This window comes from Amycolatopsis saalfeldensis (assembly GCF_900110575.1).
Taxonomy (GTDB): Bacteria; Actinomycetota; Actinomycetes; order Mycobacteriales; family Pseudonocardiaceae; genus Amycolatopsis; species Amycolatopsis saalfeldensis.
In genome coordinates, this window is sequence record NZ_FOEF01000035.1 from 1 (window position 1) to 55,922 (window position 55,922).

A 55,922-nucleotide genomic window follows, 5' to 3' on the forward strand; every position below is an offset into this window, starting at 1 on the left:
CGGCCCTGTGGTTGGCGCCCGTCCCGCGGTCGGCCCTGCGGTTGGCGCCCGTCCCGCGGTTGGCCCTCGTCCCGTGGCCGGCCCTGCGGCTGGCGCCCGTCCCGCGGTCGGCCCTGCGGTCGGCTCGGTGACTGCTCCGGCCGCCACGCCGGTTGCCCACTCGGCCGTCCGCGTGACGGTCGGTTCGGGGGCCCTTCCGGCGGTTCGTCCGGACACCACCACTCCGACTGCTTGATCGACCGCTCACCCCGGACCTGGCTGCTTGCCGGCCGGACCTGCCCGGCCAAGCGGACTGCCGAAGCCCCTGGTGGTCACCGATATCCCGCCGCCCGGCCGAATCCTCGTTCGGCCGGGCTGGCCGTCGCCGACGTCGGTTTCGTCAGGAAACGGCGAGGGTGATCTTGCCGCCCGGGTGCCCGTCCTGGCTTTCGCGCAGGGCCTCGGCCGCGTCGGCCAGCGGGTAGCTCTTCCCGTGGGCGATCCGGAGCCCGCGCTGGACGTGCTCCAGGATCGTGTTGAGCACCTCTGCGCTCTGTCCGTCCTCGCCACCGGCGGAGAACGTCAGACCGAGCTGGAACGCCGCCGGGTCAGCGATGGTCACCACTCGCTCCTTCGAGCCGAGCAGTTCGACGGAGTCCGGCAGCACACCGTGACCGGAAGCGTCGAAGACGGCGTCGACGGGCCGGTCCGTCGCCTGGCGGACGCGTTCGGGCCAGCCGTCGCCGTACAGGATCGGGATCGCGCCGAGCGCCTTGACGTCGTCGAGGCTGCGCTGGCCCGCGGTGCCGAGCACGGTCGCGCCGAGGGCGACGGCGGCCTGCGTCGCGACCCGGCCGACGGCGCCGCTCGCGCCGTGGATCAAGAGCACCTCGCCGGACTTGACGCCGAGCAGGCCGAGCACGCGCAGCGCGGTTTCGCCTGCCACCGGCAACGCGACGGCGTCCGCCCAGGAGAGGCTCGACGGCTTGCGCGTGACCGCCTTGGTCAGCGCGTACTCGGCGTACGCGCCAGTGGCCGACCAGCCGAAGACCTCGTCCCCGACGGTGAAGGCCGCGCCGTCACCGACCGCGTCGACGACCCCGGCCACCTCCAGGCCCGGGATCTGCTCGCCGTCCGGCTTCTTGTCCTCGCTCATGCCGCCGCTGAGGATCTTCCAGTCGATGGGGTTCACGCCGGCCGCGCGGACGGCGACGCGGACCTGGCCGGGGCCGGGTTCGGGCGCCGGTACCTCGCTCAGCCGCAGGACTTCCGGCCCGCCGTACTCGGCGAAGGTGATGGCTCGCATGGGGGTTCACACTCTCCTTCGATTCAGGACGCCCCGGTCGAACGTCCTGCCTAGAGCCAACTGTTCCCGGTCGCCGGCCGAACCGCTCGGACGAGCAGCGTTCACTAGCCGGACGAGTAGCCGGGCCCACCTCGCGCGCCCTTACTGTGGACGTATGGACGAATCCTGGTCTGATCCGGCTCACCTGCTCGACGTGGTCACGCGCATCATCTCGGCGCCCCGGCCCGAGCTGCTGCCCCGGTTCTCGCGTGAGCTCGCGGCCGTGCTGCCGCACCGTGCGGCGGCCATGCAGACCGGCGACTGCACGCGCAGCCCGTTCAAGGTCACCGGCGACACGACCGTGACGGATGCCGTGACCAGCGCCGAGCTGGAGCACCTCGCGGACGTGGGCGTCGTCGGCGAGGCGGTGGTCGTCGAGGGTGTGCTGGCGGGCATCGAGAGGACGCTCGTCCTGCTGACCTCGCGGCCGGTCGTCGGCAACGGGGCGATGCTCGTCGTGGTGCCCGACGGTGACGTCCCGTCAGCGCGTGACCTCGGCCTCGCCGCCCGCCTGTGGCACCTGTCCTGCACAGACGCCGGCCAACGGGCCGTGGACCCGGGCCCCGACGTACTCGCCACCAACCTCGCCGCGGCGTCTGCCCGCGCCCAGACCGTGACGGACCTCGGCCAAACACAAGCGACGACGCTCGTCGCCCTGCTTTCGGTGCTCCGCTCGGCCCGGCTCGGGGACGCCGCCGCCCGCCAGACGGCGACGGACCTGGCCGCCCGTGCCCTCGTTGACCTCCGCGCGGTGACGGAACGTGACGAAGTGCTGTCGGCGGAGTCCGCTCGCGCCGCGTTCAAGGTGCTCTCGGAGCAGCTGGCGCCCATCGTCGGCCACGCCGATGTCGCGGTGGACCTGGTGGACCCGATCGAGGACCGCCGGCTGCCGCAGGACATCGCGCACACCGCCCGCACGGTGACGCGTGGCCTGGTCATCGCCGCACTGGACCGTCCCGGCACGACCCGCGCCCGCGCCTCCTGGCGGTTCGACGGTCCCGTCCTCCGCATCACCGTCCGCGACGACGCCCCGGATGTCCCCGACGTCGTCGTCGCCCCGGGCCTCACCGAGCGCATCACCCCACTCGGCGGCCATTGGGAGGTGGACACCGTCCCCGGCTGGGGGACGACGATCACCGCCGCCCTCCCGCTGACCACCGCCCTCCCGCTGACCACCGCCGAACCGCCCGAGCTGCGTCCGCTGGACCGGCTGAACGCGCGTGAGCTGGAGGTGCTCGCGGGCATCTCGGAGGGCCTGCGCAACCGCCAGATCGCCGACCGGCTGCAGCTGAGCGAGCACACGGTGAAGTTCCACGTGCGCAACCTGCTGGAAAAACTGGAGGTCACCTCCCGCGGCCAGGCCGCCGCCCTAGCTCACGAGCTGCGCCTGGAGCCGGTCGCGGTGCACCGCACGGCGTGATACCCGCTGCCGATCGCTACCGCGTGTTGCCCCGGCGACCTGTTTCCCAACTCGCGCCAGGTTTCTGCACGCTCGCTTCGCGCTTGAGCCTGGCAGACGATCGCGTTCCCGTGCGCTGCTCGACTGCCGGTCAATAGCGGCTTCTCGCTGCGCCCTACCACACCGGACGCCGCCTGCGTTACCAGCTCGGAGACCGCTCCTACTCGCTGCGCCGCGAACCCCCGTTCTCTCTCAGGGCACGAAACCCGCTGTCCCCTCCAGCTCTCCCGCACCCGCTGCGTCACACCGCCCAGCCCTTCCGCGCCCCCGTCCACCCAACGCCGACGGCGCAGACCATGCCGGGCGGTCGCTACCCAGCCCACCGCCGCCAAATTCCACGATGCAGTGCTTGCCCCACACCACAACCCGGATCACCTCAGCCCGATAGCCGATCCGGCGTATTGACCTTCACCACGCTGGAGGTTGCACGCTGGCGATCATGACCCAGACGACCACCGCCCCGCCTCGAAGAAGCGTCCTGTGGAGCCGCGAACATCGGCTCACCACGATCGGCCTGCTCTTGGTGGTCACGCTGGTCGCGTTCGAGAACATGGGTGTCGCCACCGCGATGCCCACACTTGTCGCGGATCTGCACGGTCTCGCGCTCTACTCGTGGCCGTTCACCACGTTCCTGATCGCCAGCGTGGTGGCGACCGTGCTGTCCGGCCGCATGGGCGACCGCCGCGGCCCCGCTCCCGCCCTGATCGCCGGGCCGGTGCTTTTCGCCGCCGGCTTGCTCGTCGCCGGCACGGCCGACGGGATGCCGATGCTGCTGGCCGGTCGCGCACTGCAGGGCCTCGGCTCCGGGTTCCTGCTGGTCGCGGTTTCGCTGCTGATAGCCGCGACGTTCACCGACCGTGAACGCCCGGTCATCTACGCCGCCAACGCCGCAGCCTGGGTCCTGCCCGCCGTGGTCGGCCCGTCCGTCGCGGGCCTGATCACCGTCAGCATCGGCTGGCGGTGGGTGTTCCTCGGCCTGATCCCGCTGGTCGCGGTCGGGGCGGCCCTGCTCGTCGTCGTGGCCCGCAGCCTGCCCGCGCACGTGCCGACGGCCACAGCCCGACGTGCAGGCGTGATCCCCGCCGTGGTCGCCGCGCTGGGCGTCGCCGCACTGAGCTGGGCCGCCCAACATCCGTCACCAGTCGCCATCGCGTACGGCGCCGCGGGCCTCGTCGCCTTGGCAGCCGCTTTGAGAAAGCTCCTCCCCTCCGGCACGCTGACCGCTCGCCCGGGCCTGCCGACCGTGATCGCCTCCCGGGCCCTGCTTTCCGGCGCCTACGCAGGAATGGAGGCCTACCTGCCCCTCACCATGAGCGCCGTCCACGGCTACGGCCCCGCGATGGCCGGCCTGCCCCTGACAATCACCGCTTTGGGCTGGTCGGCGGGCTCCGCACTGCAAGGCCGATTCCTCGACTGGTCCCGCGAAGCATCCCTGCGCACCGGTTTCGTCTTGGTCGCCGTGAGCCTGGCCGGCTTCGTTCTGGTGTCGCAGCCCTGGTTCCCGGCTTGGTGCGCGTTCGTGATCTGCGCGGTCGGCGGGGCGGGCATGGGCATCGCGATGCCGGCCATCTCCGTCCTGCTGCTCAGGTATTCGCCCGAGGGCGAGCGCGGCTTCAACACCTCGGCCATGCAGCTCGCGGACTGGGTCGGTTCGGCCCTCCTGATCGGCCTCGGCGGCGTGCTCCTCGCCGTGGTCGCGTCGGCCGTCCACCCCTCAGCGGCGATGGCGATCCTCGGCGCCGCTCTCGTCCTGCTCACCGCGCTGGGAGTTCGCCTGACCAGCCGCTGGCCGCGGAAGGTGTGACAGGCCACTTCGGCGACCAGGGTGGGCTTCGTCACCGGCTGGAGCGGACTACCCTAAAGGAGCGATGACCTATCTCGACCATGCGGCGACCACCCCGATGTTGCCCGAAGCCGTGGCGGCGATGACCGAGGCATTGTCCACCGTGGGCAATGCCTCCGCGTTGCATTCCTCGGGACGGCGAGCGCGCCGCGTGGTCGAAGAGTCCCGTGAAGTGATAGCCGCCGCGCTCGGCGCCCGTCCCTCCGAGGTGATCTTCACCGGCGGCGGCACGGAGAGTGACAACCTGGCGGTCAAGGGAATCTTCTGGGCTCGCCAGAACGAGCAGCCCGAGCGTCGCCGCATCCTGTGCGGTGCCGTAGAGCACCACGCTGTCCTGGACACCGTCGAGTGGCTCGAGGCCGAGTGCGGCGCTGAGATCACCTGGCTTGAGGTCGACGCACAGGGCCGGGTCTCGCCGGACACCCTCCGCGCCGCCATCGGCTCGGCGCCCGGGACAGTCGCCCTTGCGACGGTGATGTGGGCCAACAACGAAGTCGGCACCATCAACCCCATCGCTGAGCTGGCTGGCGTATGCGCTGAGTTCGGCATCCCACTGCACACCGACGCAGTCCAGGCGGTCGGCGCAGTCCCCGTCGACTTCGCAGAGAGCGGTGTGGCCGCGCTGACCCTCACCGGCCACAAGCTCGGCGGCCCGTACGGCGTCGGCGCGCTCCTTCTCGGCCGCGACACCACGTGTGTGCCGGTACTCCACGGAGGTGGCCAGGAGCGGAGCGTTCGCTCGGGCACGCTCGACGTTCCGGCGATCGTCAGCTTCGCCGTGGCAGTCCGAGCAAGCGTCGAAGCGCGCGAGGAGTACGCGGCGCGTGTCGAGAAGCTTCGCGACGAGCTGATCGCCGCCGTCCTCCGTGAGGTGCCGGACGCCATCCTCAACGGCGGGTCCGGCGATCGGTTGCCCGGACACGCCCACTTCACCTTCCCCGGTTCCGCCGGCGACAGCCTCCTGATGTTGCTGGATGCCAAGGGAATCGAATGTTCCACCGGCTCCGCGTGCACCGCCGGCGTCGCGCAGCCCAGCCACGTGCTGCTCGCCATGGGTGCCGACGCGGCCGCCGCGCGGGGATCCCTCCGATTTTCACTTGGCCACACGTCGACACTGGATGATGTGACGGCACTTGCGCGCGAGATCGGCGGAGTCGTCGCGCGGGCCCGGCAAGCGGGACTCGCCGGCATGCGTAAGCAGACCCAGAAGCAAGAGGTGTAAGTAATGCGGGTATTGGCCGCGATGAGCGGAGGAGTGGATTCGGCTGTCGCAGCCGCACGTGCGGTCGACGCCGGCCACGACGTCGTTGGCGTGCACCTGGCTCTGTCTGCCAAACCTGGCACGCTGCGGACCGGTTCACGCGGGTGCTGCACCATCGAGGATTCGCATGATGCCCGTCGCGCTGCCGACATCATGGGCATTCCCTTCTACATCTGGGACTTCGCGGAGCGCTTCACCGAGGAGGTCGTCGAGACCTTCGTTGGCGAGTACGCCGCCGGCCGAACCCCGAACCCGTGCGTCACTTGCAATGAAAAGATCAAGTTCGAGGCGCTGCTGGAGAAGGCGATGGCGCTCGGCTTCGATGCCGTGGCAACCGGACACTATGCCCGCCTTGCCGTAGTGGACGGTGAACCGATGCTTCGGCGCAGCGTGGACGAGGGCAAGGACCAGTCGTACGTGCTGGCCTCGCTGACCCCGGAGCAACTCAGCCACGCCATGTTCCCCCTGGGTGATTCGTGGAAGTCCGAGGTGCGAGCGGAGGCTGAGCGACGCGGGCTTTCCGTGGCGAACAAGCCGGACAGTCACGACATCTGTTTCATTCCTGACGGCGACACGCAGAAGTTCCTCGAGAACAGGCTGGGGCAGCGGCCTGGTGAACTGGTTGACGCTGAGACCGGTGCCGTTCTGGGACAGCACACGGGCGTGCACGGCTTCACGGTCGGCCAGCGTAAAGGGCTCGGGATCGAAGCTCCGGCGTCGGATGGGCGTCCGCGATATGTCCTTTCGCTCGAGCCGGTTTCGGGCACGGTGAAGGTCGGCTCGTCCGCTGGGCTCGGTATCGACGCGATTGAAGCCGACCGCGCGATCTGGCCCAGTGGACAGGCACTCGACGGCCCCACCGAGTGCGTCGTCCAGGTGCGAGCGCACGGAGGCATTGCCGAGGCGGTCGCGGAGGCTGACGGCGAGCGGGTCAGCATCCAGCTGCGCGAACCGTTGCGCGGCGTCGCCCCGGGGCAGGTTGTCGTTCTCTACCGGCCCGACAACGAGTCTGGCGACCTCGTGCTGGGCAGCGCGAAGATTTCCAGCACGCGCTGATTGACCAGTCCAGCTGTCAAGCGCCCAGCCTCGTCTCACCGAGCTGTTCGGAGCTGGGACGCGGCTCGTGCAGTGGTGACGGAAGGCTTTCGGCTGTCAGCCCGGTTGGGGTAGCGACCATGAGCGTTCCATTGGCGCGCACCTTGTACTCCCAATCGACGCGGTCCTTGAGACGCCGGTGCCGAGGGCAGTAGCTCAACGTGCTGTCGGCGTCGGACCCAGGCTTGGCCGATTCGGTCGCGGTGTTTTCGGTCGCGCATCCGTGCACCGGTCGTGGACAGCCGGGGTGACGGCACTCGCGGTCTCGGATCCGTGCGAACTCGCCGACGTCGACGCTCGGCCGGTAGCGGAACTTGCCGACCTCGATGACCTGTCCGTTCAGCGGGTCGGTGATGAGCCGTCGCAACGTGGTGTCCGGCCCGGTCGCTATGTTGCGGGCGATCTCGCCCGGGACGTGCCCGTGGCCCGCCAGCTCGGCAGGACTGTCGTTCAGGCCGAGGTAGGTTTGCAGATCGACGTAGAGATAGACCTCCGTCCGTTCGCTGGCGCCGCCCTTGCCGGTGAGCAACAAGTCGAGTGCAACATCCGTACGGAGCTGGTCGAGGGTGCGGTTCTCGCTGCCGGTCCGGAGCGAGCGAGCGATTTTGTCGATACGCAGGTAGGCGGCATTGGCCTTCTCAGCTGGTGCGTTGTCGACGGACAGGTGCGCGACGCCATCATCCTGTTGGTGCAGTGTGACTCTGCGTTCGCCCCGCTTCCTCGATGCTCGGTTCGCCGCGCCTTCCGGATCGGCCTTCATGGCGGCGTAAGCGGTGGCCTTGCGAATCTGAGTGGGGTTCCTGCCCGAGAGTCTCCCCTCGAGCACGATGTCGACGAGCCGTGCGTTGTGGTCCGACAGCCACATCGTGCCATCGGTGACCTTCATGGCACGGTAGAGATCCAGGGATCCGTTGTCCATCAACCGAAACGTCCGTGGGAGACGGCTGGTCAATGCTTCCGCCGCGGAGATCATCGCGCCGGCCCGGTTGTCGGTGATGCTCAAGGCCAGCGCTGTTTCGGAGGCGAGTTCGCGTCGATCCGCTCTTTGTCTTCGCAGGCCGGCCAGGCAATGGAGCTGTAGTGCCTGCAGTCGCGCTATTTCCGAGCTCGCGCTTCGTGTGACCTGCATGAGCTGTTCCGGGTGTAGCTGCTCGAACATGTCGAGGTTCGTCTGCATCGCGCGTAACAGGAAGGCCAGGTCGGTTGTCTCGACGGTCTTTTCGGTGCCGGTGTTCGGCAGTTCTGGATGGTTCATGTCGGCGACCATACGCACGATTCGGCGCGTTGGCACGAAAAGAATGGTGCGAAAGGTCCCCTCGCGACATTCCCTTGTTGTCTCCCCGCGGTTCTGGCACGGTGGATTCGAAGAGTGAAGCTACTGTCCTAAGTAGATTGAAAGGGGGGCTGGAGGTTCAGCTTGAAACCGGTGTGGCTCGCAACGAAGCCGAGGCGTTCGTAGAACTTGTGCGCTCCGGTGCGCGACGTGTCCGACGTGAGCTGGACGAGCGCGCAGCCACGGCGTTGTGCCTCGTCGATGGCCCATCGCATCAGGTCACCGCCGAGGCCGGCGCTTCGATGATCGCGGCGGACGCGTACGGCTTCGATCTGGCCGCGCAGCGCGCCACTTCGGGCGAGTCCAGGGATGATCGTCAGCTGCAGAGTCGCCACTGGTTCGCCGTCCGAGACTGCGACAACCAGGAACTGGTTGGGATCCGCGTCGATGGCCCGGAAAGCCCGTAAGTACGGATCCAGGTCGTCAATCGAATCCCTGGTGGCGCCAAGCTGGTCGTCGACGAGCATCCGGACGATTGCCTCGATGTCGCCGCGCCGGGCTTTCCTGATTTCGATGTCGGACATGGAGTTCAGTATTCCAGCGATCGGGTGAACGGTCGGCAGGTGACGCCGAAACCGGTGCGTGCGGCAGCCCGCCAGGCTGGAGCCCCGACGTGCCTGGTCGATCGTCCAGATGAACAGGGTGGTGGTGACTGCGTGGCGAATCGCGCGCATTCGTTCGAAGGCGACCGTGCTCCGCGCCTTGCCTGGCCAGGACGGAAATGCTCGGCCAGTCGGTGTGGAGCGCCGCGGCGTTGCCTCGTTCGTCACTCAATGGCGATTGCGTTCATGACGGGCGCAGAAGGATTCGGTCGGGATCTGCGAGGTCATGTGGTCTTGTAGTGGCGAACCCCGTCGACCTGCTGGGCGACGAGCTTGTTCTGCGCGACGAGGAGGTCGAGGTGAGCGCCGGTCTCCAGGACTGCCAGCATCTGGTTGAAGGCATCCATTTCGGACAGTTTCCGGCCTCGCCGCGTCCAGCCCAGCCGGTTCGCGGTGTCGTACGCCGTGGTGGCTCCGGCTTCCACCTGGGCGGCCATCGTCTCGAGACGTTTCCGGTGGTGCTCGAGAAGTTCGTCGATCCGGGTGTGCACACTGTCGGCGACGGGGCCGTGGGCGGGCAACATGCGTCGGTCCGGGAGTGCGCGGACTAGTTTCAGCGAGTCGAGGTAGTCACTCAACGGCGACTCGGCCGGCACGGGCTGGAAGCCGATCGACGGGGTGATGTGGGGGAGCACGTGGTCGCCGGAGAAGAGCAAGCCGGCGGCGCCGTCGACGAAGACCACATGGCCGCTGGTGTGACCAGGGGTGTGGACCACGTCCAGCTCACGGTTCGGCAGCACGGTGCGACGGCCAGGCGCGAGCCACTCGTCGGGGTCCTCCCACAGATGGGCCTCGGTGTGGCGCGGCGAGTCGCCGAACAATTGCCCGAGAGCGGTCACGACGGCGTCGGCTCCGCTGTGGCGAAGCAGCTCGATCTGGGCCTGCATCGGGAACTGATCCGGGCTGGCCGAAGCCTTCAGAGACGGTTCCTCCAGCTGGCCCAAGGAGATCTTGTTGCCGAACTCTCGCCGGAGGACCACTGCCTGCGTGTAGTGGTCGCGGTGGACGTGGGTGATCAGGAATTCGCGCACGTCGCCGAGTTCGGCGCCGATGCCCTTGAGCGCGTCGGTGAGCAGTTCGCGGGCTTCGGGCAGGGCCCAGCCGGAATCGATGAGGACGAGGTTCGTGCCGTCGGTGACAGCGTAGACGTTGACCGCGCGGAGGGCGTCGTTCGGCAACGGCAGCGGGATGCGGTAGACGCCGGGGGCCACCTCGTAGACGCCGGGCTCTGCCCAGTTTCGGCTGCTGTCTTCGGGCAACGGCTCCACGGCGACCTCCGTCCGGACGGGACACCACCGTCCCGGCCTTTTCCTCACATTGGGCCGTTATCGTCCCGGTGTCCACCTGGGCGGGATGAGAGACCGGTCACTCGATCAGGCCATGGCCCGGACGAGCGCGGTGTCGATGGTGAGGGTGGTCGCGATCACCATGCTGGCCAGCGGTTCCGGCAGCTGGCGCGGGATTTCGACGATGTAGGCGTGCGAGGGAAGGCTGTTGGCCGGCTCGGGAGGTGGTTGCCGGACGCGGGCGACCTCGGCGTTCGCCTGGTTCTTGATCGCGATGTCACCGGTGCGCCAGTCCGCGGCGATGACCGTGCCGATGGTGCTGCCGCCGACTACGAACGTGAAGCGGGAATTCCCGGCGGCGGGCTCGCGGAGGATCTCGCCGATCGGTGTCTCATCGGCGCGGGTCACCAGGAAGCGGGGGCGCGGGTCCTTCGCCGGCCTCGCCACTTTCAGGACAGTGCTGTGGTTGGCGTCGCGGACCTCGAACTTGCGAGTGACGTACTGGTCGTACTTCGGCAGCCAGCGCACAGCCTTACGCAGGAAGCCCGGGCTGACGTCGGCGACGCCACCGACGCGGGCGCCGTTCTGGTCGAAGACGCCGTACTCCTCGGCCGTCTCGAAGATCTCGGGCCGGCGGCTGACCACCAGCACCGGCTCGGTGAAGAGGGTGCCGCCGTAGGAACGGCCGGGCGAGCGTCGTTCGGGGATCCGTGTCTCGTCGTCCCACCGATGGGGTTGATCGGGATTCACCTCGTCGGGGTACCTGCCCGGCGGTGGCGGCGCGGAACTCGTCATGACAGTCCAGGGTATCGCTGTCCCCGCGAAATCGGTGCTGGCAAAGGGATATGCGGCGAATGTCCGGCTCCGGCCCGCGCTCCCGAGCGGCCCGGTGGGGCCAGCCACAGCCGGCTCGGCGAGAATCGCCGTCGTGACTGAACGAGCTTGGCCTGCGGGCGCCGCCACCGCGATCGGCTCGATGCCCGGGACTGATCCGGTCGAAGCGGCCGCGGTCGTGTTCGGCGAGCTGCCCGATTTCCCGCACGTGCCCGAGCTTCCGGCGCGCGGGGTGGGCGCGGACATCCTCGGCCGCACCGCCGCCCTGCTCGTCGACCTCGCCGTCGAGGTGGTGCCCAGTGGCTATCGCGTCGCCGCGCGTCCTGGGCACGAGCACCGACGCGGGCGCGACCTGCTGCAGTGGGACCTCGACGCGATCCAGGAAGCCAAGGAGAAGGCCGGCATCACGCCGCCGGTGATCAAGACGCAGATCGCCGGTCCGTGGAGCCTCGGGGCCGGCATCGAACTGCCCCGCGGGCACCGCGTCCTCACCGACCGCGGAGCGCTGCGGGACTTCACGTCGTCGCTGCTAGATGGTCTGGCCCAGCATGTCCGCGAGCTGACGGCGCGGACCGGGGCTCCCGTCGTCGTGCAACTCGACGAGCCGTCGTTGCCCGCCGTGCTCGCCGGCGGCTTGTCGACACCGTCGGGCTACGGCAACGTCCCGGCCGTGCCCGAGCCGGAGGTGCGGGATCTGCTGTCGACGGTGATCGACGGCATCCACCGCGTCACCGACCAGCCCGTCATCGTGCACTGCTGCGCACCCAGGCCGCCGCTCTCCCTGTTCCGAGCGGCCGGCGCGGGGGCCATCGCATTCGACTTCTCGCTGCTCAGCGGGTCTTCGGCCGCCTTCTTGGATGAGATCGGCGAGGCGTGGGACAGCGGTACCGCGCTGTTCCTCGGCCTCGTGCCGGCGACGGACCCCAGTGCCCCTCTGGCCTTGCGCGACGTCGCCGCGCCGGTGTTCAAGCTTGTCGACCGCCTTGGCTTCAACCGAGACATCCTGGCTGAGCGCGCCGTCCCGACGCCCGCGTGCGGGATGGCCGGCGCGACGCCGGACTGGATGCGCACGGCGCTCGCCCTGGTCCGCGACGTCGGTAACGCGTTCTTGGAGCCGCCCGAGACCTGGTGAGCGTCAGCCGGGAGTGATCACGCAGGAGTCGAAGCGCGCGCTGAAGCCCGGCCCCTGCGGCGACGCCGCCATCACGCCGGCGAACACGGGCGCGTTCGGCGGAAAGTACGCCAGCCGGGCCATTCGCGTCGCCGAGGCGCCATCGAGGCCGTACTTCACGGTCATCGTGTCACCGGTCCGCTCGACGGCGATTGTCACCGATGCGGGTGACGTCGGCAGTGAGACGACCGACCAATCCGACACCTCCCGCGTCACCACGACGCTCAGGAGCTGCTCGCCGTCGACGTACTCGATGCCCGTCTTGAGCCACGTCGCCTCGTCGATGCGCAGCAGCAGGCCCGCCTGGTCGTAGAGGTGGGTGTACTCGCCGGAGAACGTCGCCGTGGCCGTGAAGTCGCCGGAAACCGTGCGGCCGAGCGCGTGGCCCGTGTCGCGGACGAAGCCGTAGTGAGTGGTGCGCCAGAAGTCCGTATCCGGCGCCGTGCGGACGACCAGGCCGTCGGAAGCGGCGTAGTCCGCGGGCGGGTTCAGCCATTGCCAGCCGGTGGTGCCGAATGCGTCCATGGCGCCGAGTCTGCCAACCCGCAGACGACAGACACGCCGAACTTGTAGCGTGTCGGGGACCGACTGAAACGGGGATTTGCCGATCATGCGCCTGTTCCGCCGCCGTCACAGCAGCGGCTCCGACCTGCCCGACCCGCGCACGCCGTGGCCCGACCGGCCCGTGCCCGCCGACGCCGAAGCCGCGGCGGTGAAGTTCTGGCAGGCTTGGTTCGAGATGCTCCCGCTGCTCAGCGCGGCGTTGGGCGATCGTGAACCGCAGCGCTTCGAGCACGACCTGTGCGTCCTGGTCGAGGCGCTCCACCCGCGATTGCACTTCGCGCTGGAGCGTGGCCGCCGTGCGATCTACGCGCTCGTCATCAGCGGCCAGGAGGACCCGGAGCTACGCCCGTACACCGACGCGTGGAAGGCCGCCGCCCCGCCGGACGACGCCATCTGGGAGTACCACGATTCCGTCCCGCCGGTGCCGGACCCGAGCGAGGTGACGGTGAACCTCGGCGAGCACCGGATCAGCCTGGCCGACGTGCGCGTGGTGGCGCAGGTGGACGCCGAGGTCGTCGATGTCGCCGTCTACCACCCGCTGCTGGCCGAGCTGGACGAGGCGGGCCGCACCACGATGACCTTCCTCCCGCTCGATGCCACGCTGGGTGAGCGGCTGGCCGCCGAACGCCTCCGCCGCGTCGAGACCGCGTCGGCCGAGCCCGAGGGCGCGATCAGCCTCTTGGAGCTGCGCGAGCTGGTCTACGCCCTGGACGAGCGACCGGGCGAAAGTGTCGGTGCCTCCGACTAGGGTTACCACCCGTGAGCAGCGACCTTCCCCAAAACCAGCTGGCCGCCCCCGCCGAGGCGGCCGAGGACGTCACCGACGTCCCCGCCGACGTGCGTGAGCGCCACGCCGCCCTCGCCGAGGAGATCCGCGGGCACCAGTTCCAGTACTACGTGCGGGACGCGCCGCTGATCTCCGACGGCCAGTTCGACGCGCTCCTGGGCGAGCTGCAGGGCATCGAGGACGAGCACCCGGCGCTGGTCACGCCGGATTCGCCGACGCAGAACGTCGGCGGCACGTTCTCCACCGAGTTCACCGCGCACGATCACCTCGAGCGCATGCTGAGCCTGGACAACGTCTTCGACACCGACGAGTTCCTCGCCTGGGTCGAGCGCGTGGAGAAGGAGATCGGCGCCACCGAGTACCTGGCGGAGCTGAAGATCGACGGCCTGGCGATCAACCTGCTGTACGAAAACGGCAAGCTCACCCGCGGTCTCACCCGCGGCGACGGCCGTACGGGCGAGGACGTCACGCTGAACATCCGCACCCTCGAGCAGGTCCCGGACACGCTGGCCGGCTCCGATGAGTTCCCGGTCCCGGCGTTGGTCGAGGTGCGCGGAGAGGTCTACTTCCGCGTCGAGGATTTCCTGGAGCTCAACGCCAAGATGGTCGAGGCGGGCAAGCCGCCGTACGCGAACCCGCGCAACACGGCCGCGGGCTCGTTGCGGCAAAAGGATCCCAAGGTCACGAGGTCCCGACGGCTGCGGTTGATCTGCCACGGCCTCGGCAAGCGCGAGGGCTTCGAGCCGGTCACGCAATCGCATGCGTACGACGCGCTGGCGGCGTGGGGGCTGCCGGTTTCGCCGCACACACGCGTGCTGCACACGGCCAAGGAGCTCACCGACCACATCGCGTACTGGGGCGAACACCGGCACGACGCGGAGCACGAGATCGACGGCGTGGTGATCAAGGTCGACCAGGTCTCGTTGCAGCGCCGGCTGGGCACCACGTCGCGCGCGCCGCGGTGGGCGATCGCGTACAAGTACCCGCCGGAAGAGGCCATCACCACGCTGCTGGACATCCAGGTGGGCGTCGGCCGCACCGGGCGCGTGACGCCGTTCGCCGTCACGGAGCCGGTGAAGGTCGCGGGCTCCACGGTCGCCCGGGCCACGCTGCACAACCAGGAGGAAGTCAAGCGCAAGGGCGTCCTCATCGGCGACCGCATCGTGATCCGCAAGGCGGGCGACGTGATTCCCGAGGTGCTCGGCCCGGTCGTCGACGCGCGCACGGGCGACGAACGCGAGTTCGTCATGCCCACGGACTGCCCGGAATGCGGCACCGAGCTGGCGTACCAGAAGGAGGGTGACAAGGACATCCGCTGCCCGAACACCCGTTTCTGCCCCGCGCAGCTGAGGGAACGGCTGTTCCACCTGGCCGGACGCGGGGCGTTCGACATCGAGGTGCTCGGCTACGAGGCGGCCGTCGCGCTGTTGGACGCGCGCGTGGTCGCCGACGAGGGCGACGTCTTCGACCTGAGCGAGGAATCACTCGCAGAGGTGGAGCTGTTCCGCACCAAGGCGGGTGAGCTGTCGGCGAACGCGCACAAGCTGCTGTCGAATCTCGACGCGGCGAAGGACCGTCCGCTGTGGAAAGTGATCGTCGCGCTGTCGATTCGCCACGTCGGGCCGACGGCGGCGCAGGCGCTGGCGCGCGAGTTCGGCTCGATCCAGCGCGTCGAGGACGCGTCGGAGGAGGAGCTCGCGGACGTCGACGGCGTCGGCCCGACCATCGCCCACGCCGTGCAGGAGTGGTTCGAGGTGGGCTGGCACCGGGAGATCGTCGAGAAATGGCGAAACGCCGGCGTGCGGATGGAGGAGGCGCGAGACGACTCGATCCCGCGCCACCTCGAAGGGCTCTCCATCGTGGTGACCGGCTCGCTCGACGGGTTCTCCCGCGACGAGGCCAAGGAGGCCATCATGGCCCGCGGCGGCAAGGCGGCGGGCTCGGTGTCGAAGAAGACGGCGTTCGTCGTGGCGGGCGAATCGCCGGGGTCGAAGTACGAGAAGGCCGTGCAGCTGAAGGTGCCGGCGCTCGACGAGGGCGGGTTCCGGGTACTGCTGGAACGCGGGCCGGAAGCGGCGGCCGAGATGGCGTTGCCGACTGGTGACGACGAGGACGCCGAGGCTGATTCCGGTGCTGAGCCGGGCTCCGGTTCCGGCGCTGACTCGGCCTCGGAGCCGGACGCCGACTCGGCTGGGGCGGCCGCTGGAGACACAGTCTGAGGGGACAGGCAGAACGATGGCTGATTACGAGATCCGTCCGCCGCGCGGTGACGAGTTCGCCGCGCTGGGGGAGCTGACCGTCGAGGCCTACCAGCTCGGCGGCCTGTTGGAGGACGTCAGCTACGAGGATGAACTGCGCGACGTCTCCCGTCGCGCGGAGCACACCGAATTGCTGGCTGCCGTGGACGTTTCCGGGCGGCTGCTCGGCTCCGTCGCGGTGGTGCGCCCAGGCACGAAGTACGCGGAGATCTCGCGGCCAGGCGAGCTGGAGTTCCGCATGCTGGCGGTCGCGAGCGCGGCGCAGGGCCGTGGGATCGGCGAGGCCCTGACGCGCGCCGTGCTGGGGCGCGCGCGTGAGCTGGGTGCCGGCCGGGTCGTGCTGTGCAGTCTCGACCGCATGCGGATCGCGCACCGTCTGTACGAGCGCATCGGCTTCCACCGGCTCCCGGAACGGGACTGGCAGCCGTTCCCGAACACCACCCTGATCGCGTACGGATACGACCTCTAGCGCGTTTGCGCCACCGAGCCGGTTGTTCGCCGCTCATCGGCAACGGTGCCGTTTCCTGCGCGGGGTGTTCGTTTCGCCGTCCAGCGGCGACGACTGGCCGGCGCTCGCCGTCCAGCGGCGACGGGCCGATGGCGACGGGCCGATGGCCGACGACCGGCTGGTCCTCACCGGCCGGCGGCCGACCCGGATGGTTGCCGAGCCGGAGGGTGTTGCCGTCAGCCGTCCAGGACGACGGCGACGATGCCGGCGAAGTGGGCCAGGCGGGCGACCTCCGCGGCGCGGAAGTTCGGGCCGCCCGGACGGGCGACGAGCAGGGCCTTGCCCGGCTTGCCGAGCGGCGTGGCCGCCAGCTCGGTGCCGAGCTCCTTCCACGTCTCCGGGATCCAGTCCTCCTCGCCGTCCAGCACGGTGGCGCGCTCCAGCGGCAGCCACGGCAGGTCGGTGAACGGGTTTTCCGGCGCGGCGCTCGAGGAGGCGAGCCGCCGCGTGCCCGACGAAGAGTGCTCGACGACCACGGCCCAGCCCGCGCGGATGATCTTCGGCACGCCCTCGGCCAGCAGGTCGAGACCGGACTTGGGCTGCGCGGCGATCTCCTCGACCAGCTCGAGCTCGCGATGCGTGTCGAGGACCCCCGCGTACGGGCGCACCGCGTCCACCTCGACGCCTTCGATGCTCTCGGCCGCCGTGATGAGGGCGTCCGGCAGGCGGCCGGACGGCAGCTCCACCACGAGGTCGTCGATGGCGACCCCGCCGCCGCGCTCCACGACGTCGACGCTGAGGATGTCGGCGCCGACCGTGCCGAGTGCGGTCGCAACGGCGCCGAGGGTGCCGGGTGAGTCCGGAAGCTGGACCCGGAGCAGGAACGACACCACACGCCCCTCTCGCCTCAGGCGTTCCAGCCTTGCCGTGGAACGCGCGTGCCGGCCGCCGATTGTGACAGACCGGGCAATGGACGTGGACTGCTGTCTGGCGAGCGGGACACCAGCGGGGCGCCTTCGCCCCGGTCCGCCCGGCGATAACCCGGTCGAGCTCGCCGACGCCGTCACCATAGACTTGCAGCTTCCGACCGCACCCGCACAGCACAACCCGGGAGTCACCCGCGTGCCCAACATTTCCCGAGACGAGGTCGCGCACCTCGCCAAGCTGGCCAGGCTGGCCGTGACCGACGACGAGCTGGACGTCTTCGCGGGCCAGCTCGACCAGATCCTGGACTCGGTGGCGAAGGTGAGCGAGGTCGCCGCGCAGGACGTCCCGCCGACTTCGCACGCCGTGCCGCTGACCAACGTCTTCCGTGACGACGTGGTCCAGCCCTGCCTCACGCAGCAGCAGGCGCTGGCCTGCGCGCCGGCCGCCGAGGAGGGCCGGTTCCGGGTGCCGCGGATTCTGGGAGAAGAGCAGTGAGTGAACTCGTCAAGCTGACCGCCGCCGAGCTGGCGGCGAAGATCCACGCGCGCGAGGTGTCCGCCGTCGAGGTCACGCAGGCGCACCTGGACCGGATCGCCGAGGTGGACGAGCACGTCCACGCGTTCCTGCACGTCGACACCGAGGGTGCGCTGGGCGCGGCCAAGAACGTCGACGAGCAGCTGGCCGCCGGCGAGCAGCCCGCGTCGCCGCTGGCCGGCGTGCCGTTGGCACTCAAGGACGTCCTCACCACGAAGGGCATCCCCACCACCGTCGGCTCGCGCACGCTCGAAGGCTGGCTCCCGCCGTACGACGCGACGGTCACGCGCAGGCTGCGCGAAGCCGGCGTCGTCATCCTCGGCAAGACCAACATGGACGAGTTCGCGATGGGCTCGTCCACGGAGAACTCGGCCTTCGGCCCGACGCACAACCCGTGGGACCACGCGCGCATCCCGGGCGGCTCCGGCGGCGGCTCGTCCGCGTCGATCGCCGCGTTCGAGGCCGCGCTGGCCATCGGCACCGACACCGGCGGCTCGATCCGCCAGCCCGGCGCTGTCACCGGCACTGTCGGCGTGAAGCCGACGTACGGCGGCGTCTCGCGTTACGGCCTCGTCGCCTTTTCGTCGTCGCTCGACCAGGCCGGACCGTGCGCGCGCACGGTGCTGGACGCCGCGCTGCTGCACGAGGTCATCGCCGGCTACGACCCGATGGACTCGACCTCCATCAAGGCCCCGGTGCCGCCCGTCGTCGCGGCTGCGCGCGAGGGGGCCAACGGCGACCTCAAGGGCGTCCGCGTCGGCGTCGTCAAGGAGTTCGGCGGCGACGGTTACCAGAGCGGCGTCCTGCGTTCGTTCCAGGCCGCGGTCGAGCAGCTGCGCGCGCTGGGCGCCGAGGTCGTCGAGGTCTCGTGCCCGCATTTCACGTACGCGCTGCCCGCGTACTACCTGATCGCGCCGAGTGAGGCGTCGTCGAACCTGGCTCGGTTCGACGCCATGCGTTACGGCCTGCGCGTTGCCGACGACGGTTCGCACAGCGCCGAAGAGGTCATGTCGCTGACGCGCGAGAAGGGCTTCGGCGCCGAGGTCAAGCGTCGGATCATGCTGGGCACGTACGCGCTGTCGTCTGGTTACTACGACGCCTACTACGGCTCCGCGCAGAAGGTCCGCACGCTCATCACGCAGGACTTCTCCGCCGCCTTCGAGAAGGTGGACGTGCTCGTCTCGCCGACCACGCCGACCACGGCGTTCAAGATCGGCGAGCGCGTGGACGACCCGATGGCGATGTACCTCGCCGACCTGTGCACCATCCCGTCGAACCTCGCGGGCAACGCCGCCATGAGCGTCCCGAGTGGACTGTCCGACGAGGACGGCCTGCCGGTCGGCCTGCAGATCATGGCCCCGGCGCTCGCCGACGACCGGCTTTACCGCGTCGGCGCCGCCTACGAGGTCGCACGCGACGCCGCCGCCGGCGGGTCGCTCGTGCACCAGGTCCCGGAGCTGGGAGGAACGAAGTGACTGCCGTGGCCGAGTTGATGGACTACGCCGACGTCGTCGAGCGGTTCGACCCGGTGCTCGGGCTCGAGGTCCACGTGGAGCTCAGCACGAAAACGAAGATGTTCTGCGGCTGTGTCAACGAGTTCGGCGGCGAGCCGAACACGAAGACCTGCCCGACCTGCCTCGGCCTGCCCGGCTCGCTGCCGGTCGTCAACGGCAAGGGCGTGGAGGGCGCGATCCGCATCGGCCTCGCGCTCAACTGCGAGATCGCCGAGTGGTGCCGGTTCGCGCGGAAGAACTACTTCTACCCGGACCAGCCGAAGAACTTCCAGACCTCCCAGTACGACGAGCCGATCGCCTTCAACGGCTACCTCGACGTCACGCTGGACGACGGCGAGGTCGTGCGCGTGGAGATCGAGCGCGCGCACATGGAGGAGGACACCGGCAAGTCGCTGCACGTGGGCGGCGCGACCGGCCGGATCCACGGCGCGGACTATTCGCTGCTGGACTACAACCGCGCGGGCGTTCCCCTGATCGAAATCGTCACCAAGCCGATCGAGGGCACCGGCGCGCGGGCGCCCGAGGTGGCGCGGGCGTACGTCAGCGCGCTGCGGGACCTGCTGCGCGCGCTCGACGTGTCCGACGTCCGGATGGACCAGGGCTCGCTGCGCTGCGACGCGAACGTGTCGCTGATGGCCAAGGACGCCACCGAGTTCGGCACGCGGACCGAGACGAAAAACGTCAACTCGCTGCGCAGCGTCGAGCGCGCCGTGCGGTACGAGATGACGCGCCAGGCCGCCATTCTCGCCGGCGGCGGCTCGATCCGGCAGGAGACGCGGCACTTCCAGGAGGCCGACGGCACCACGTCCGGCGGGCGGGTCAAGGAGACCGCGGAGGACTACCGGTACTTCCCGGAGCCCGACCTGGTGCCGATCGCCCCGTCGCGCGAATGGGTCGAGCAGTTGCGCGCGACTCTGCCGGAGATGCCGTCCGAGCGGCGCAAGCGCATCCAGACCGAGTGGAGCCTGTCCGACGAGGCGCTGCGCGACCTGCTGAACGTGGGCGCCGTCGACCTCGTCGCGGCCACGGTCGAAGCCGGCGCGTCGCCGGACGAGGCCCGCGGCTGGTGGGTGAACACGCTCGCCCAGGAGGCCAACTCGCGTGAGGTGGAGCTGGCCGACCTGCCGATCACGCCGGCGCAGGTGGCCGAGGTCATCGGGCTGGTGTCGTCGGGCGAGCTGACCAACAAGCTCGCCAAGGAGGTCGTCCAGGGCGTCCTCGCGGGCGAGGGCTCGCCGCGTGAGGTCGTGGAGAAGCGCGGGCTGAAGGTCGTCTCCGACGATTCCGCGCTGCTTGTCGCGGTGGACGAGGCGTTGGCCGCGCAGCCGGACGTCGCGGAGAAGATCCGCGGGGGCAAGGTCGCCGCCGCGGGCGCGATCGTCGGCGCGGTCATGAAGGCGACCAAGGGCCAGGCCGACGCCAAGCGCGTCCGCGAGCTGATCATCGAGCGCGTCGGTTCCTGAGTGTCGTTTTCCGTCAAAGGTGTCAGCTGGCGCGAGTGGCTCGGTCTGGCGGCCGGGCTGCTCGCGTTGGCATCGCTCTTCCTGCCGTGGACGACGCTGACCGCGGACGCGGCCGCGCCGGACGTGCGTGACGCCTTCGCGTCGCTTCCGCACGGCGACGTCGTGCGATCGGCGTGGAACTCGGATTTCTTCTCGTGGTTCCCGCCGTTCGTGCTGCTGCTCGCGGGCTTGGCGGTGGTGCTGTTCGGGCAAATGACGAAGGTCCGGACCAGCGGGCTGCCGCACCTGTGGCTCGTCGCCGGTCTCGGGGCACTGCTGCTGATGATCATCGGCTGGACCACGCTCACCTGGATCTTCGACAGCGACCAGCGCGCGTTCCTGCAGACGGCCGGTATCGAGATCAACGCCGGGATCGGGCGGTACCTGGGGATGCTCTTCGCGGTGGTCTCGGTGGTAACGGCTTTCCTGGACATTCGCGCGGCCCGCGCCGAAGCCCGCGCCCCGCGAACTCGTCGTTCCTGAGCGGCGACGGCTCCGCGGTTCTCGGTCGCCGATCGTTGTTGCCGCTGATCGGCGACCCCGGCGATCTGGGTCCTGACCAGGCAATCGCCGGTGACGGGCGACGACCGGCCAGCCGGGCGGCTCAGTCCTTGCCCTGCCCGCCGTTGGTCTGGCTGATGGTGATGAGCACGACGCGGTCGTCGCTGGAGACGGGTTTGCCGCCGTCCTTGTTGGTGGTGCCCGCGACGGCCACCTGCGGATTGATCATGCCCATGCCGGCGAGGCGGCCGTACGTCGTGGGGGGCTTGCCCTTGCCGTCGAGGCTGATGCTGGGCTTGCCAGTGACGGCGCCGTCCGCGTTGACCGGCAGGTTCTGCAGGCCGCCCGCCGAGGCGACGGCCAGGATGCCGTTCGCGTCGATGAAGTCCGCGCAGCCCGCGACGCCTGGCTTGTCGGGCCACGTCCACGCGGGCACCGTCAGCTGCTGGCCCGCCTGGACGCGGTAGACGGCGTCCGCGCTGCCCGGCTGGTCGGTGACCCACAGGCGTTTGCCATCGGCGGAGCCGCAGATGCCGCCGGGGGAGTGGAGCCCGGAGGCGAACACCGCGGAGCCCGGCGCCGGGTTGTCGGCGCCGGGATTGCCGGAGGTGTCGATCCGCAGGATCTTGCCCGCGAGCGACTTCGCGTCGGCGGCCGCGGACGGGTTGCCGGCGTCGCCGGTCGCGACGAGAAGCGCGCCATGGCCGTCGCTCGCCAACGCGCCGCGGTTGCCCGTCGCGCCCTTCGGGATGCCGGTGAGCACGGCCTTCGCCGGCTGGCCCTTCGCGAAGCGCACGACGCGGTTGTCCGTGGCCGTTGTGACGTACGCGAATACGAGCTGGTCCTCGACGTAGCTGGGCGAAAGCGCCAGCCCGGTCAGACCGCCGTCGCCGGTGGCCTGGACGTCGAGCTGCTCGAACGTCGTCGCGTCGTGGCCCGCGGTGGCGAGCAGGACACGGCCGGATTTCCGCTCGCCGGCGAGGGCGCTGGGCGTGGTGCCGTCGCCGGGCAGGCCGGCCACGGCCGCGACGGTGTCCAGGCAGGTGGCGATCACGGCCTTGTCGAAGTCCTTGCAGCCCTGCGGCGGCGGGATCGGCGCCGGCGACTGTTGAGACCCGCCCGGATTGCCGGGCCCGGCACCGGAATCGCCGCCGGGGCCCTGCACCTGCGGCGGCGACTCGGGGCTGGGGACGGGCGCGGGGCTGAACGTCTGGCCCGCGGCGGTGTTGTCGAACCGGGCGCAGCCGGAAAGCAGGAGACCGCCGCAGGCCAGCAGGGCCAGCGGCGAGGACCACCGGTACCGGGTACGCACGGTGACCCAGCCTAGGTGGCGCCGCGTGAGCCACGGGTAAGTGGTTACCGTGGTGATCATGACCGTAACCGTGCTGGTCCCCGATGACGAGGGCGTCGCCGCGCTCTCGGAGGTCCCGCTCGTGCAGGCCGTGCGCTACCAATGGGGCGACCCGGTGCCGACGGAAGCCGCGAAGGCGGAGGTGCTCATCCCCGGCCGTCACCCCGCGGGCGAGGAGTTGTGGCGCGAGCTGCCGAACCTCAGGCTGATCCAGCTGCTGACGGCGGGCGCCGACGACTGGATCGGCAAGGTCCCCGAGGGCGTTCTCCTCTCGACCTGCCGCGGCGCGCACGGCGGCAGCATGGCCGAGTGGGTCGTCGCCGTGTTGCTGTCGATGTACCGGAAGCTGGACGTGTTCGCGGACGCGCACCGGCAAACGCGCTGGACGCGGCTCTCGGCCGACACGTTGCAGGGCAAGCACGTGCTCGTCGTCGGGGCCGGTGATCTCGGCCGGCAGCTGCGCCGGCGGCTCGAACCGTTCGACGCGCGCTGCACGATGGTGGGCATGTCCGCGCGCGACGGGGTGCACGGCGTCCAGGAACTGCCGGAACTGTTGCCGTCACACGATGTCGTGGTGCTGATGGTCCCCCTCACATCGCGTACGCGCGGCATGGTCGACGCCGATTTCCTCGCCGCGATGCGGGACGGTGCGGTGCTGGTCAACGCCGCGCGCGGCCCCGTCGTGGTCACCGACGCGCTGGTCGCCGAGCTGACCGCGGGACGGCTGCGCGCCGCCCTCGACGTCACCGATCCCGAACCCCTGCCGCCGGGGCATCCCCTGTGGACGGCGCCGGGCCTGCTGCTGACACCGCACATCGGCGGGACGGTGAGCGGCGGCCGCAGCCGCTCGTACGCCGTCGCCGCGGCCGAGATCGCGCGGTACGCCGGGGGCGAGTTGCCGGACAACCTGGTGCACGGCGAGTACTGACTTCGCCGCTTGGCCTCGCGATGGGGTCAGGGCAAGAGGCGCGCCGGTCCGGGCAGGCGCGGTTCCATGCAGTCGCGTGGGCGGGTTTTGGCTAGTGGTGCGGGGTTGGTTTCGCGCGCCGGTGTGGGCGGGTTTTGGCTAGTGGTGCGGGGTTGGTTTCGCGCGCCGGCGTGGGCGTGTTCTGGCCAGCGGCTCAGGGCTGGTTCCACACACCGGTGGCGGCCTGCTCTGGCCAGCGGCGCGGGGCCGGTTCCCCACAACTGGCGTCGTTGCGTTCCGGCCGAAGGCGCAAGGCCGGTCCCGGGCGCCGGCGTCGGCGCCTGCCGGCCGGAGGCGCTGGGCCGGTTCCGGGCGCGGGTGTTGGCCGATTCCGGCGAAAGGGGCCCTGACCTCGGCGTGCTCGCTCGCGGCGGGGCGCGTCATCGCCTAATCTTCGCGCGTGACCAGTCAAGGGGATGACTACCAGACCAGTCTGCTGTCCGGCGTGGAGGATTCCAGCGGGGACGACACCGACGAGCCGCGCCAGTCCGGCCTCGGCCTGGGGCTGCTGGTCCTTCGGCTCGGGCTGGGCGTGATCATGGGCGCGCACGGGCTGCAGCACCTGTTCGGCGCGTTCGGCGGGCCGGGGGTCGGCGGCTTCGCGCACGTGCTGGAGATGTTCGGCTACCACAAGCAGACCACCCTGCTTTCGTGGATCACGGGGGTCACCGAGGTGGCGGGCGGGGCGCTGGTGCTCGTCGGCCTGTTCACCCCGCTCGCGGCCGCCGGGCTGCTCGGCGTGGCGGCCAACGTCGTCTACGCGAAGTTCCACGGCGGCTTCTTCGTGGGCGACGGCAAGGGTTTCGAGTTCGAGCTGCTGCTCGGCCTCGTCGCGCTGGCGCTGGTCTTCACCGGCGCCGGCCGGATTTCGCTGGAGCGGAACACCCCGTGGCGGAAACGGCCGTTGCCGCTGGGGCTCGTTTCGCTGCTGCTCGCCGCGGCGGCGTCCGTGGTGGTCATCGTCCTGACCCGATGACCGGTGGCCCGCGCAGCCGGGCGAAGCCGAACGAAAGGGCCGTTCACCACGGGTGGTGAACGGCCCTTTCGCGGCAAACGCGCCTCAGGTCACTTGTTCGGGTCGCGCACCGCGCCGGTGTCCGCGGAGGTGGCCATCCGGGCGTACGCGCGCAGCGCCGCCGTGATCGGACGCTGGCGGTCCTTCGGCTGCCACGGCCGTTCGGAGACCTCCATCTTCGACCGGCGCTCGGCCAGGATCCCGGGTTCGACCAGGAGCTCCAGGCGGCGCTCGTGGATGTCGAGGACGATCTGGTCGCCGTTTTCGACCAACGCGATCAGGCCGCCCGCGGCCGCCTCCGGGGAGATGTGGCCGACGGAGATGCCCGAGGAGCCGCCGGAGAAGCGGCCGTCGGTGATCAGGGCGCACTTCTTGCCGAGGCCCGAGCCCTTGAGGAATGCCGTCGGGTGCAGCATTTCCTGCATGCCGGGGCCGCCGGCGGGACCCTCGTACCGGATCACCAGCACCTCGCCGGGCTGGATCTCCTTCTTGAGGATCGCCGAAACGGCCTCTTCCTGGCTTTCCAGCACCCGCGCCGGCCCCTGGAAGTGCCAGAGATCCTCGTCGATGCCCGCGGCCTTGATGACCGCGCCGTTCTCGGCGAGGTTGCCGCGCAGGATGGCCAGGCCGCCGTCCTTGGTGTACGCGTGCTCGACGTCGCGGATGCAGCCGCCCGCGGCGTCGGTGTCCAGCGACGACCAGCGGTTGTCCGTGGAGAACGCCTTCGTGGTCCGCACGCCGCCGGGCGCGGCGTGGAACAGCTCCAGCGCCTTCTCCGACGGGGACTCGGCGCGAACGTCCCACTCGTTCAGCCACGAGTCGATGTCGGGGGAGTGCACCGAGTGGACGTCGGTGTTCAGCAGCCCGCCGCGGTGCAGCTCACCGAGGATGGCCGGGATTCCGCCGGCGCGGTGGACGTCCTCCATGTGGTAGTCGGAGTTCGGCGCCACCTTCGACAGGCACGGCACGCGGCGGCCGATCTCGTCGATCTCGCTGATGGTGAAGTCGACCTCGCCCTCCTGGGCGGCCGCGAGGATGTGCAGGACGGTGTTGGTCGAGCCGCCCATCGCCATGTCCAGCGCCATCGCGTTTTCGAACGCCGCCTTGGTGGCGATCGAGCGGGGCAGCGCGGACTCGTCGTTTTCGCCATACCAGCGATTGCACAAGTCGATCACGGTGCGGCCGGCCCCGGCGAACAGGTCACGCCGCGCCGCGTGCGTCGCCAGGGTGGAGCCGTTGCCCGGCAAGGAAAGACCGAGCGCCTCGGTGAGGCAGTTCATGGAGTTCGCGGTGAACATGCCGGAGCAGGAGCCGCAGGTCGGGCAGGCCGAGCGCTCGACGGCCGACAGCCCTTCCTCGTCCACCTCGCTGTTCGCGGACGCGGAGATGGCGGTGATCAGGTCGGTCGGCGCCTGCGCGACCCCGCCGACGACCACGGCCTTGCCCGCCTCCATCGGCCCGCCGGAGACGAACACGGTCGGGATGTTCAGCCGCATGGCGGCGTTCAGCATGCCCGGCGTGATCTTGTCGCAGTTGGAGATGCACACGAGCGCGTCGGCCTGGTGCGCGTTGACCATGTACTCCACGGAATCCGCGATGATCTCGCGCGAGGGCAGCGAGTAGAGCATGCCGGAGTGGCCCATCGCGATGCCGTCGTCGACGGCGATCGTGTGGAACTCACGCGCGATGCCGCCCGCCTCCTTGACCGCTTCCGCGACGATGTCGCCGAGGTCCTTGAGGTGCACGTGCCCCGGCACGAACTGCGTGTAGGAGTTGGCGATGGCGACGATCGGCTTGCCGAAGTCGCTGTCGGTCATTCCGGTCGCGCGCCAGAGCGAGCGCGCGCCCGCCGCGTTGCGGCCGTGGGTGGTGGTCCGGGAACGGAGGGGCGGCACGGCATTCTCCCAGGTCAGAAGGCTGGTCCAGGCGGGGTCACGAGACCGTCCCGCAAACTGGTCCTACCAATTCTACTCACCCGGCTTAGTCTCGGACCCGGCGGTCTCCTGGGGAGCGGCTGCGGCGTCGGCGTCAGATTCCGGCGTGGTCCTGTTCGTCTTGCCGGCCTTGACGTCTTCGTCGCCCAGCTGTCCGCTCGGGTCCTTGACCACGCCCTCGCTGACCAGCGCGAGCACGGGCAGGTGCCGCGTCCGCACGGTCGGCAGCGAGATCTGCGTGTCGTCCCGCAGCACCGCGCGGACACGCGACTTGCCGGTGATGGCCAGTCCCTTGAGCGACGACCACGGCAGTTCCCGGTGGCCGAACACGGTCCGCACGGCGAGGCCCTGCTTGGTCGCGACGGTCCGCCACCGCGCGACGAACACGAACAACCCGATCGGGAAGACGTACAGCCACTGCAGTCCGCCGATCTCGCCCAGTGCGATCGGTGTCACACAGACGGTCAGGAGCCCGATCGCCAGGTAGGCCGTGCTGGGGATCTTGAAGACGGCCTTCCGGCCCTCGTCCACGCTCTGGTCCTGCTCTTTTCCGTCCACGGGAGAATGGTGCACCGGCGCCCGCGCGGGCTGACGCGGGGGTCCGCGGGGACAGTACTGGCCGTCCAGCATGCGGAATCGCCGTCCCGCAGAGTTGACACTCGCGCGAGGGCCGGTCTAACGTCAGCGCCGTGACAACGCACACCGGCCTCGTACTTCCCCAGCGCGTCGACGCTTAGGAAGAGTCCGCTGCGTCGACGCGCGACCCTCGTGCGACCTTATGGTCGGCGGGGGTTTTTTGTTGCGTGAAACCGGTTTCCGACCGGTGTACGGCCCCAGGTAAACCCGAACGAGTGACACCGACAACCCACGAGGCAGAACCGATGACCAGTGCCACGTCGCGCAGCGACGCGAAGCCCGGGCCCAGCGCGCCCGGTGTCCCAGGAGCACGTCCGAAGCCGGCGCCGCCGGCGGGAACCCCGGTAAGGGTCACGGGCGCCCAGTCGCTCGTGCGCTCGCTCGAGGCGGTCGGCGCCGAGATCGTCTTCGGCATCCCCGGCGGAACGATCCTCCCCGCGTACGACCCGTTGCTCGATTCCACGAAGGTCCGGCACATCCTCGTCCGGCACGAGCAGGGTGCCGGGCACGCCGCCACCGGCTACGCCCAGGCGACCGGCAAGGTCGGCGTCTGCATGGCGACGTCGGGCCCCGGCGCCACCAACCTGGTCACCCCGCTGGCCGACGCGAACATGGACTCGGTCCCGATCGTCGCCATCACGGGGCAGCAGAGCCGTTCGCTGATCGGCACGGACGCGTTCCAGGAAGCCGACATCTGCGGCATCACCATGCCGATCACCAAGCACAACTTCCTCGTCACCGACCCGGCGGAGATCCCGCGGGCCATCGCCGAGGCGTTCCACCTGGCGTCGACGGGCCGACCCGGCCCGGTGCTGGTGGACATCCCCAAGGACGTGCTCCAGGAGATGACCTCGTTCTCCTGGCCCACGGAGCTGCGGTTGCCGGGTTACCGCCCGACGCTGCGGCCGCACGGCAAGCAGGTCCGCGAAGCCGCGAAGCTGATCGCGCAGGCCCACCGCCCGGTGCTGTACGTCGGCGGCGGCGTGATCAAGGCGGAGGCCGCCGAGCAGCTGCTGGAGCTGGCCGAGCTGACCGGCATCCCGGTCGCGACCACGCTGATGGCGCGCGGCGCGTTCCCGGACTCGCACCGTCAGCACGTCGGCATGCCCGGCATGCACGGCGCGGTCGCCGCCGTCGCGTCGATGCAGCGCGCCGACCTGCTGATCGCGCTCGGCGCCCGGTTCGACGACCGCGTCACCGGGCAGCTCTCCTCGTTCGCGCCCGAGGCGAAGATCGTCCACGCCGACATCGACCCGGCGGAGATCTCCAAGAACCGCAAGGCCGACGTGCCGATCGTGGGCGACTGCAAGGAGATCATCGGCGAGCTGATCACCGCGGTGCAGGCCGAGTTCGACCAGGGCCACCGGCCCGACCTCGCCGACTGGTGGACGCAGGTCGAGTCGTGGCGGGCCGACTACCCGGCCGGCTACGAGTGGCCCGACGACGGCTCGCTGTCGCCGCAGTACGTCATCGAGCGGATCGGCGAGCTGGTCGGCCCGGACGCGGTGTACGCCGCGGGCGTCGGCCAGCACCAGATGTGGGCCGCGCAGTTCATCAAGTACGAGAACCCGCGCACCTGGATCAACTCCGGCGGCCTCGGCACCATGGGCTACGCCGTCCCGGCCGCGATGGGCGCGCAGTTCGGCGTCCCCGACACCCAGGTGTGGGCGATCGACGGCGACGGCTGTTTCCAGATGACCAACCAGGAACTCGCCACCTGCGCCATCGAGGGCGCGCCGATCAAGGTGGCCGTGATCAACAACGGCAACCTCGGCATGGTCCGGCAGTGGCAGAACCTGTTCTATTCCGAGCGGTACTCCAACACCGACCTCGGCACGCACAAGCACCGCATCCCGGACTTCACGCTGCTGGCCGAGGCGCTCGGCTGCGCCGGGCTGCGCTGTGAGACCAAAGAGGACGTCGACGCGACCATCCGCCGCGCGATGGAGATCAACGACCGTCCCGTCGTGATCGACTTCGTGGTGGGGAAGGATGCCCAGGTGTGGCCGATGGTGGCCGCGGGCACCGGGAACGACGAGATCATGTCGGTCCGCGGGATCCGGCCGCTGTTCGACGACGACGACGTTTCGCAGGAAGTGGCCGAAACCGCCACGGCCGCGGAAGGAGAAGACCGATGACCGTCCACACGCTCAGCGTGCTGGTCGAGAACAAGCCCGGCGTGCTCGCCCGGGTCTCCGGACTGTTCTCCCGCCGCGGCTTCAACATCGAGTCCCTCGCCGTCGGGCCCACGGAGAACCCCGAGGTGTCCCGCATGACGATCGTGGTCGCCGTTGAAGAGCTACCGCTCGAACAGGTGACCAAGCAGCTCAACAAGCTGGTGAACGTGATCAAGATCGTGGAGCTGGAGCAGTCCACGGCCGTGCAGCGCGAACTGCTGCTCGTGAAGGTCCGGGCCGACAACACCGTGCGCAGCCAGGTGCTCGAGACCGTCCAGCTCTTCCGTGCCAAGGTGGTGGACGTGTCGCCGGAGGCGCTCACGGTCGAGGCGACCGGGACCTCGGACAAGATCGGCGCGCTGCTGCGGATGCTCGAGCCGTACGGCATCCGGGAGCTCGTGCAGTCCGGGATGGTCGCGGTCGGGCGCGGGGCCCGCTCGATCACCGCCACCTCGCCCCGCTGACCAGTGTTACCTGGGGGTTCGGAAACCCCCGAAGACGTTCAGCAGTCAGGAAAGGAAGTAGTACCCCCCATGGCAGTGGAAATCTTCTACGACGACGACGCCGACCTCTCGATCATCCAGGGTCGCAAGGTCGCCGTGATCGGCTACGGCAGCCAGGGCCACGCCCACTCGCTGAGCCTGCGCGACTCCGGCGTCGACGTCCGCATCGGCCTGCAGGAGGGTTCCAAGTCCCGGGCGAAGGCCGAGGAGCAGGGGCTGCGGGTGCTGTCGGTCGCCGAGGCGTCCGCCGAGGCCGACGTGATCATGATCCTCGCGCCGGACACCAAGCAGCGCTACATCTACGAGGAGCACATCGCGCCGAACCTGAAGGACGGCGACGCGATCTTCTTCGGCCACGGCTTCAACATCCGTTACGACCTGATCAAGCCGCCGGCCAACGTGGACGTCGCCATGGTCGCGCCGAAGGGCCCGGGCCACCTGGTCCGCCGCCAGTTCGTCGACGGCAAGGGCGTGCCCTGCCTGATCGCGGTCGAGCAGGACGCCACCGGTGGCGCGCAGGCGCTCGCGCTCTCCTACGCCGCGGCCATCGGCGGCGCGCGGGCGGGCGTCATCAAGACGACCTTCACCGAGGAGACCGAGACCGACCTCTTCGGCGAGCAGGCTGTGCTCTGCGGTGGTGCTTCCGCGCTGGTGCAGACCGGTTTCGAGGTGCTCACCGAGGCCGGCTACGCCCCGGAGATCGCCTACTTCGAGGTGCTGCACGAGCTCAAGCTGATCGTCGACCTCATGTACGAAGGCGGCATCGCGCGCCAGCGCTACTCCATCTCCGACACGGCCGAGTACGGCGACCTCACCCGCGGCCCGCGCGTGATTTCGCCCGCGGTCAAGCAGGAGATGAAGAAGATCCTCGGCGAGATCCAGGACGGCACCTTCGCCCGCGAGTGGGTCGCCGAGGACGAGGCCGGCCGGCCGAACTTCACCAAGCTCGAGGAGCAGGGCAACCAGCACCCGATCGAGGCGACCGGCAAGAAGCTGCGCGACCTGATGTCGTGGGTGGACCGGCCGATCACCGAGACCGCCTGACGTTTCCCGGCGGTCCCGATCGCCGCGGTTCCGGTCGCGAACGGCCCTCTCGCCCTTGTCGGGTGAGGGGGCCGTTCGGCGTCCGCGTGGCCGTCCCTTGTGGCCGGTGACCGGATGGTTACGCTGGCGCCATGAGTGATCAGCCGGTCGACGACAAGGCGCACATCCGGCACGAGCTGGACCTGACCGCCGCCGAGTGGATCCCGGGCGAGCGGGAAGGCGTCACGCTCGAGAACCGCCTTGAAGTCGCCTTCGTGCCGCACACCGACGGCGTCACTTACGTGGCCTTGAGGCACTCGGTGGAACCGGACGGGCTCAAGATGGTGTTCACGCCCTCGGAATGGGACGCGTTCGTGAAGGGCGTCGAGGACGGCGAGTTCGATCTGCCTGAGGATCTCCCGAAGTAGCCGATTTCCGGAAACGGCCGCTGAACTGGGGATCTGCGGTCGTCGCCTCGGATCGGCGACGCGCTGCTGCCCGGGCGCCGTGGCCCGCGGGGTCAGGCCGTCTGGCCGAGCCGTCTGGTCAGGACGGCTGGTCGTCCAGGCTCGCGAACAGCTCCGGCAGCCGTCCCGCGGTCGCGGCCAGCGCCAGGTGGTCGCCGTAGTCGCGGGACTCGACGACCAGGCCGTCGCGCACCCGCACCACGAAGATGTTGTTGATGCGGAACGGCTTTCCGCCGAGTTCGCCCTCGTAGCCGAACTCGCCGATGATCACCTCCGGATCGGCCGACTGGTACGTCACGAGATCGGTCGCCTGTACCCGGATCCCGAGCTCGCCGGCCGACGCGAAGTGGGCCCGCAGGTCGTCACGGGTTTTAAGGACTGGTGCGTCCGGCAGGAACGGGTGACGGACGTCGGTCTGCTCGGCGTAGAGGTCCGGGAGCTCGGCCCAGCGGGCGTCCGAAACGCCGAAACAGAGTCGTTGGAACACCCCGAGCGGGCTCTTGCGGTCGGCCAGTTCGGCGGGCCGGGGTGCGACGGGACCCGGCACATGCGCCGGGGCCTGCGCGTAGGCGTCGATGACCGGTTCGATGCTGCCACGGACGGCGGCCAGCTTGAGGTAGTCGTGGTAGTCGCGGGTGTGCGCGAGCAGCCCGCCACGCGCGCGGATCACCAGGATGTTGGCGTTTTCGGTGGTCCGCCCGGTCTTGAAGGACTCCACCGTGTTCCGGTATTCGGCGACGATCACCTCGGGATCGGTCGTCTCGTGGACGACCACGTCGTGGGCCACCAGGCGCATCGTCGCCCCGATGTTGCCGGTGAACAGGGCGTGGACGGCTTGACGCCCCTCCAGCCGCCGGGGCCGCGGGACGGCCGTCGGCTGCTCGACCACGGCGTCCTCGGCGTACAGCGACGAAAGCTCGTCGTATCGGCCCTCGGCAAGGCCCTCGATGAGGCGATGGAACAGGTCAATCGGTGTGGTCACGAAGTCCTCCAGCAGGCAACAAAACGGAGTCGATAGTCCGTATTATCCTCGACGATACGGACTATCGACTCCGTTTGTCTACCGGCGGCCCACGCCGGTCAGGGCCTCGCCGCTGGGCGGCTACGGCTCGGGCGCGTGCTCCGGGTCGGCCAGCTGTTGCAGCAGAGCACGGGCTTCCGGCTGGTCACAGGCCTCGGCCCAGCCTTCGGGGGTGCTGTTCCACCGGCCGTCGCGGGCGGTGAGGTCGGCGCCGGCCTCGGTGAGGGTGGTGATGACGTCCAGCCGGCCGTGCTGCGCGGCGAGGTGCAGCGCCGTGATGCCCACGCCGTGCTCCGGACCGCCGAACGTGCCCACCCGGTTTACGTCGGCGCCCAGTTCGAGCAGCGTCCGCACGGCGGCGTGCCGGCCACGGGCGACGGCCCACGTCAGCGCGGTGCCGCGGTAGACGTCGGCGTCCAGGTCCGCGCCGCGGGCGGCGAGCAGCCGGATCGCCTCCACGCGGTTGTTGCGCGCGGCCCAGCTGAGGGCTTCGTCGCGGATCTCGGCCGGGTCGTCCGTGGGCCGCCAGAACGGGAACCCGCTGTGCGGGCGGTAGAACTCACGGTGCGCGCCCGCGCCCGGCGCGAGTGTCCCGTTCGGACGGAGGAGCTCGTCCAGCAGCGTGAGATCGCCGAGGCCGGCGGCGACCCGGAGGTTGCGAGGGGACCGTTCGCGCGCAGCCAGTTTTTCGGCCACCACACGGTTTCCCCAGAACAGCGCGACGATCAGGGGAGTCCCGCCGTCGCCACGCGCGGAAACGTCCAGTGGCGCGCCGGCGTCGAGCAGCATGTCGGCGAGCAGCGGCAACTTGCTGTACGCGGCCTGGTGCAGCGGCGTCCAGCCGTGGGCATTCGCGCGTGACGGGTCGGCGCCGCGGTCGAGGAGCACGCGGGTGAGCCGTTCGTCGCAGGTGGCGCCGGCCATGCCGAGCAGGTCGTTGAGGTTGGTGCCGCGGGCGTGGACCAGCTGGGGGAACGCGTCGAGCATCGCCGCCAACCCGTCGATGTCGCGCGCCTCGACCAGCCGGTACGCGCGGGCGAAGGGCTCGCCGCTTTCCGGCAACGACGCGACGTGCTCGCGTAACGCCCGCCACGAGCCGAAACCGTGCTCTCGCGCGACGACCACCCGGGCGCCGTCGCGAGTGAGGGCCTGCCTATGACGTTCGAACGCCACCCGCGCGCCGGGCGTGCCGTCCTCGGCGGACGCGAGCAGCCCGAGCGCGCGGCCGGCGTAGTAGCCGATGTCGGAGTGGTAGGCGTGCTGCAGGTTTGGTCCGTTTTCGGCGACGCGGCGAACGTACGCCTGCAGCTTCGGCCAGCTCGGGAAACCGTGCTCACGCGCGATGCGGAACTGCGCTTCGGACAGCTTCACGGCTTCGGCGCGCGCGAGTTCCTTCGCGCGTTTACGCAACTGCTCCAGGCTGGGATTCGCGGGCAGCGTGCCCATGGTGCCTCCTTCCCTCGTCGCCCGTGGTCCGCTGGCACCGGGCAGGAAAGAAGGTGCGGAACTGGTGGTGCGGTGCAACGGGGGTGGGCTCGGCCCTTTCCGCGGACGGGACGCGGCCCTCACCGCGTCCCGCCACCTTACCTCGGGGCCCGCGCTCGCCGCTCAGATGAGCACGGCGGCGAGGTCTCGATAGGACCGCGGCTTCCGGGCCAGCACCTGGACGCAGACGTGGTCGGCACCCGCTTCGAGGTGGGCCCGGATCCGGTCGGCGACCTGCTGTTCGCCGCGGAAGGCGACTAGTGCATCGACGAGCCTGTCGCCGCCGGACAGGTCGTCTTCGGTGAAGCCGAGCCGGCGGAGGTTCGACCGGTGGTGCGGGGCGAGCTTCACGTACGTGCCGACGTGCTCCCGGGCCACTTCACGCGCAGCCTCGGCGTCGCCGTCCAGGACCACCGCCTGCTCGACAGCGAGGTACGCGCTCTTGCCGAGCCGTTCCCGGGCCAGCGCCGTGTGCTCCGGCGGGACGAAGTACGGGTGGGCCCCGTCGGCCTGCTCGGCCGCGAGGTCCAGCGCCTTCGGGCCGAGGGCCGCGATCACCCGGCGCGGCCGCGGTGCGGGCGGCGGCAGTCCGGGCAGGTCGGCCTGATCCATGCCGGCCAGGTATTCGCGCATCGCGGCGAGCGGCCGCCGGCCCGGGAAGTGCCCGCCCAGCCCGACGACGAACCGGCCGGGGTACGCCTCGCCGAGCGCCCGCGTCGCGGCTTCCGCCGTGATCGGCGCCCGCCGGTCGAACCGCGCGATCCCGGTCGCCACGGTCAGCTTCGACGTGGCCGCCAGGATCAGCGCCGCTTGCGTGAACGCGTCACGCCCGCCGTATTCGCCGAACCAGAGCGCGTCGAAGCCCAGTTCTTCCACCTCGGCGGCGGTCTCGCGCAGGGCGCCGGCACTGGCGCCGTCGAAGAACTGCCAGATTCCCACGCTCATCGCGTCACCTCGGCCAGGGTCGGGGCCAGCTCGGCCAGAGCGTCCACAATGGATTCGAACGGGCCGGCGGACGGGGTGACGAGCACGTGGTCCGCGCCGGCGTCGAGGAGCTCGCCCAGCCGTTTCGCGATCGTCCTCGCGTCGCCCCAGACGAGGTAGTCGTCGACGAAGCGGTCGCTGGGGCCGTTGATGTCGGCGTCGGTGAAGCCAAGCCGTTTCCAGCCCGCGATATACGCCTTGACGTTGTGCTCGCGCGAAAGCGCCACACTGCGGCGGACGCTGGCTCTGGCTTCTTCGCGGCTGCCGAGCAGCACCGTCTGCTGCGGGATCAGCAGCTTGTCCGGTCCGAGGATTTCCCGGGCGTACGGTGTGTGCCTGAACGGCTGGGCGAACGGGTGCGCGCCGTCGGCGTGGTCGCGGGCCAGCGCCAGCATCTTGGGCCCGACCGCGGCCAGCACCCGGGGAAACGCCACGGGGGAAGGGTTCTCCGTCGCGCTTGCGTCCATTTCGGACAGATAGTCCCGCATCCGTTCCAACGGCCGGTACGGCTCGCCGAACTTCGCGGCCTGGAACTCGTGCCCGGCACCGATGCCGAGCACGAACCGGCCGGGGTACGCCCGGGCGAGCGTCGCCCCGCCCTTTTCGGCGGTCCGCCCCGGCCGCGACCAGAGGTTGGCGATGCCGGTGCCGAGCACGACGTCCGGCACCGAGGCGAGCAGGTCGCCGAAGTGCGCGAACACCTCGCGTGTGCCGGGTCCTTCGCCGCTCCAGGCCGAGCGGTAGCCGAGTGCGGCGAGCCGCCGGGTGGCCGCGCGTTCGATGTCCGGCGGTGGGGCCAGTGGCGCGCTCGGCAGCCACGCGCCGATCGCGCCGAGCCGGGCCCGGGTGTCTTCGAGCAGGGTCATCTCGTTCCCTCCAGTAATCCGAGGCTGCCTCCGGTTAACATACGGAGGCAGCCTCCGAATGTCTACCGAGTAGCATGGGCCAGGCGATGACCGAAGTGAAACCGATGCGCGCGGACGCCCGCCGCAACTACGAACGTCTCCTCGGGGAGGCGCAGCGCGCGTTCACCGAGCACGGCGTCGACGCGTCCCTGGAGGACATCGCCCGCCGCGCCGGCGTCGGCATCGGCACGCTCTACCGGCACTTCCCGACCAGGGAAGCGCTGCTCGAGACGCTCCTGCGGGCCCGCTTCGACGGCCAGGCCGAGCGTGCGCGCGTGCTGCTCACCCACGAAGAGCCGCTGAACGCCCTGCAGGACTGGCTCGTGGGCCTCGGCGACGCCACCGGCACCTTCCGGGGACTGGTGGAGCTGACGGCCGACGCGCTCAACGACGAGTCGTCGCGGTTGTACGCGTCCTGTCACGCGATGCGGGAAGCTGGTTCCCACCTGGTGGAACGCGCGAAGCAGGCCGGAGAACTCCGCGCCGACGTCACGTCGAACGAGCTGCTTTTGTTGGTGCACGCGGCATCCTGGGCGGGCGCGCACCTGCCGGGGGGCGAGGGCATGCAACGCCTCCTGGCTCTTGTTTTCGAGGGATTGCGGCCGAGTTAACACCGTGAGAAGCCAGGGGGGCCTCCAGCGGGTTAAACTCCGCCCTGACCGGGGCACAACGACGTGCTGACACCGTTTGTCGACCCAAGCGTCCTGGAATGTGACCAGATAGTGGGAGCTGCATCGTGACCAAGCCCAGCAAACCCGTCGTCCTCATCGCGGAAAAGCTCGCGCCTTCCGTGCTGAGTGTGTTCGGTGACGAGGTAGAGGTCCGGCATGTGGACGGCACGGACCGTCCCGCGCTGTTCGAGGCGGTGAAGAGCGCCGACGCGCTCCTGGTCCGATCCGCCACGAAGGTCGACGCCGAGGTGCTCGGCCACACCACGCAGCTGAAGGTCGTCGCCCGCGCGGGCGTGGGCCTGGACAACGTCGAGGTCCCCGCCGCCACCGAGCGCGGCGTGCTGGTGGTCAACGCGCCGACGTCGAACATCGTCTCCGCCGCCGAGCACGCGGTCGCGCTGCTGCTCTCGGTCGCCCGGCGCGTGCCGGCCGCCGACCAGAGCCTGCGCGCGGGCGAGTGGAAGCGCAGCTCGTTCTCCGGCATCGAGCTGCAGGGCAAGACCGTCGGCGTCGTCGGCCTGGGCAAGATCGGCCAGCTGTTCTCCCAGCGCCTCGCCGCCTTCGACACCAAGCTCATCGCGTACGACCCGTACGTCTCGGCCGCGCGCGCCGCGCAGCTCGGCATCGAGCTCGTCACCCTCGACGAGCTGCTGGAGCGCGCCGACGCCATCTCCATCCACCTGCCGAAGACGCCGGAGACCAAGGGCCTGATCGACGCCGAGGCGCTCAAGAAGACCAAGCCCGGCGTCATCATCGTCAACGCCGCGCGCGGCGGCCTGATCGTCGAGGAGGCGCTGGCCGACGCGATCCGCAGCGGCCACGTCGGCGGCGCGGGCATCGACGTGTTCGTCACCGAGCCGACCACGTCCAGCCCGCTGTTCGAGCTGCCGAACGTCGTGGTCACGCCGCACCTGGGCGCGTCCACCGCCGAGGCGCAGGACCGCGCGGGCACCGACGTCGCCCGCTCCGTGCTGCTCGCGCTGCGCGGCGACTTCGTGCCGGACGCGGTGAACGTCTCCGGTGGCGGCGCCGTCGGCGAGCACGTGCGTCCGTACCTGTCGCTGACGCAGAAGCTGTGCACCGTGCTCACGGCGCTGAGCCCGAAGGCGCCGACCTCGGTGACCGTCGTGGTCAAGGGCGAGCTGGGCAGCGAGGACACCTCCGTGCTGCAGCTCGCCGCGCTGCGCGGGGTGTTCGCCGGCGTGGTCGAGGACCAGGTCACCTTCGTCAACGCGCCGCGGCTGGCCGAGGAGCTGGGCGTCCAGGTCGACCTGGTCACCGAGACCGAGAGCCCCAAGTTCCGCAGCCTGGTCACCGTCCGCGCGGTGCACGCCGACGGCGCGACCCTGACGGTGTCGGGCTCGGTCACCGGCAAGGACGAGGCCGAGAAGATCGTCGAGGTCAACGGGCGCCACTTCGACCTGCGCGCCGAGGGCCACGTGCTGCTGCTCGAGTACCCCGACCGGCCCGGCATCATGGGCCGCGTCGGCACGCTGCTCGGCGAGGCCGGCATCAACATCGAGGCCGCGCAGATCAGCCAGACCACCGACGGCTCCGACGCCGTGATGCTGCTGCGCGTCGACCGGCACGTGGACAACAACGTGCTCCAGCCGATCGGTGCCGCCGTGGGCGCGCACACGATCCGCGCGGTCGACTTCAGCTAGCACCCAAGCACGTCGAAGGCCCCTTTTCCGCACTCCGCGGGAAAGGGGCCTTCATTTTGCCCGGTCCGGGCAGAGCGGCAACATTCGCATAACAGAGGCAATTCGGCACGAAAGTAGGTCTTTCGGGCGGATAGGTTCTGTGCCGCGAGGCCGAACCACGCGCCGTGAGGGCACGGTGCGGCGCCGGGCGCTCACCGGTCGGGGGCGATGGGGGAGCGGCCGGCAGGTTCACGATCCGGGTCTCGGGTTAAGGGGTTGGGTATTCATGAGTAGATCCCGCTTACCTGGCTGGACGGCCCGGTCGACGGCCGTGGTGTCCGCCGTGGTGCTCGCGGCCGCTGTCGCCGGCGTCCCGGTCGCGTCGGCGCAGGGGGCGCCGCTCGCGGAGCCGGTCGCGCCCGCGAAGGTCGACGCCTCCGGATTGCAGGGCAAGCTCTCGCCGCGGCTGAGCGCCGCGCAGGGCAAGATCACGGCGTTCGTGGAGCTGGCCAAGAAGCCGGCCGTCGACGCCTTCACCGCTGAGCAGAGCAAGGGCACCGGCAAGGAGAAGGCCAAGCAGGCCGCGCGCGCCGCGAAGGCCGACACCGCCGCCGCGGTCACCTCCGTGCTCGGACAGCTCAAGGCCTCGGACTCGGCCGCGAAGCTCGTCACGCAGACTTCGAACGCCGTCGCGGGCGCTGTCGTCACGGCGGACGCGGCGAAGATCCGTGAACTCGCGAAGCGCGCCGACGTCGTCTCCGTGCGCACTGTCGTGCCGAAGTCGCGTACGAACGCCAGCGCCGAGCAGCTGACGAACACGCTCGCTTCCTGGCAGCAGACCGGGAAGTACGGCGACAACATCCGCGTCGGCGTGATCGACGACGGCATCGACTACACCCACGCCGACTTCGGCGGCCCCGGCACGCCCGAGGCGTACAAGTCCGTGGACCCGACCAAGGCGTCGCCGCTGTTTCCGAGCGCCAAGGTGGTCGGCGGCACCGACCTCGTGGGCGACGACTACGACTCCAACGGCGAGACCGGCTCCCCGACCCCGAAGCCGGACCCCAACCCGCTGGCTTGCGGTGAGCACGGCACGCACGTGGCCGGCACCGTCGCCGGATTCGGCGTGAACGCGGACGGAAGCACCTTCACCGGCGACTACAAGAAGCTGGACAAGAAGAAGCTCGAAGCGCTGAAGATCGGCCCGGGCACCGCGCCCAAGGCCCTGCTGTACGCGATCAAGGTGTTCGGCTGCAAGGGTTCCACGAACGTCACCTCGCAGGCCCTCGACTGGGCCCTCGACCCGGACGGCGACGGCGACTTCACCGACCACCTCGACGTCGTCAACCTGTCGCTGGGCAGCGACTTCGGCGCGCCGGACGACCCGGACTCGCTGTTCGTCCGCAAGCTCGCGCAGAACAACGTGCTCCCGGTGTTCGCGGCGGGCAACGGCGGCGACCTCAACGACGTCGCGGGCTCGCCGGGCGCCACCCCCGAGGCGCTGACCGTGGCCAGCAGCCGCGACGCGGGCGAGCTGCGTGACGCGGTCGAGGTCACCGCGCCGACCAAGGGCCAGCAGCCGGGCCAGTACAGCCAGGACTACGCCGGTTACGACACGCTGGACCTGACCGTCCCCGTCGTCGCCCTCTCCGCGGCGAACAACGCCGGCTGCCTCCCGTACTCGGCTGAGGACAAGGCCAAGGCCGCGGGCAAGGCCGTCTGGCTCGAATGGGACGACAACGACTCCAGCCGCGCCTGCGGTTCCGCCGCGCGCGCCAACAACGCGCAGGCGGCCGGGGCGAAGGCGACCCTGGTGACGTCGACGCTGGAGCACTTCGCCGCCGGGCTCGCCGGCAACGCGGCCGTGCCGATGTTCCAGCTCACCGGCAAGGCCACCGCGGCGCAGCGGCCCGCACTGGCCGCGGGCACGCTGACCGTGCGGTTCTTCGGCGCCGGGCGGTCGACGCTGCAGACCTACGACCAGTCCATCGTGGACAGTCCCAGCTCGTTCACCTCGCGCGGCGGCCGCGGGCCGGCGCTCAAGCCGGACGTCTCGGCTCCCGGTGACACGATCACGTCGGCGTTCCGCGGCAGCGGCAACGGCCGGGCCGTCCTGTCCGGGACGTCCATGGCCGCGCCGCACACCTCTGGCATCACGGCGCTGATCCGCCAGGCGCACCCGGACTGGTCGGTCGAGGAGGTCAAGGCCGCGGTGATCGACACCGCCGGGCACGACCTGACCGACGGGGCCGGTCACACCTATGCGCCGCAGCGCGTCGGCGCGGGCCGGATTGACACGCTGGCCGCGCTGGACAACCAGGTGCTCGCGTACGTCCAGGACGACCCGGGCGCGGTGAGCGTCAACTTCGGCACCGTCGAGGCGGGCGGCCCGGTCACGCTGACCAAGACGGTCAAGGTCGTCAACAAGGGCGTCACGCCGGCCGAGTACTCGGTGGCGTACGAGGCGGTCAACAGCCTGCCCGGCGTCGAGTACACAGTGGACAAGAGCTCGGTGAAGCTGAGCCCGCGCGGCGTCGCGACGGTGAAGGTGACGTTCAAGGTCACCGACGCCAAGAAGCTGCTCAAGGTGATGGACCCGACCATGCAGGCCACGCAGGCCGGGCTCGCCCGCCAGTTCGTCGCCGACGCCTCGGGCCGCGTCGCCTTCACCCCGAAGAACGGGGCGACGGTGCCGTTGCGCGTGGCCGTCTACGCGGCGCCGAAGCCGGTCTCGGCCATCACGACGCCCGCGGGCGTGCGGTTCGGCGCGGGGCAGGACCAGGCCGTGCTGAACCTCGGCGGCAAGGGCGTGGACCAGGGCAGCGGCGCCCAGCGGTACCGCTCGCTGATCAGCGTCCTGGAACTGCAGGCGGAGTCGCCGCAGCTGCCGGAGTGCGAGGCGGGCGTGACGTCCGACTGCACGCTCAACCGCACCGCGAAGGGCGGCGACCTGCGTTACGTCGGCGCGGCCTCGACCGCCCCGCTCGCCAAGGCGCAGGGCGACCCGGAGAACGCCGTGCTCGCGTTCGGCCTCACCACCTGGAGCGACTGGGCGAACCTGGGCAGCAACACCGTGCCGTTTGTCGACATCGACACCACCGGCGACGGGAAGCCGGACTTCGAGACCTTCGTCACCAAGGCGACGGCCACCGACGTCCTGCTGGTGAACACCGTCTCGCTCACGAAGCCCGGGTTCCCGAGCGTCGACCTGCAGGCGATCAACGGCCAGCTCGGCGACGTCGACACGAACGTCTTCGATTCGAACGTGATGGTGCTGCCGGTCAGCATCGCCGCGCTGGGCATCGACCCGAACGAGGCGTCGCACCGGATCAGCTACACCGTGGGCACCAGCGGCTACTACGTCGCGCCGGGCACCACGAACGGGCTGATCGACTACGTCGGCACGCCGATTTCGTTCGACGCCCTCGCGCCGGCGTACTCGGTCCAGGGCGGTGGCGACGCGGCGTTGGGCTACGTCGCGAAGCCGGGCACCGCGCTCGTGGTGAACCGCAACGCGGCGGCCGTCGCCGAGGACAAGGCGAAGGGCCTGCTGGCGATCGAGCACCACAACGCGGCGGGCTCGCGCGCGTCCGTCGTGCGGATCGAGACGGGCGTGCCGAGGGCGTAGCACCTTCGGCGCCGCCCGGCCTGACAAGGCGTGGTGATCCTCCGATCGGGTAACGATCGACGGAACGGTCACCGTCGCCGATCAGCGGGACAAGGGGGCTTTCCGGGCCTTGACGGCTCGGGAGGCCCCCTTGTCGTTAACCCGTTCAGGTGTCTCACCCTGCGGGAGGATGCGGCATAAGGGTGGTGCGGCTACGGCGTCTTGTCTACGGCCGGTAACCTTCCGCTGCTGGCGTTTTCTTGCGGATGGGCCATCGGAGCGTTCGGTGGCCTGGTCTACGGAGGTGTGTGGATGCGGCTCGCGGTGATCCCAGGTGACGGGATCGGGCCCGAGGTGGTCTCCGAGGCGCTCAAGGTGCTCGGTGAAGTAGCACCAGCGGCGGAGATCACGAACTACGACCTCGGCGCTGCGCGGTGGCACTCGACCGGGGAGCTGCTCCCGGAGTCGGTGCTGGGCGAGTTGCGTCAGCACGACGCGATCCTGCTGGGCGCGGTCGGCGACCCGTCGGTGCCGAGCGGGATCCTGGAGCGCGGGCTGCTGCTGCGGCTGCGCTTCGAGCTCGACCACCACGTGAACCTGCGCCCGGCGCGGCTCTACCCCGGGGTGCGCGGCCCGCTGGCCGACGCCGGCGAGGTCGACATGATCATGGTGCGCGAAGGGACCGAAGGCCCGTACGCGGGCACCGGCGGCCTGCTGCGCAAGGACACCGAGCACGAGATCGCCACCGAGGTCAGCATCAACACGGCCTACGGTGTGCGGCGCGTGGTGGCCGACGCGTTCAACCGCGCCGAGGACCGGCCGCGCAAGCACCTCACGCTGGTGCACAAGACCAACGTGCTGGAGCACGCCGGTTCGCTGTGGTCGCGGATCGTCGAAGAGGTTTCGCTGGAGCACCCGGACGTGACGGTGGCCTACTCCCATGTGGACGCGGCGACCATCCACATGGTCACGGACCCGTCGCGGTTCGACGTGATCGTCACCGACAACCTGTTCGGCGACATCCTCACGGACCTGGCGGCCGCGGTGACCGGCGGCATCGGCCTCGCGGCCAGCGGCAACCTGGACATCACCCGCCGCAACCCGAGCATGTTCGAGCCGGTGCACGGCAGTGCCCCGGACATCGCGGGTCAGGGCCTCGCGGACCCGACGGCCGCCGTGCTGTCGGTCTCGCTCCTGCTCGACCACCTCGGCCAGAAGGAGGCGGCGCGCCGGATCGAAGCGTCGGTCGCCTTCGACCTGGCCACCCGCGACCAGGCCTCGCCCGGCGCCACCCAAGCGATCGGCGACCGCCTGGCGGCGCTGGTTTCGTCGAACGTGCGCACGGGCTGAGCTTCGCCGTTTGCAGTCCTGTCGTGAAGCCGCTGCTGCCCGGTACACAAGTGTGCCGGGCAGCGCGGTGGTAGCTCAGCTAGTCGTTGTGACAAGAACCCCCGCCGCGGAAGACCGGTCGAAATCCGGCGCTGACCCGCAACGGTAGGCCCACGGTCCACTCCGGACCGCGGACGAGCCCGACGCCGGCGATGGTTCGCCCCACCCGTCCCCTCCCGTCGTGGTCTACGGGAGACGACACCCTTTCCCACCGCGGCCGGCCGAGGTGCCCGCCGCCTGGGTGGTTGTTGTCTTCGTCGCGCGGACCCCGGAACAGATTGGGTCCCGCCGGTGCCTCCCGATGACTTCCCACCCGACGCCCGATCGGCCCCTCCGGTCTCGCCTCCTCCCGGCGACGATTCTCCGCGTAGTCGTGTCCTTGGCTCCGCAGTCGTTCCCATCGACACAGCCACCAGCACCTCCGCTCCCACCGGCACCTCCGCTGCCACCGGCGTCGCCGATCCCGAGCCCGCCCGTCGCCGGATAACGCCGATCCTTCTGGGCCTCCTCGGGGCCCTCCTGGCGTCCGTCGTGGTGGCCGTCGGGATCGGGACGGTCGCCGTGCCGGTCACTCACACGTGGGCCTTTCTCCGGGCCGGTCTCGTCGGTGGCACCATCGGCCCGGGTGACGTCGGCCAGTACCGGATCATCTGGGACATTCGGTTGCCGCGGGTGCTGCTCGCGGTCGTCGTCGGTGCGGGGCTGGCGACGGTGGGCGTCGCGATTCAGGCCATGGTTCGCAACGCGCTCGCGGAGCCGTTCGTCCTCGGCATCTCCTCCGGGGCGTCGGTGGGGGCGACGGCGGTGGCGCTGTTCGGTGTCTTCGCGTCGATGGGTATCTACGCTCTGTCCGTCGGCGCGTTCCTGGCCGCGCTCGGCGCGACCGTGATCGTTTACCTCGTCGCGAGGACGCGCGAAGGCCTCACCCCGCTGCGCCTGGTGCTGACCGGCACCGCGATGTCGTACGGGTTCTTCGCTGTCACCACGGTTCTCGTCTTCCAGGCGCCGAACGGTGAAGCCGCGCGCTCGGCCCTTTTCTGGCTGCTGGGCAGCCTCGCCGGGGCGAATTGGGCGTCGCTGCCGGTGGCGGCGATCGTCGTGGTGGCCGGGGCGCTGCTGCTGTTCGCGCTGTCGGGCCGGCTGAACGCGCTGGCCATGGGCGACGAAGCGGCGACGACGCTCGGCGTGAGCGTGCCCCGGCTGCGCGTGCTGCTGTTCGTCGTTTGTTCGGCCATGACCGGAGTGCTGGTGGCGGTCAGCGGCGCGATCGGGTTCGTCGGGTTGATCCTGCCGCACCTGGTACGCCTCGCCGTCGGCGCCGACCATCGGCGGGTGCTGGCCGTCGCGCCACTCGCGGGCGCGGTGTTCCTCGTCTGGGTGGACGTGGCCGCGCGGGTGCTCGCCGCGCCCGAGGAGTTGCCGATCGGGGTGCTGACGGCGGCCGTCGGCGTGCCCGCGTTCCTGGTGCTGATGCGGCGCCGGGCCTACGTGTTCTGGGCTGCGTGAATGGACCTCTCGCTCCACGGCGTGACGGTGAACGCCGCCGGCCGCGCACTGGTCGAGGACGTGACGCTCGACGCGCCGGCCGGCCGTTTCGTCGGCCTGCTCGGGCCGAACGGCAGTGGCAAGTCCACCACGCTGCGCGCCGTCTACCACGTGCTGAAGCCCGCGGCCGGCGCCGTGCTGCTCGACGGGCGCCCGCTCGACACCCTCGCCCCGCGCGAGCGGGCGCGCGCGATCGCAGCCGTCGCGCAGGAATCGCACACGGAATTCGACTTCACCGTCGCCGAAGTCGTGGCGATGGGCCGGCTGCCGCATCACGGCCTGCTCGATCGGGCGACCGCCGCCGACCTGGGCATCTGCGCGGCGGCGTTGCGGCAGGTCGGGTTGGCGGACCTGGCCGGACGCGGCGTGCTCACGCTGTCGGGCGGCGAACGGCAACGGGTCCTCATCGCGCGGGCGCTCGCCCAACAGCCCAAGATCCTCGTGCTGGACGAGCCCACGAACCACCTGGACATCCGCCACCAGCTCGAGGTCCTCGCCTTGGTGCGGCGAAGCGGGCTGACGGTGCTCGCCGCCCTGCATGACCTCAACCTCGCCGCCGCGGTGTGCGACACCGTGCACGTGCTCGACGGCGGCCGGCTCGTCGCGAGCGGGACTCCCGCGGACGTCCTCACGCCTGAGCTGCTGGCTGACGTGTTCGGCGTGCGCGCGCACGTGGTGCCGCACCCGGCGTCCGGCCGGCCGCAGCTGTTGTTCGACCGGCTCGAATCCCAGGAGGACAGTCATGCGTAAGACGATCGCGATGGTCCTGGTGGCCGCGCTGGGGGTGACGGGCTGTGGTGCCCATGTGTCCGAAGGGGACAGTGGCGCCGTTCCCGCGGGTTATCCCGTCACGGTCACGAACTGCGGCGCGCCGCTGACCGTCCGGCGTCCGCCGTCTCGGGTGGTCACCAACGACATCGGCATCACTGAGCTGATGTTCGCCCTCGGCCTCGACGACCGGATGGCCGGTTACGTGGTCGACCAGGGGCAATCCGGCGGCATCGCCTCGTCGCCGTGGAAAGGCGACTTCGCGAAGGTGCGCAAGCTCGCCGAGAAGATCAACCGCGAGGTGGTGCAGGGCGCGGGCGCCGACCTGGTGTTCGCCGGTTGGAACTACGGCTTCTCCGAGGGCACCGGCTTCACCCCGGACACGCTGCGGCAGCTCGGCATCGCCAGCTATCAGCTCACGGAGGCGTGCCGCAACGGCGTCGGCAAACAGCGCGGGATCATGCCTCCGCTCGACGCGCTGTACACCGATCTGCGTAATCTCGGCAAGATCTTCGGCGTGAGCGACCGGGCCGAGCAGCTGGTCAAGCAGTACAGCGCGCAGGTCGCGGCGGTCGAGGGCGCCGTCGCCGCCGGGCGGCAACGGCCGAAGGTCTTCCTCTACGACGACGGCCGCGACCAGCCGTTCACCGCCGCGCGCAACGCAGGCCCGGACGAGATCATCGGCAAAGCCGGCGGCACCAACATCTTCGCCGACCTCGACGACAGCTGGACGACGGTGAGCTGGGAGGCCGTGGTCCAGCGCGCGCCCGACGTCATCCTGATCAACGACTACGGCGGCGAGGTCGGCACGGTCGCCGACAAGGAGAATTTCCTCCGCTCGCGGCCCGGTCTGCGCGACATCCCGGCGGTCAAGCAGGGCCGGTTCTTCGCTTTGCCGTACGCGGCGTTGGTGGAGGGCCCGCGCAACGCGTCGGCCGTGCAGTCGTTCGGCGCCTATCTCGCGGGGCTTTCTCGCTGACCCCTCCCACGGGATGGGAAGCTCCGCCCGGTACTTGGACGCCGGGCGGGGCCTGTGGCATGATGCGACCATGACCGCGATCTCGACCATTATCGCCGAGCGCGCCGGATAGACGCTCCACAAGAGCTTCCGGCGCGCAACCTCTCGCACCCATGCGGGAGGTTTTTTTGTTGCCAGAAACAGGTTCTGCCCCGCCACAAGGAGATACCGTGACCCGCACGGAGCCCGCCGAAACCCCGCTCGGCGACGCCTTCCACCTCTACGACACCACCCTGCGCGACGGTGCCCAGCGTGAGGGGATCACGTACTCCGCCACGGACAAGCTGGCCGTCGCCCGGCTGCTGGACGAGCTGGGAGTCGGCTTCATCGAGGGTGGCTGGCCCGGCGCGCTGCCGAAGGACACGGAGTTCTTCGCCCGCGCGGCCAAGGGCGAGCTGGAGCTGAAGCATGCGGCGCTTGTCGCGTTCGGCTCCACGCGCAAGGCGGGCACCACGGCAGACCGGGATCCGCAGGTGAGGGCGTTGCTGGACTCCGCCGCCCCAGTCATCACGCTCGTCGCCAAGGCGGACCTCCGGCACATCGAGCGCGCGCTGCGGGCGGATGTCGACGAAGCCTGCGCGATGGTCAGCGACACCGTCCGGTTCCTGACCGGCGAGGGCCGCCGCGTCTTCCTTGACGCAGAACACTTCTTCGACGGATACGCCCACTCCCCGGAGACCTCGCTGCGCGTGCTCGACGCCGCGGCGACTGCAGGCGCCGACGTCCTCGTGCTGTGCGACACCAACGGCGGTCAGCTGCCGCTTGGCCTCGCCGAGACTGTCCGCGAGGTCAAGGAGAAGACCGGATTCCGCCTCGGGATCCATTGCCAGGACGACACTTCCTGCGCCGTGGCGAACTCCGTCGCCGCGGTGCAGGCCGGCGCGACGCACGTCCAGTGCACCGCGAACGGTTACGGCGAGCGGGCCGGCAACGCCGACCTGTTCGCCGTGACGGGAAACCTCGTGACCAAGCTCGGAATGGAGGTCCTCCCGACCGGAGGTGCCGCCGAGCTCACCCGCGTCTCCCATGCGCTTGCCGAAATCGCGAACATCGCACCCGACACCCACCAGGCCTACGTCGGGTCGTCGGCCTTCGCCCACAAGGCGGGGCTGCACGCGAGCGCGATCAAGGTGGATCCGTTGTTGTACAACCACATCGATCCGCCTTCAGTCGGCAACGGCATGCGGGTACTGGTCACCGAGATGGCCGGCAGGGCCAGCCTCGAGCTCAAGGGACGTGAGCTCGGGGTCGACCTTGCCGGCCGGCCCGAAGCGCTGACGAACGCGATGCGGAAGGTCAAACTCCTCGAATCCGAAGGCTGGTCGTTCGAAGCCGCCGACGCCTCACTCGAACTCCTGCTGCGGCGCGAGGTCGCGGGCGCAGCCGACGAGGAGCCAGCCGCGCCGCCGTTCGAACTGGAGTCCTACCGCGTGGTGCTCGACCACCGCCCGGACGGTGAGGTGGTGTCCGAGGCCACCGTCAAAGTGCACGTGTCCGGGCATCGCGTGATCGCCACGGCGGAGGGCAACGGCCCGGTGCACGCGCTCGATGCCGCGCTGCGCCAGGCACTCAGCCCGCACCTGTCCTGGCTGGACACTGTCGAACTCGCCGACTACAAGGTTCGGATCCTTCCCTCCCATCCCGGCACGGACGCCGTCACGCGGGTGCTGCTGGAAACGACTGATGGCTTGCACGAATGGACCACGGTGGGCGTCCACGGGAACATCGTGGAGGCCAGCTGGCTCGCGATGTGTGATGCGCTGGTGCACAAAAGCCTGGCCCCCTCGGCGTGATCAGCGCAAGGTTTTCCTGACGCGAGCGGCCCGTTCACGACCTTGCCGGCACGAATGGGCCGCTCGTGCCGCGGGTGGGTCGTCGGCCCGCGTCGTGAGATGCGCTCGTGCGCGGACCTCCGCGCGCTCAATTGCGGTTCGTCTCTTTTCGCTTGTACCAAGGTGATCGGCGATTGATCCGTGGCACGGCGGGCGCGTTGTAAAGGTGTCTCGGATGTCTTGATTCGACCGGCTCCGCCCGTGCGTTTCGCCGTGGCGCAGGTCACGAGGGGACCCTTCGCACTGCCCAGTCGCGAACGGTCCCCTCGCTCGCGAAAATGGAATGTTTCCCGAGGTCGTCGCCGGCGCGAGTGGCCCGTTCGCGCGGTGAGTGTCGTGAACGGACCGCTCACGACGCGCGGGGTGCGCGCCTGGCGGCGGGCGTACGTAGACTGGCCGGGTGCGTCTAGCTCGTATTGCTCATCCCAGTGGTGTCGCGTTCGCTTCGGTCGAGGGTGAAGGTGACGACGCCCAGGTGCTGGAGATCGCCGAGCACCCGTTCGGCCAGCCGAACTTCACCGGCAAGCGGTGGCCGCTCGCCGACGTCCGGCTGCTCGCGCCGATCCTGCCGTCCAAGGTGATCGCCGTCGGCCGGAACTACGCCAAGCACGCGGCGGAGTTCGGCAACGAGGTGCCGTCCGCGCCGATGCTGTTCATCAAGCCGTCCACCAGCGTCATCGGTCCCAATGTGCCGATCCGCCGGCCGTCGGGCATCGGGCGCGTCGACTTCGAGGGCGAACTGGCCGTGGTCATCGGCCAGCCGGTCAAGAACGTGTCCGCCGCGCGCGCGGCGAGCGCGATCCTCGGCTACACGGTGGCCAACGACGTCAGCGCGCGTGACCTCCAGAAGTCCGACGGCCAGTGGGGCAGGGCGAAGGGCTTTGACACGTTCTGCCCGCTCGGCCCGTGGATCGAGACTTCACTCGACCCCTCCGACCTCGCGCTGCGCAGTGAGGTGGACGGCGAGCTGAAGCAGGACGGCCGCACGTCGGACCTGGTGCACAAGGTGCCCGAGCTGGTGGAGTTCGTGTCGGGGGTGATGACGCTCCTGCCCGGCGACATCATCCTCACCGGCACCCCGGAGGGCGTCGGCCCGATCGACGACGGCCAGCAGGTCTCGATCACGATCGAGGGCATCGGCACGCTGATCAATCCGGTCCAGAACATCTGACTCCCAGTCCGGGCGCGGTCTCGGGGATGCTCCGCGGCCGCGCCTGTCCTGTGTCCGTCGGTGAACTGGGGACTGTCCGTGGGCCGGCTTGGGCTTGGGCTGGGGTTGGGTGATGGTCGGTTCGTGAGGGCTCGGCCGGGACCGGGTGTCGCCGATTTCTGGTTGGTCGCGTACCTGATTCGAGGACTCGCGCAGCGCTGGTGCGCCCTGGTTTGTGGGGCTCGCTTGGTCCGGCCACTGGCCGTCGCCGCTGAGCGACCAGGCCGGTGACAGTCGAAATGGCTGGCGCGCGGTTGCCTCCGAGCGGCCAGGTTGTGAGCCGTCGAAGTGGCCGGATGACGGTTGCCCCTGAGTGGCCAGGTCGTGGGCGCCGTGGTGGTCGGGCTGGCGTTGCCGCTGTGCGGCCAAGCTGTGGGCGCTGTGGTGGTCGGGCTGGCGTTGCCGCTTTGCGGTCAAGCCGTGGGCGCTGTGGTGGTCAGGCCGGTGTTGCCGCTGAGTGGCCAGGCTGTGAGTTGTGGAGATGGCCGGGTCGCCGTTGCCGCTGAGTGGCCAGGCCGTCGGCTTGGACGTGGCGATCCCATTGTCGCCGTTGGGTGGCGAGGGCTGGTCGATCCGGTTGGGGCCGGGAGTTCCTGGTGGGTCCGGCCCCGGCCCGGCCAGTGTTCGGTCCGGGTCAGCGGTCGGCCGGTTCCTGGGCCCGGCGCGCGAACTCGGGCGCGTGCTCGGGTCGGAAGCCGACGCCCAGCAGGAGCGCCGGGAGGTACGCGAGCTTCGGGAAGCGCGAAAACATCTGGATCATCGGCTGCGGCGGCCCATCGCGGAGGCCGGCCATGACCGGGCGCATCACGAAACGGTGGAGTACCCGCTGGAGCGTCTGGACGGCGATCGTCGGCAAAATGCGGCGGGCGCGGACGGCCTTCAGTGCCGAGTCGGTGGGACGGCCACGGAGGAGGTCGTCCGCCAGCAGGGTCGCGGCGGCGACCGCGTCCTGCACCGCGAGGTTGATCCCCACGCCACCCACCGGCGACATCGCGTGGGCCGCGTCGCCGATGCAGAGGAGGCCCTCGGCGTGCCAGCGGTGCAGGCGGTTGAGGCGGACGTTGAGGAACTTCACGTCGTCCATCGACTCGAGTTCGTCGACGCGGTCGGCGTATTCGGGGCAGATCTCGGTGATGTTGTGCCGGAAGTTCTCGATGCCCGCCGCGCGCAGGTCCTCGCCTTTCGGCGCGAGGTAAGCGATCTGGTAGTAACCGGTGCGGGGGAGCGGCACAGCGAAGCGGCGGTGGCGCATCTTCGGCATCAGCGTGGCCCCGGCCTCGTCGTCGCGGCGAGACAATCGGAACCACCAGGCGTCGAACGGCGTGTCGTACTCCTTCGGCTCCAGCCCGGCGGACCGGCGGGCCAGCGACCATCGCCCGTCGGCGGCGATGACCAGGTCAGCGCGCAGTTCGCCCTCGACGCCCTCGGCCGTCCGGTAGCGCACGCCGTCGACGCGGGTGCCCGAGCGGAGTAGCCCGGTCATCTCCGTCTCGAGTCGCAGCGTGAACGTCGGCTCCTTCTGCGCGGCGTCGGCGAGCAGGTTCAGGAAGTCCCACTGCGGGACCATCGCGATATAGGGGTGCGGCACCTTCAGCAGGGACAGGTCGGCCAGCTTCATCATCCCGCCGTCTTCAGTCGGGAAGCCGGCTGAAGACATTTCGCTGTGCGGCAGCGCGTCGAACTTCTCGCCGAGGCCGAGCTCGTCGAGCAGCGTGAGCGTGGACGGGTGCACCGTGTCACCGCGGAAGTCACGCAGGAAGTCCGGGTGCTTCTCCAGCACCGTCACCTCGACGCCGGCCCTCGCCAGGATCAGGCCGGTGACCATCCCGGCCGGCCCGCCGCCGACGACCACGCACCCTGTGCGCTCGTCCATCTCCCTCAGCTCCTCTTATTCATCATACGTTGAATAAGAGGAGCATGCACCCGGCAGTGGTGGCTCGTCAAGGCCGGCTCTCGTGGACGGTCCGATCGGGCTACCGCGGCCGACAACTGTCCTTATGTGACTGATTGCCGGAGCTTTTCCACCGGCGGCTCGTCCTGATCCGTCCGGATTTCCGCCGGCGACGAGACGCATTTCACTGTGAGCGACGAAGCCGGGTAACCAAGTCCGTCTCGGCGTATCGCGGGTCCTGATCATCGGGCGTGGGGCGCGGCGTCCGGGAGTGCTGATCGAGGGCAGTGCGTAAAGCGGAATTTTCAATGCCAGCAAGGGTTTCGTGGCTCTTCGAGTGGCAATCTCGGGACCGGACGGCAGGGTATCGGCTTTCACTCGACTGGCCGCACGGCGAGGTGATCGGATAAACGGACGGCCACTTTCCGCCCACCGGGAGTAGAGCTGTTGCGCCGAAATAGCCCAGTCGCTGTCACCTTTTTGGCCGCGTTGCGAACGCGGCGAGTGTCCTAGCCTCACGGGGTGGATTTCGCCGTGGCATCAGGGACCCCTTCGCGCACTGCCCCGCCGGCGCCCGTCGGCCCCGAACCCTGGGTGCCTCCCCAGCTGCGGCTGGTATGCCTCGACATCGACGACACCCTGATCGACTGCACCGCCGCGATTCGCCGCACCCTGGCTGTCCTCACCGGGCGCGGTGATCTTTGGCCGTTGTGGGACTTGATCACCGAGGAACACGTCGCGATGGTCGTCGCCGGGCAGCTCGGCTACGAAGTGATGCACCATCGCCGTACCGAGTGCTTCCTCGCGGAGCTCGGCATTCTCGCGGACTTCGCGCAGGTGGCCTCGTTCGAAGAACGCCGTCGCGACATCCTTTCGCAGTCCTGGCGGCTGTTCGACGATGTCCTGCCGTGCCTCGAATGGCTGCGCGCGGCCGGTCTGCAGCTCGCTGCCGTGACGAACGCCTCGGGAACCCACCAGCGGCGGAAGATCGCGGACCTGGGGCTTGCGCCGTTCTTCGACCATGTCGCCATCGCGGGGGAGCTCGGCGTCGCCAAGCCGGACCCGCTGATGTTCCACTCGGCCTGCCTGGCGCTCGGCTGCGACCCTGCCCAGGCGGTCCACGTCGGCGACAAGCTCGACACCGACGCAATCGGCGCGCAGGACGCCGGCCTCGGCGCCGTCTGGCTCGACCGCGACGACACCAGTCGCACCGGCGAGCGCGCGCCTGTGGGTGTACACACGGTAACCACTCTCGCCGAGCTGCCTGAGCTGCTGGTTTCCGAGTACGTGACGGTCGGCGTCCCGGCCCAGCGTGCGGCGGGGACCCCCGCTGCGCAGCTGCGGGACCGGGTGCTCTAGTATTTCTCCTCGTGCGGTGCTGAACCAGGTCAAACTGGGAAAGCGCCACACTGGGGTATGGTGTAATTGGCAGCACGACTGGTTCTGGTCCAGTTAGTCTAGGTTCGAGTCCTGGTACCCCAGCTGCGGAGAGAGACCCCCTTGCGGGGCGGGAAATCGGCTCTGGTAAGTTCTCTCTCGCAAGAAAACAGAAAAAAGCCCCGGAAACCGGGGAAAGTTCCTAAGCCCCCGTCGTCTAGCGGCCTAGGACGCCGGCCTCTCACGCCGGTAGCGTGGGTTCGAATCCCATCGGGGGTACAGCACAAACCCTGGTTCAGCTTGATCGCTGAGCCGGGGTTTTTTGCGTTCGGCCTGCTGTTCGTCGAGTGTGTTCGTGGGCTGGCTGGGCGCTGTGTGATCGGCTTGGGACGGGCTGGCGGATGCGGTGAGCCGTCGGCGGCTGCGGACTGGGGGCCGGGCAGGACTGGGTCGGTGCCGGGCTGGTCCGGTCGTGACAGTCCTTGGGTGGCTGACCGGACGATGGCCCAGATGCTGGTCCGCGACGTTTGGGCCGGGGCAGAGTGCGTCGCCGGAATTCCGGGCCAGGTCGAGCGCCTCACGACGGGAATCCGCTGCCGCCGCCGGGTTGCTGGCGTACGGATCGTCGAGGGGTCGGTCCTTGGCGATCGGCCGGTCTGGATGGCTTGCCGGTGACGGTCGTCATGGGTGGGCGGGTCTGGATCGCTTGCCGGAGATGATGGTCCTGAGGTGGGCCAGGCGGATTGTTGGGGTGTCAGCTGCTGGCGCATGCTCCGCGGAGGGGCGGGCTGGTCTGGTGGCCCGCTGGCGACGGAAGTCTGGGGCGGACCAGGCACGGCCGGATCGTCCGGGGTGATGGTTATTGACGCATGCCCTGCCGACGGGTGGGCCGGGTCTGGTGGTCGGCTCGCGACGGTGGCCGGAGATGGGTTGGCTTAGGCGGGCTGTTGGGGTGATGGTCGCTGGGGCAATGCGTTGCTTACGGGGGATGGTCGGCCTGGTGGTTCACCGGGGCGGTGGGCATGAGGTGCCGGACAGTTCTAACTGTTCTGTCGGGCGATGGTTACTGGGCGGCGGAGCTGATCTTGTTCACCGCCGGAGCGGCTCGGGGTGACTTCATTTGAACCGTGACTCATCGGGAGTGGCGAATTCGCTGCGATCGGTGAGTGAGTTCGGGTTGGGTTTCGGCCTAGGTAATCAGCGCGTGGAGGGTTCGGTGGGCGAAGTGGTTCTGTAGGCGGGGTGGTGGGTTTGCCGTTGCGTTGGGCGCTCAAGGGGTGGGTGGACGCGCGGTCTGAAGGCCGGTCCGGTTGTCATTCGATGTGGTCGTGAGCCGGATGATGGCAGGGCGGCGATGGGGTTGTGGTGGGCGTTCGGGTCGTTGGCATGCGGTTGGGATCGGTGCAGTCGGGAGTTGTTGTGAAGCCGCGGCTTGTTCTGGAGTGTGTCCGAGGCAGGCCGCGGTCGCTTGTTTGGCGGGTGCTGCGAGTTCTGCGGGCGTCCGGTCGGCGGGGTTGAGGTTGTCGCGTCTACATGCGACTGGTGGGGCGAGGTGCTGCCTTCGTGTCGGCTTGGCTCGGGGCGCTTTTGGATCGGCCGTCGGGTGGTAGCAAGCGAAACGGAGAGTCGGCAGAGGGCATTTCGACCGGTGGGCAGCAGGGGCGGAGCCGGAAGTTGCCAGGGGACCCAGGCAGCCGGATATGCGGGGCAGATAGCTGGCAGGCAACTGGGCGGGCGACGAGGCAATCAGGTAGCCAGGCGGGTAACGCGGTAAGCAGGCAGGGGATGCAAGGCACGAAGGCAAGACAGGCGGGCAAAAGCAGCCAGTCAGGCAAGAGAACCGGGCGGGCAGGGCGGCGAGCACGACGGCAAGGCAGCCAGGCGGCAGGCAAGGCATGTGGGCAAAGCAGCAAGGCGGGCAAGGAAACCGGGCGGATAAGGCGGCAAGAAGAATGGCAAGGAAGTCAGGCGGCTAGGCAGGACAGCCAGGCCTGCAAGGCGGCAGGCAAGACAGGCAGGTGGACAAGGAAACCGGGCGGGCAAGGCGGCGAGCACGACGGCAAGGCAGGCCAGGCGGCCAGGCGGGCAACCGGCCAGGAGGCCACGGCGGCAGGGCAGGCGATCAGCCAGGAGGTCAAGGCAGAGTATGGCAAGTAGGGCGGCCAGGAGGGCCAGGCTGCACAGCGGGCGATCAGCTAGAAGGTAAGGCAGGCAGGCGGTCAGGAGGGCAAGGCGGCGGGGCGGGCAACCGGCCAGGAGGCCAAGGCGGCAGGGCAGGCGATCAGCCAGGAGGTCAAGGCGGCCGGGCGGGCGACCGGCCAAGAGGGGCCAGGCTGCCAAGCGGGCGATCAGCCGGAAGCGTAGGGCAGGTAGGCGGCCAGGAGGGCAAGGCAACCAGCCAGACAGGCAACCAGCCAGACAGGCAACCGGCCAGGAGGGGCAAGGGAGCCAGACCGACACGGCGACAGGCTCAGCAGAGCAGCCGATCAGGCTGGTAGACAGGCGAAAGAGAAACAGGCAGGGCCCCAGCCGCTGGTGCGGGTGGGGCCCTGCCTGGTGAAAGTCCTCGCCTGTGGAGAGGGTTACTTCTTCTTCGCGGCGGACGTGCGCTTGGCCGGGGCCTTGGCGGCGGGCTTCTTGGCCGCGGTGGTCTTCGCGGCGGTTGCCTTCGCGGCCGGCTTGGCGGCGGTCTTCGTCGCAGTCGCCTTGGTTGCCGGCTTGGCGGCGGCCTTGGCGCGGGTGGTGGTGGCCTTGGCGGCGGTTGCCTTCGCGGCGGGCTTGGCGGTGGCCTTGGTGGCCTTCGCCTTCGTCGCGGGGGCCTTGGTGGCCGTGGCCTTCGCGGCGGGCTTTGCTGCGGTGGCGCGGGTCCGCGTGGTGGTGGCGCGCGTGGTCGCCGGGCGCGAAGCCGTCGCGCGGGTGGCGGTGGTGCGCGTGGTTGCCGCCGCACGGGTGGTGGTGGCGCGGGCGGGGGTGGCGGTGGCGCGTTTGACGGCGGTGGCCTTGGGCAGTTTTTTGGTGCCGGAGATGACGTCCTTGAAGGTGGTGCCGGCGCGGAAGGCGGGCACGTTGGTCTTCTTCACCTTGACGGTCTCACCGGTACGCGGGTTCCGTGCGGTGCGGGCGGCGCGGGCACGCTTCTCGAACACACCGAACCCGGTGATGTTCACCTTCTCGCCCTTGTTGACCGTCCGGATGATGATGTCGACGAGACCGTCGACGGCCTCCGAAGCAACCTTTTTGTCGCCCAGACGCTCCGACAG

44 protein-coding genes and 2 tRNA genes are annotated in these 55,922 nt (G+C 70.0%); 30 read left to right on the forward strand and 16 right to left on the reverse strand.

Annotated features, from left to right (window positions below; translation table 11 throughout):
* Positions 1-379: 379 nt before the first annotated feature.
* Positions 380-1,285, reverse strand: a complete 906-nt coding sequence (locus BMY97_RS42785; RefSeq protein ID WP_091629017.1) for an NADP-dependent oxidoreductase — start codon at positions 1,283-1,285, stop codon at positions 380-382.
* Positions 1,286-1,439: 154 nt separating this feature from the next.
* Here BMY97_RS42785 and BMY97_RS42790 point away from each other — a divergent pair, with 154 nt between their 5' ends.
* The 4 genes from BMY97_RS42790 to mnmA all read left to right on the forward strand — a co-directional run bounded on the left by BMY97_RS42790 (position 1,440) and on the right by mnmA (position 6,943).
* Positions 1,440-2,744 carry a helix-turn-helix transcriptional regulator gene (locus tag BMY97_RS42790; protein WP_091629019.1) on the forward strand — a complete coding sequence of 435 codons (1,305 nt, stop codon included), beginning with the start codon at positions 1,440-1,442 and terminating at the stop codon, positions 2,742-2,744.
* Between the two features lie 478 nt (positions 2,745-3,222).
* Entirely contained in the window at positions 3,223-4,587 is a 1,365-nt protein-coding gene (locus tag BMY97_RS42795) for an MFS transporter (RefSeq protein ID WP_091629021.1), read from the forward strand.
* A gap of 64 nt (positions 4,588-4,651) precedes the next feature.
* Positions 4,652-5,848, forward strand: a complete 1,197-nt coding sequence (locus BMY97_RS42800) for a cysteine desulfurase family protein (protein WP_091629023.1) — start codon at positions 4,652-4,654, stop codon at positions 5,846-5,848.
* Between the two features lie 3 nt (positions 5,849-5,851).
* Positions 5,852-6,943 carry a tRNA 2-thiouridine(34) synthase MnmA gene (gene mnmA / locus BMY97_RS42805; RefSeq protein WP_091629024.1) on the forward strand — a complete coding sequence of 364 codons (1,092 nt, stop codon included), beginning with the start codon at positions 5,852-5,854 and terminating at the stop codon, positions 6,941-6,943.
* Between the two features lie 16 nt (positions 6,944-6,959).
* Here mnmA and BMY97_RS42810 read toward each other — a convergent pair whose 3' ends face one another.
* The 4 genes from BMY97_RS42810 to BMY97_RS42825 form a co-directional block, all read right to left on the reverse strand.
* Positions 6,960-8,237, reverse strand: a complete 1,278-nt coding sequence (locus BMY97_RS42810) for a DUF222 domain-containing protein (protein WP_091629077.1) — start codon at positions 8,235-8,237, stop codon at positions 6,960-6,962.
* A 128-nt stretch (positions 8,238-8,365) separates the two neighbouring features.
* On the reverse strand, positions 8,366-8,839 hold the full coding sequence (locus tag BMY97_RS42815; RefSeq protein WP_091629079.1) for a GNAT family N-acetyltransferase: 474 nt from the start codon (positions 8,837-8,839) through the stop codon (positions 8,366-8,368).
* 302 nt (positions 8,840-9,141) lie between these two features.
* Positions 9,142-10,185, reverse strand: coding sequence for an MBL fold metallo-hydrolase (locus BMY97_RS42820; protein ID WP_091629026.1), 1,044 nt, complete (start codon positions 10,183-10,185; stop codon positions 9,142-9,144).
* A gap of 105 nt (positions 10,186-10,290) precedes the next feature.
* Positions 10,291-10,998, reverse strand: a complete 708-nt coding sequence (locus tag BMY97_RS42825; protein ID WP_091629027.1) for an LURP-one-related/scramblase family protein — start codon at positions 10,996-10,998, stop codon at positions 10,291-10,293.
* A gap of 133 nt (positions 10,999-11,131) precedes the next feature.
* On the opposite strand from BMY97_RS42825, the gene BMY97_RS42830 reads away from it, so the two are divergent.
* Complete coding sequence (locus BMY97_RS42830) at positions 11,132-12,169, forward strand: uroporphyrinogen decarboxylase/cobalamine-independent methonine synthase family protein (RefSeq protein ID WP_091629029.1); 1,038 nt, start codon at positions 11,132-11,134, stop codon at positions 12,167-12,169.
* Between the two features lie 3 nt (positions 12,170-12,172).
* On the opposite strand, the gene BMY97_RS42835 is transcribed toward BMY97_RS42830, so the two are convergent.
* A complete protein-coding gene (locus BMY97_RS42835) occupies positions 12,173-12,733 on the reverse strand; it encodes a DUF1349 domain-containing protein (RefSeq protein WP_091629031.1) in 561 nt (186 codons plus the stop codon).
* Positions 12,734-12,818: 85 nt separating this feature from the next.
* Here BMY97_RS42835 and BMY97_RS42840 point away from each other — a divergent pair, with 85 nt between their 5' ends.
* From BMY97_RS42840 to BMY97_RS42850, 3 genes are read left to right on the forward strand one after another with little or no spacing between them, the layout of a single operon-like run.
* Entirely contained in the window at positions 12,819-13,520 is a 702-nt protein-coding gene (locus BMY97_RS42840) for a hypothetical protein (RefSeq protein ID WP_091629080.1), read from the forward strand.
* Positions 13,521-13,531: 11 nt separating this feature from the next.
* Positions 13,532-15,778, forward strand: a complete 2,247-nt coding sequence (ligA, locus tag BMY97_RS42845) for an NAD-dependent DNA ligase LigA (RefSeq protein ID WP_245787789.1) — start codon at positions 13,532-13,534, stop codon at positions 15,776-15,778.
* Positions 15,779-15,794: 16 nt separating this feature from the next.
* On the forward strand, positions 15,795-16,286 hold the full coding sequence (locus BMY97_RS42850) for a GNAT family N-acetyltransferase (protein ID WP_091629033.1): 492 nt from the start codon (positions 15,795-15,797) through the stop codon (positions 16,284-16,286).
* 215 nt (positions 16,287-16,501) lie between these two features.
* On the opposite strand, the gene BMY97_RS42855 is transcribed toward BMY97_RS42850, so the two are convergent.
* Entirely contained in the window at positions 16,502-17,155 is a 654-nt protein-coding gene (locus BMY97_RS42855) for an ACT domain-containing protein (protein WP_177231822.1), read from the reverse strand.
* Positions 17,156-17,387: 232 nt separating this feature from the next.
* Here BMY97_RS42855 and gatC point away from each other — a divergent pair, with 232 nt between their 5' ends.
* The 4 genes from gatC to BMY97_RS42875 are packed head-to-tail and all read left to right on the forward strand — an operon-like array spanning position 17,388 to position 21,225.
* Positions 17,388-17,687, forward strand: a complete 300-nt coding sequence (gatC, locus tag BMY97_RS42860; RefSeq protein ID WP_091629037.1) for an Asp-tRNA(Asn)/Glu-tRNA(Gln) amidotransferase subunit GatC — start codon at positions 17,388-17,390, stop codon at positions 17,685-17,687.
* Complete coding sequence (gene gatA, locus BMY97_RS42865; protein WP_091629038.1) at positions 17,684-19,201, forward strand: Asp-tRNA(Asn)/Glu-tRNA(Gln) amidotransferase subunit GatA; 1,518 nt, start codon at positions 17,684-17,686, stop codon at positions 19,199-19,201. The genes gatC and gatA overlap by 4 nt, the downstream gene beginning before the upstream one ends.
* The gene (gene gatB / locus BMY97_RS42870) at positions 19,198-20,703 is read left to right on the forward strand and encodes an Asp-tRNA(Asn)/Glu-tRNA(Gln) amidotransferase subunit GatB (protein ID WP_091629040.1); all 1,506 of its coding nucleotides are present in this window, start codon (positions 19,198-19,200) and stop codon (positions 20,701-20,703) included. The genes gatA and gatB overlap by 4 nt, the downstream gene beginning before the upstream one ends.
* Positions 20,704-21,225 (forward strand): hypothetical protein, encoded by a 522-nt coding sequence (locus BMY97_RS42875; protein ID WP_091629042.1) that lies wholly within the window; start codon positions 20,704-20,706, stop codon positions 21,223-21,225.
* Between the two features lie 121 nt (positions 21,226-21,346).
* On the opposite strand, the gene BMY97_RS42880 is transcribed toward BMY97_RS42875, so the two are convergent.
* Complete coding sequence (locus BMY97_RS42880; protein WP_091629084.1) at positions 21,347-22,555, reverse strand: PQQ-dependent sugar dehydrogenase; 1,209 nt, start codon at positions 22,553-22,555, stop codon at positions 21,347-21,349.
* A 58-nt stretch (positions 22,556-22,613) separates the two neighbouring features.
* Between BMY97_RS42880 and BMY97_RS42885 the strand changes: the two genes are divergently transcribed.
* Together BMY97_RS42885 and BMY97_RS42890 are read left to right on the forward strand one after the other, a co-directional pair.
* Positions 22,614-23,522 (forward strand): 2-hydroxyacid dehydrogenase, encoded by a 909-nt coding sequence (locus BMY97_RS42885; RefSeq protein ID WP_091629082.1) that lies wholly within the window; start codon positions 22,614-22,616, stop codon positions 23,520-23,522.
* Positions 23,523-23,961: 439 nt separating this feature from the next.
* Complete coding sequence (locus BMY97_RS42890) at positions 23,962-24,537, forward strand: DoxX family protein (protein WP_091629044.1); 576 nt, start codon at positions 23,962-23,964, stop codon at positions 24,535-24,537.
* A gap of 89 nt (positions 24,538-24,626) precedes the next feature.
* Here the strand turns inward: BMY97_RS42890 and ilvD are convergent, their stop codons facing one another.
* A complete protein-coding gene (gene ilvD, locus BMY97_RS42895) occupies positions 24,627-26,471 on the reverse strand; it encodes a dihydroxy-acid dehydratase (RefSeq protein ID WP_091629046.1) in 1,845 nt (614 codons plus the stop codon).
* Between the two features lie 72 nt (positions 26,472-26,543).
* Entirely contained in the window at positions 26,544-27,068 is a 525-nt protein-coding gene (locus BMY97_RS42900) for a PH domain-containing protein (RefSeq protein WP_245787790.1), read from the reverse strand.
* A gap of 323 nt (positions 27,069-27,391) precedes the next feature.
* Between BMY97_RS42900 and BMY97_RS42905 the strand changes: the two genes are divergently transcribed.
* From BMY97_RS42905 to BMY97_RS42920, 4 genes are all read left to right on the forward strand, one after another.
* Positions 27,392-29,284: an acetolactate synthase large subunit gene (locus BMY97_RS42905; protein WP_091629050.1), complete on the forward strand. Its 1,893-nt coding sequence runs from the start codon at positions 27,392-27,394 to the stop codon at positions 29,282-29,284.
* Positions 29,281-29,787 carry an acetolactate synthase small subunit gene (ilvN, locus tag BMY97_RS42910; protein ID WP_086842284.1) on the forward strand — a complete coding sequence of 169 codons (507 nt, stop codon included), beginning with the start codon at positions 29,281-29,283 and terminating at the stop codon, positions 29,785-29,787. The genes BMY97_RS42905 and ilvN overlap by 4 nt, the downstream gene beginning before the upstream one ends.
* Positions 29,788-29,856: 69 nt before the next feature.
* Positions 29,857-30,870, forward strand: a complete 1,014-nt coding sequence (ilvC, locus tag BMY97_RS42915) for a ketol-acid reductoisomerase (protein WP_091629053.1) — start codon at positions 29,857-29,859, stop codon at positions 30,868-30,870.
* A 131-nt stretch (positions 30,871-31,001) separates the two neighbouring features.
* The gene (locus BMY97_RS42920) at positions 31,002-31,277 is read left to right on the forward strand and encodes a DUF397 domain-containing protein (RefSeq protein WP_091629054.1); all 276 of its coding nucleotides are present in this window, start codon (positions 31,002-31,004) and stop codon (positions 31,275-31,277) included.
* 118 nt (positions 31,278-31,395) lie between these two features.
* Here the strand turns inward: BMY97_RS42920 and BMY97_RS42925 are convergent, their stop codons facing one another.
* The 4 genes from BMY97_RS42925 to BMY97_RS42940 form a co-directional block, all read right to left on the reverse strand.
* Entirely contained in the window at positions 31,396-32,298 is a 903-nt protein-coding gene (locus BMY97_RS42925) for a nuclear transport factor 2 family protein (protein WP_091629056.1), read from the reverse strand.
* Positions 32,299-32,418: 120 nt separating this feature from the next.
* On the reverse strand, positions 32,419-33,783 hold the full coding sequence (locus BMY97_RS42930; protein WP_091629057.1) for an ankyrin repeat domain-containing protein: 1,365 nt from the start codon (positions 33,781-33,783) through the stop codon (positions 32,419-32,421).
* Between the two features lie 162 nt (positions 33,784-33,945).
* Complete coding sequence (locus BMY97_RS42935; RefSeq protein WP_091629058.1) at positions 33,946-34,767, reverse strand: TIGR03620 family F420-dependent LLM class oxidoreductase; 822 nt, start codon at positions 34,765-34,767, stop codon at positions 33,946-33,948.
* A complete protein-coding gene (locus BMY97_RS42940; RefSeq protein ID WP_091629060.1) occupies positions 34,764-35,672 on the reverse strand; it encodes a TIGR03620 family F420-dependent LLM class oxidoreductase in 909 nt (302 codons plus the stop codon). The genes BMY97_RS42935 and BMY97_RS42940 overlap by 4 nt, the downstream gene beginning before the upstream one ends.
* Before the next feature lie 86 nt (positions 35,673-35,758).
* Here BMY97_RS42940 and BMY97_RS42945 point away from each other — a divergent pair, with 86 nt between their 5' ends.
* The 9 genes from BMY97_RS42945 (at position 35,759) to BMY97_RS42985 (ending at position 49,355) form a co-directional block, all read left to right on the forward strand.
* The gene (locus tag BMY97_RS42945) at positions 35,759-36,322 is read left to right on the forward strand and encodes a TetR/AcrR family transcriptional regulator (RefSeq protein ID WP_091629085.1); all 564 of its coding nucleotides are present in this window, start codon (positions 35,759-35,761) and stop codon (positions 36,320-36,322) included.
* 125 nt (positions 36,323-36,447) lie between these two features.
* Entirely contained in the window at positions 36,448-38,046 is a 1,599-nt protein-coding gene (gene serA, locus BMY97_RS42950) for a phosphoglycerate dehydrogenase (RefSeq protein WP_091629061.1), read from the forward strand.
* 265 nt (positions 38,047-38,311) lie between these two features.
* On the forward strand, positions 38,312-41,653 hold the full coding sequence (locus BMY97_RS42955) for a S8 family peptidase (RefSeq protein WP_091629063.1): 3,342 nt from the start codon (positions 38,312-38,314) through the stop codon (positions 41,651-41,653).
* Positions 41,654-41,944: 291 nt separating this feature from the next.
* Positions 41,945-42,982 (forward strand): 3-isopropylmalate dehydrogenase, encoded by a 1,038-nt coding sequence (locus BMY97_RS42960; protein ID WP_091629065.1) that lies wholly within the window; start codon positions 41,945-41,947, stop codon positions 42,980-42,982.
* A 522-nt stretch (positions 42,983-43,504) separates the two neighbouring features.
* Entirely contained in the window at positions 43,505-44,527 is a 1,023-nt protein-coding gene (locus tag BMY97_RS42965; RefSeq protein ID WP_091629087.1) for a FecCD family ABC transporter permease, read from the forward strand.
* On the forward strand, positions 44,528-45,316 hold the full coding sequence (locus BMY97_RS42970) for an ABC transporter ATP-binding protein (RefSeq protein WP_091629066.1): 789 nt from the start codon (positions 44,528-44,530) through the stop codon (positions 45,314-45,316). It abuts the gene before it with no gap.
* The gene (locus tag BMY97_RS42975; RefSeq protein WP_091629068.1) at positions 45,309-46,313 is read left to right on the forward strand and encodes an ABC transporter substrate-binding protein; all 1,005 of its coding nucleotides are present in this window, start codon (positions 45,309-45,311) and stop codon (positions 46,311-46,313) included. Before BMY97_RS42970 ends, BMY97_RS42975 begins: the two co-directional genes overlap by 8 nt.
* A gap of 209 nt (positions 46,314-46,522) precedes the next feature.
* A complete protein-coding gene (gene cimA / locus BMY97_RS42980; RefSeq protein ID WP_091629070.1) occupies positions 46,523-48,145 on the forward strand; it encodes a citramalate synthase in 1,623 nt (540 codons plus the stop codon).
* Positions 48,146-48,584: 439 nt separating this feature from the next.
* Positions 48,585-49,355: a fumarylacetoacetate hydrolase family protein gene (locus tag BMY97_RS42985; RefSeq protein WP_091629071.1), complete on the forward strand. Its 771-nt coding sequence runs from the start codon at positions 48,585-48,587 to the stop codon at positions 49,353-49,355.
* Between the two features lie 673 nt (positions 49,356-50,028).
* On the opposite strand, the gene BMY97_RS42990 is transcribed toward BMY97_RS42985, so the two are convergent.
* Positions 50,029-51,267 (reverse strand): FAD-dependent oxidoreductase, encoded by a 1,239-nt coding sequence (locus BMY97_RS42990; protein WP_177231823.1) that lies wholly within the window; start codon positions 51,265-51,267, stop codon positions 50,029-50,031.
* Between the two features lie 540 nt (positions 51,268-51,807).
* On the opposite strand from BMY97_RS42990, the gene BMY97_RS42995 reads away from it, so the two are divergent.
* From BMY97_RS42995 to BMY97_RS43005, 3 genes are all read left to right on the forward strand, one after another.
* Entirely contained in the window at positions 51,808-52,644 is an 837-nt protein-coding gene (locus tag BMY97_RS42995; protein ID WP_091629074.1) for an HAD family hydrolase, read from the forward strand.
* Between the two features lie 51 nt (positions 52,645-52,695).
* Positions 52,696-52,767, forward strand: a tRNA-Gln gene (locus tag BMY97_RS43000).
* A gap of 101 nt (positions 52,768-52,868) precedes the next feature.
* A tRNA-Glu gene (locus BMY97_RS43005) sits at positions 52,869-52,941 on the forward strand.
* Between the two features lie 2,303 nt (positions 52,942-55,244).
* On the opposite strand, the gene BMY97_RS43010 is transcribed toward BMY97_RS43005, so the two are convergent.
* On the reverse strand, positions 55,245-55,922 hold a 678-nt coding region (locus tag BMY97_RS43010), incomplete at its 5' end, for an HU family DNA-binding protein (RefSeq protein WP_091629076.1).

Bases quoted from the DNA above. Each gene is read 5' to 3' on its own strand.
- BMY97_RS42785 (WP_091629017.1), bottom strand. From the start codon at position 1,285: ATGCGAGCCATCACCTTCGCCGAGTACGGCGGGCCGGAAGTCCTGCGG.
- BMY97_RS42790 (WP_091629019.1), top strand. From the start codon at position 1,440: ATGGACGAATCCTGGTCTGATCCGGCTCACCTGCTCGACGTGGTCACG.
- BMY97_RS42795 (WP_091629021.1), top strand. From the start codon at position 3,223: ATGACCCAGACGACCACCGCCCCGCCTCGAAGAAGCGTCCTGTGGAGC.
- BMY97_RS42800 (WP_091629023.1), top strand. From the start codon at position 4,652: ATGACCTATCTCGACCATGCGGCGACCACCCCGATGTTGCCCGAAGCC.
- mnmA (WP_091629024.1), top strand. From the start codon at position 5,852: ATGCGGGTATTGGCCGCGATGAGCGGAGGAGTGGATTCGGCTGTCGCA.
- BMY97_RS42810 (WP_091629077.1), bottom strand. From the start codon at position 8,237: ATGAACCATCCAGAACTGCCGAACACCGGCACCGAAAAGACCGTCGAG.
- BMY97_RS42815 (WP_091629079.1), bottom strand. From the start codon at position 8,839: ATGTCCGACATCGAAATCAGGAAAGCCCGGCGCGGCGACATCGAGGCA.
- BMY97_RS42825 (WP_091629027.1), bottom strand. From the start codon at position 10,998: ATGACGAGTTCCGCGCCGCCACCGCCGGGCAGGTACCCCGACGAGGTG.
- BMY97_RS42835 (WP_091629031.1), bottom strand. From the start codon at position 12,733: ATGGACGCATTCGGCACCACCGGCTGGCAATGGCTGAACCCGCCCGCG.
- BMY97_RS42840 (WP_091629080.1), top strand. From the start codon at position 12,819: ATGCGCCTGTTCCGCCGCCGTCACAGCAGCGGCTCCGACCTGCCCGAC.
- BMY97_RS42850 (WP_091629033.1), top strand. From the start codon at position 15,795: ATGGCTGATTACGAGATCCGTCCGCCGCGCGGTGACGAGTTCGCCGCG.
- BMY97_RS42885 (WP_091629082.1), top strand. From the start codon at position 22,614: ATGACCGTAACCGTGCTGGTCCCCGATGACGAGGGCGTCGCCGCGCTC.
- BMY97_RS42905 (WP_091629050.1), top strand. From the start codon at position 27,392: ATGACCAGTGCCACGTCGCGCAGCGACGCGAAGCCCGGGCCCAGCGCG.
- ilvN (WP_086842284.1), top strand. From the start codon at position 29,281: ATGACCGTCCACACGCTCAGCGTGCTGGTCGAGAACAAGCCCGGCGTG.
- ilvC (WP_091629053.1), top strand. From the start codon at position 29,857: ATGGCAGTGGAAATCTTCTACGACGACGACGCCGACCTCTCGATCATC.
- BMY97_RS42920 (WP_091629054.1), top strand. From the start codon at position 31,002: ATGAGTGATCAGCCGGTCGACGACAAGGCGCACATCCGGCACGAGCTG.
- BMY97_RS42930 (WP_091629057.1), bottom strand. From the start codon at position 33,783: ATGGGCACGCTGCCCGCGAATCCCAGCCTGGAGCAGTTGCGTAAACGC.
- BMY97_RS42935 (WP_091629058.1), bottom strand. From the start codon at position 34,767: ATGAGCGTGGGAATCTGGCAGTTCTTCGACGGCGCCAGTGCCGGCGCC.
- BMY97_RS42940 (WP_091629060.1), bottom strand. From the start codon at position 35,672: ATGACCCTGCTCGAAGACACCCGGGCCCGGCTCGGCGCGATCGGCGCG.
- BMY97_RS42945 (WP_091629085.1), top strand. From the start codon at position 35,759: ATGACCGAAGTGAAACCGATGCGCGCGGACGCCCGCCGCAACTACGAA.
- BMY97_RS42955 (WP_091629063.1), top strand. From the start codon at position 38,312: ATGAGTAGATCCCGCTTACCTGGCTGGACGGCCCGGTCGACGGCCGTG.
- BMY97_RS42960 (WP_091629065.1), top strand. From the start codon at position 41,945: ATGCGGCTCGCGGTGATCCCAGGTGACGGGATCGGGCCCGAGGTGGTC.
- BMY97_RS42970 (WP_091629066.1), top strand. From the start codon at position 44,528: ATGGACCTCTCGCTCCACGGCGTGACGGTGAACGCCGCCGGCCGCGCA.
- BMY97_RS42975 (WP_091629068.1), top strand. From the start codon at position 45,309: ATGCGTAAGACGATCGCGATGGTCCTGGTGGCCGCGCTGGGGGTGACG.
- BMY97_RS42990 (WP_177231823.1), bottom strand. From the start codon at position 51,267: ATGGACGAGCGCACAGGGTGCGTGGTCGTCGGCGGCGGGCCGGCCGGG.